The 53,143-nt window shown below is 63.8% G+C and carries 66 protein-coding genes (2 of these 66 only partly in view); 13 read left to right on the top strand and 53 right to left on the bottom strand.

What is annotated here, in order from left to right:
- The 3 genes from BM374_RS17410 to BM374_RS17400 all read right to left on the bottom strand — a co-directional run.
- Positions 1-270, bottom strand: partial view of a Zn-ribbon domain-containing OB-fold protein gene (locus BM374_RS17410; RefSeq protein WP_092294221.1) — the 5' portion only. Its footprint begins 120 nt before the window's first position; only the first 270 of its 390 coding nucleotides appear in the window; its start codon is at positions 268-270; its stop codon lies beyond the left edge, outside the window.
- Positions 270-1,427, bottom strand: coding sequence for a thiolase family protein (locus tag BM374_RS17405; RefSeq protein ID WP_092294219.1), 1,158 nt, complete (start codon positions 1,425-1,427; stop codon positions 270-272). Before BM374_RS17405 ends, BM374_RS17410 begins: the two co-directional genes overlap by 1 nt.
- A gap of 355 nt (positions 1,428-1,782) precedes the next feature.
- Complete coding sequence (locus BM374_RS17400) at positions 1,783-5,274, bottom strand: indolepyruvate ferredoxin oxidoreductase family protein (RefSeq protein WP_092294217.1); 3,492 nt, start codon at positions 5,272-5,274, stop codon at positions 1,783-1,785.
- A 281-nt stretch (positions 5,275-5,555) separates the two neighbouring features.
- Between BM374_RS17400 and BM374_RS17395 the strand changes: the two genes are divergently transcribed.
- The gene (locus BM374_RS17395) at positions 5,556-6,776 is read left to right on the top strand and encodes a cytochrome c (RefSeq protein WP_092294215.1); all 1,221 of its coding nucleotides are present in this window, start codon (positions 5,556-5,558) and stop codon (positions 6,774-6,776) included.
- 54 nt (positions 6,777-6,830) lie between these two features.
- On the opposite strand, the gene BM374_RS17390 is transcribed toward BM374_RS17395, so the two are convergent.
- Positions 6,831-7,475 (bottom strand): trimeric intracellular cation channel family protein, encoded by a 645-nt coding sequence (locus BM374_RS17390; protein ID WP_092294213.1) that lies wholly within the window; start codon positions 7,473-7,475, stop codon positions 6,831-6,833.
- Positions 7,476-7,640: 165 nt separating this feature from the next.
- Between BM374_RS17390 and BM374_RS17385 the strand changes: the two genes are divergently transcribed.
- Entirely contained in the window at positions 7,641-8,033 is a 393-nt protein-coding gene (locus tag BM374_RS17385; protein WP_092294211.1) for a hypothetical protein, read from the top strand.
- A 57-nt stretch (positions 8,034-8,090) separates the two neighbouring features.
- Here BM374_RS17385 and BM374_RS17380 read toward each other — a convergent pair whose 3' ends face one another.
- From BM374_RS17380 to BM374_RS17370, 3 genes are read right to left on the bottom strand one after another with little or no spacing between them, the layout of a single operon-like run.
- Positions 8,091-8,900, bottom strand: a complete 810-nt coding sequence (locus BM374_RS17380) for an isocitrate lyase/PEP mutase family protein (RefSeq protein ID WP_092294209.1) — start codon at positions 8,898-8,900, stop codon at positions 8,091-8,093.
- 51 nt (positions 8,901-8,951) lie between these two features.
- A complete protein-coding gene (locus BM374_RS17375; RefSeq protein WP_092294207.1) occupies positions 8,952-9,302 on the bottom strand; it encodes an antibiotic biosynthesis monooxygenase family protein in 351 nt (116 codons plus the stop codon).
- Between the two features lie 24 nt (positions 9,303-9,326).
- Positions 9,327-9,635, bottom strand: a complete 309-nt coding sequence (locus BM374_RS17370; RefSeq protein WP_092294205.1) for an NIPSNAP family protein — start codon at positions 9,633-9,635, stop codon at positions 9,327-9,329.
- A gap of 201 nt (positions 9,636-9,836) precedes the next feature.
- Between BM374_RS17370 and BM374_RS17365 the strand changes: the two genes are divergently transcribed.
- The 3 genes from BM374_RS17365 (at position 9,837) to BM374_RS17355 (ending at position 12,126) form a co-directional block, all read left to right on the top strand.
- The gene (locus BM374_RS17365; protein ID WP_177248371.1) at positions 9,837-10,535 is read left to right on the top strand and encodes an ArsR/SmtB family transcription factor; all 699 of its coding nucleotides are present in this window, start codon (positions 9,837-9,839) and stop codon (positions 10,533-10,535) included.
- 165 nt (positions 10,536-10,700) lie between these two features.
- Positions 10,701-11,708 carry an alpha/beta fold hydrolase gene (locus BM374_RS17360; protein ID WP_092294201.1) on the top strand — a complete coding sequence of 336 codons (1,008 nt, stop codon included), beginning with the start codon at positions 10,701-10,703 and terminating at the stop codon, positions 11,706-11,708.
- A 172-nt stretch (positions 11,709-11,880) separates the two neighbouring features.
- Positions 11,881-12,126 carry a GCG_CRPN prefix-to-repeats domain-containing protein gene (locus tag BM374_RS17355; RefSeq protein ID WP_092294199.1) on the top strand — a complete coding sequence of 82 codons (246 nt, stop codon included), beginning with the start codon at positions 11,881-11,883 and terminating at the stop codon, positions 12,124-12,126.
- A gap of 114 nt (positions 12,127-12,240) precedes the next feature.
- On the opposite strand, the gene BM374_RS17350 is transcribed toward BM374_RS17355, so the two are convergent.
- Positions 12,241-12,573, bottom strand: coding sequence for a twin-arginine translocation signal domain-containing protein (locus BM374_RS17350; RefSeq protein WP_092294197.1), 333 nt, complete (start codon positions 12,571-12,573; stop codon positions 12,241-12,243).
- Between the two features lie 175 nt (positions 12,574-12,748).
- Here BM374_RS17350 and BM374_RS17345 point away from each other — a divergent pair, with 175 nt between their 5' ends.
- Positions 12,749-13,402 (top strand): glutathione S-transferase family protein, encoded by a 654-nt coding sequence (locus BM374_RS17345; protein WP_092294978.1) that lies wholly within the window; start codon positions 12,749-12,751, stop codon positions 13,400-13,402.
- Positions 13,403-13,494: 92 nt separating this feature from the next.
- A complete protein-coding gene (locus BM374_RS38630; RefSeq protein ID WP_177248370.1) occupies positions 13,495-13,647 on the top strand; it encodes a hypothetical protein in 153 nt (50 codons plus the stop codon).
- 9 nt (positions 13,648-13,656) lie between these two features.
- On the opposite strand, the gene BM374_RS17340 is transcribed toward BM374_RS38630, so the two are convergent.
- Both BM374_RS17340 and BM374_RS17335 read right to left on the bottom strand, forming a co-directional pair.
- Positions 13,657-14,004 (bottom strand): hypothetical protein, encoded by a 348-nt coding sequence (locus BM374_RS17340; RefSeq protein ID WP_092294195.1) that lies wholly within the window; start codon positions 14,002-14,004, stop codon positions 13,657-13,659.
- A gap of 69 nt (positions 14,005-14,073) precedes the next feature.
- Complete coding sequence (locus BM374_RS17335) at positions 14,074-15,606, bottom strand: acyl-CoA carboxylase subunit beta (protein ID WP_092294193.1); 1,533 nt, start codon at positions 15,604-15,606, stop codon at positions 14,074-14,076.
- Between the two features lie 139 nt (positions 15,607-15,745).
- Here BM374_RS17335 and BM374_RS17330 point away from each other — a divergent pair, with 139 nt between their 5' ends.
- Both BM374_RS17330 and BM374_RS17325 read left to right on the top strand, forming a co-directional pair.
- The gene (locus BM374_RS17330) at positions 15,746-16,150 is read left to right on the top strand and encodes a DUF4260 domain-containing protein (RefSeq protein WP_092294191.1); all 405 of its coding nucleotides are present in this window, start codon (positions 15,746-15,748) and stop codon (positions 16,148-16,150) included.
- Positions 16,151-16,314: 164 nt separating this feature from the next.
- Positions 16,315-16,911, top strand: a complete 597-nt coding sequence (locus BM374_RS17325; protein WP_092294189.1) for a hypothetical protein — start codon at positions 16,315-16,317, stop codon at positions 16,909-16,911.
- A gap of 14 nt (positions 16,912-16,925) precedes the next feature.
- Here the strand turns inward: BM374_RS17325 and BM374_RS17320 are convergent, their stop codons facing one another.
- Genes BM374_RS17320 through BM374_RS17310 form a run of 3 tightly spaced genes read right to left on the bottom strand, consistent with a single transcriptional unit; the run spans position 16,926 to position 19,675 of the window.
- The gene (locus BM374_RS17320) at positions 16,926-17,189 is read right to left on the bottom strand and encodes an EscU/YscU/HrcU family type III secretion system export apparatus switch protein (RefSeq protein ID WP_092294186.1); all 264 of its coding nucleotides are present in this window, start codon (positions 17,187-17,189) and stop codon (positions 16,926-16,928) included.
- Positions 17,186-18,823, bottom strand: a complete 1,638-nt coding sequence (gene fliK / locus BM374_RS17315) for a flagellar hook-length control protein FliK (protein ID WP_177248369.1) — start codon at positions 18,821-18,823, stop codon at positions 17,186-17,188. The genes BM374_RS17320 and fliK overlap by 4 nt, the downstream gene beginning before the upstream one ends.
- A 57-nt stretch (positions 18,824-18,880) precedes the next feature.
- Positions 18,881-19,675, bottom strand: coding sequence for an ATP12 family chaperone protein (locus BM374_RS17310; RefSeq protein WP_092294184.1), 795 nt, complete (start codon positions 19,673-19,675; stop codon positions 18,881-18,883).
- A gap of 76 nt (positions 19,676-19,751) precedes the next feature.
- On the opposite strand from BM374_RS17310, the gene BM374_RS17305 reads away from it, so the two are divergent.
- Positions 19,752-20,198 carry a hypothetical protein gene (locus tag BM374_RS17305; protein WP_092294182.1) on the top strand — a complete coding sequence of 149 codons (447 nt, stop codon included), beginning with the start codon at positions 19,752-19,754 and terminating at the stop codon, positions 20,196-20,198.
- Between the two features lie 146 nt (positions 20,199-20,344).
- Here the strand turns inward: BM374_RS17305 and BM374_RS17300 are convergent, their stop codons facing one another.
- The 3 genes from BM374_RS17300 to BM374_RS17290 are packed head-to-tail and all read right to left on the bottom strand — an operon-like array spanning position 20,345 to position 24,366.
- Entirely contained in the window at positions 20,345-21,574 is a 1,230-nt protein-coding gene (locus BM374_RS17300; protein ID WP_092294180.1) for an RluA family pseudouridine synthase, read from the bottom strand.
- A 51-nt stretch (positions 21,575-21,625) separates the two neighbouring features.
- Positions 21,626-22,963, bottom strand: coding sequence for a replication-associated recombination protein A (locus tag BM374_RS17295; protein WP_092294178.1), 1,338 nt, complete (start codon positions 22,961-22,963; stop codon positions 21,626-21,628).
- Complete coding sequence (locus BM374_RS17290) at positions 22,960-24,366, bottom strand: DegQ family serine endoprotease (protein ID WP_177248368.1); 1,407 nt, start codon at positions 24,364-24,366, stop codon at positions 22,960-22,962. The genes BM374_RS17295 and BM374_RS17290 overlap by 4 nt, the downstream gene beginning before the upstream one ends.
- Before the next feature lie 315 nt (positions 24,367-24,681).
- Between BM374_RS17290 and BM374_RS17285 the strand changes: the two genes are divergently transcribed.
- The gene (locus BM374_RS17285; protein ID WP_092294176.1) at positions 24,682-26,298 is read left to right on the top strand and encodes an OprO/OprP family phosphate-selective porin; all 1,617 of its coding nucleotides are present in this window, start codon (positions 24,682-24,684) and stop codon (positions 26,296-26,298) included.
- 39 nt (positions 26,299-26,337) lie between these two features.
- Here the strand turns inward: BM374_RS17285 and BM374_RS17280 are convergent, their stop codons facing one another.
- Positions 26,338-26,715, bottom strand: coding sequence for a winged helix-turn-helix transcriptional regulator (locus BM374_RS17280; protein WP_092294174.1), 378 nt, complete (start codon positions 26,713-26,715; stop codon positions 26,338-26,340).
- Positions 26,716-26,835: 120 nt separating this feature from the next.
- On the opposite strand from BM374_RS17280, the gene BM374_RS17275 reads away from it, so the two are divergent.
- A complete protein-coding gene (locus BM374_RS17275; RefSeq protein WP_092294172.1) occupies positions 26,836-27,849 on the top strand; it encodes a zinc-binding alcohol dehydrogenase family protein in 1,014 nt (337 codons plus the stop codon).
- Positions 27,850-27,891: 42 nt separating this feature from the next.
- Here BM374_RS17275 and BM374_RS17270 read toward each other — a convergent pair whose 3' ends face one another.
- From BM374_RS17270 to rpsL, 35 genes are all read right to left on the bottom strand, one after another.
- The gene (locus tag BM374_RS17270) at positions 27,892-29,205 is read right to left on the bottom strand and encodes a chloride channel protein (protein WP_092294170.1); all 1,314 of its coding nucleotides are present in this window, start codon (positions 29,203-29,205) and stop codon (positions 27,892-27,894) included.
- A gap of 57 nt (positions 29,206-29,262) precedes the next feature.
- A complete protein-coding gene (locus BM374_RS17265) occupies positions 29,263-29,559 on the bottom strand; it encodes a DUF1330 domain-containing protein (protein ID WP_092294167.1) in 297 nt (98 codons plus the stop codon).
- Positions 29,560-29,566: 7 nt separating this feature from the next.
- The gene (locus BM374_RS17260; RefSeq protein ID WP_092294165.1) at positions 29,567-30,355 is read right to left on the bottom strand and encodes an SDR family NAD(P)-dependent oxidoreductase; all 789 of its coding nucleotides are present in this window, start codon (positions 30,353-30,355) and stop codon (positions 29,567-29,569) included.
- A 150-nt stretch (positions 30,356-30,505) separates the two neighbouring features.
- A complete protein-coding gene (rplQ, locus tag BM374_RS17255; RefSeq protein ID WP_057745449.1) occupies positions 30,506-30,922 on the bottom strand; it encodes a 50S ribosomal protein L17 in 417 nt (138 codons plus the stop codon).
- A gap of 145 nt (positions 30,923-31,067) precedes the next feature.
- Positions 31,068-32,099, bottom strand: a complete 1,032-nt coding sequence (locus tag BM374_RS17250; protein WP_014494512.1) for a DNA-directed RNA polymerase subunit alpha — start codon at positions 32,097-32,099, stop codon at positions 31,068-31,070.
- Between the two features lie 112 nt (positions 32,100-32,211).
- On the bottom strand, positions 32,212-32,601 hold the full coding sequence (rpsK, locus tag BM374_RS17245; RefSeq protein WP_007603045.1) for a 30S ribosomal protein S11: 390 nt from the start codon (positions 32,599-32,601) through the stop codon (positions 32,212-32,214).
- A gap of 128 nt (positions 32,602-32,729) precedes the next feature.
- Positions 32,730-33,098, bottom strand: a complete 369-nt coding sequence (gene rpsM / locus BM374_RS17240; RefSeq protein WP_014494511.1) for a 30S ribosomal protein S13 — start codon at positions 33,096-33,098, stop codon at positions 32,730-32,732.
- Positions 33,099-33,286: 188 nt separating this feature from the next.
- A complete protein-coding gene (locus tag BM374_RS17235; RefSeq protein WP_092294163.1) occupies positions 33,287-34,165 on the bottom strand; it encodes an adenylate kinase in 879 nt (292 codons plus the stop codon).
- Positions 34,162-35,367, bottom strand: a complete 1,206-nt coding sequence (locus tag BM374_RS17230) for a preprotein translocase subunit SecY (protein ID WP_092294161.1) — start codon at positions 35,365-35,367, stop codon at positions 34,162-34,164. The genes BM374_RS17235 and BM374_RS17230 overlap by 4 nt, the downstream gene beginning before the upstream one ends.
- Positions 35,368-35,380: 13 nt before the next feature.
- Positions 35,381-36,712, bottom strand: a complete 1,332-nt coding sequence (gene secY / locus BM374_RS17225; RefSeq protein ID WP_092294159.1) for a preprotein translocase subunit SecY — start codon at positions 36,710-36,712, stop codon at positions 35,381-35,383.
- A gap of 148 nt (positions 36,713-36,860) precedes the next feature.
- Positions 36,861-37,346 (bottom strand): 50S ribosomal protein L15, encoded by a 486-nt coding sequence (rplO, locus tag BM374_RS17220; protein ID WP_092294157.1) that lies wholly within the window; start codon positions 37,344-37,346, stop codon positions 36,861-36,863.
- Between the two features lie 75 nt (positions 37,347-37,421).
- A complete protein-coding gene (rpmD, locus tag BM374_RS17215) occupies positions 37,422-37,628 on the bottom strand; it encodes a 50S ribosomal protein L30 (protein WP_092294155.1) in 207 nt (68 codons plus the stop codon).
- A 25-nt stretch (positions 37,629-37,653) separates the two neighbouring features.
- Positions 37,654-38,250 (bottom strand): 30S ribosomal protein S5, encoded by a 597-nt coding sequence (rpsE, locus tag BM374_RS17210; RefSeq protein WP_092228454.1) that lies wholly within the window; start codon positions 38,248-38,250, stop codon positions 37,654-37,656.
- Positions 38,251-38,294: 44 nt separating this feature from the next.
- Positions 38,295-38,657, bottom strand: a complete 363-nt coding sequence (rplR, locus tag BM374_RS17205) for a 50S ribosomal protein L18 (protein ID WP_025036986.1) — start codon at positions 38,655-38,657, stop codon at positions 38,295-38,297.
- A gap of 11 nt (positions 38,658-38,668) precedes the next feature.
- Positions 38,669-39,202, bottom strand: a complete 534-nt coding sequence (gene rplF, locus BM374_RS17200; RefSeq protein WP_092294153.1) for a 50S ribosomal protein L6 — start codon at positions 39,200-39,202, stop codon at positions 38,669-38,671.
- 16 nt (positions 39,203-39,218) lie between these two features.
- On the bottom strand, positions 39,219-39,617 hold the full coding sequence (gene rpsH / locus BM374_RS17195; protein WP_015685407.1) for a 30S ribosomal protein S8: 399 nt from the start codon (positions 39,615-39,617) through the stop codon (positions 39,219-39,221).
- Between the two features lie 14 nt (positions 39,618-39,631).
- On the bottom strand, positions 39,632-39,937 hold the full coding sequence (gene rpsN / locus BM374_RS17190) for a 30S ribosomal protein S14 (RefSeq protein ID WP_057745473.1): 306 nt from the start codon (positions 39,935-39,937) through the stop codon (positions 39,632-39,634).
- Between the two features lie 46 nt (positions 39,938-39,983).
- Positions 39,984-40,541 carry a 50S ribosomal protein L5 gene (rplE, locus tag BM374_RS17185; RefSeq protein ID WP_092294151.1) on the bottom strand — a complete coding sequence of 186 codons (558 nt, stop codon included), beginning with the start codon at positions 40,539-40,541 and terminating at the stop codon, positions 39,984-39,986.
- A complete protein-coding gene (rplX, locus tag BM374_RS17180) occupies positions 40,534-40,848 on the bottom strand; it encodes a 50S ribosomal protein L24 (protein ID WP_024342453.1) in 315 nt (104 codons plus the stop codon). Before rplX ends, rplE begins: the two co-directional genes overlap by 8 nt.
- Complete coding sequence (rplN, locus tag BM374_RS17175) at positions 40,848-41,216, bottom strand: 50S ribosomal protein L14 (RefSeq protein ID WP_007603030.1); 369 nt, start codon at positions 41,214-41,216, stop codon at positions 40,848-40,850. Before rplN ends, rplX begins: the two co-directional genes overlap by 1 nt.
- A gap of 96 nt (positions 41,217-41,312) precedes the next feature.
- The gene (gene rpsQ, locus BM374_RS17170; RefSeq protein WP_057745481.1) at positions 41,313-41,561 is read right to left on the bottom strand and encodes a 30S ribosomal protein S17; all 249 of its coding nucleotides are present in this window, start codon (positions 41,559-41,561) and stop codon (positions 41,313-41,315) included.
- Positions 41,562-41,574: 13 nt separating this feature from the next.
- Positions 41,575-41,781 carry a 50S ribosomal protein L29 gene (rpmC, locus tag BM374_RS17165; protein WP_027520957.1) on the bottom strand — a complete coding sequence of 69 codons (207 nt, stop codon included), beginning with the start codon at positions 41,779-41,781 and terminating at the stop codon, positions 41,575-41,577.
- Positions 41,782-41,785: 4 nt separating this feature from the next.
- On the bottom strand, positions 41,786-42,199 hold the full coding sequence (gene rplP / locus BM374_RS17160) for a 50S ribosomal protein L16 (RefSeq protein WP_008136349.1): 414 nt from the start codon (positions 42,197-42,199) through the stop codon (positions 41,786-41,788).
- Between the two features lie 30 nt (positions 42,200-42,229).
- Positions 42,230-42,955: a 30S ribosomal protein S3 gene (rpsC, locus tag BM374_RS17155; protein ID WP_092294149.1), complete on the bottom strand. Its 726-nt coding sequence runs from the start codon at positions 42,953-42,955 to the stop codon at positions 42,230-42,232.
- An 18-nt stretch (positions 42,956-42,973) separates the two neighbouring features.
- Positions 42,974-43,363, bottom strand: a complete 390-nt coding sequence (gene rplV, locus BM374_RS17150) for a 50S ribosomal protein L22 (RefSeq protein WP_057745488.1) — start codon at positions 43,361-43,363, stop codon at positions 42,974-42,976.
- Between the two features lie 10 nt (positions 43,364-43,373).
- Positions 43,374-43,652 (bottom strand): 30S ribosomal protein S19, encoded by a 279-nt coding sequence (rpsS, locus tag BM374_RS17145; RefSeq protein WP_008136357.1) that lies wholly within the window; start codon positions 43,650-43,652, stop codon positions 43,374-43,376.
- A 12-nt stretch (positions 43,653-43,664) separates the two neighbouring features.
- Positions 43,665-44,498 carry a 50S ribosomal protein L2 gene (gene rplB / locus BM374_RS17140; RefSeq protein WP_092294147.1) on the bottom strand — a complete coding sequence of 278 codons (834 nt, stop codon included), beginning with the start codon at positions 44,496-44,498 and terminating at the stop codon, positions 43,665-43,667.
- Between the two features lie 12 nt (positions 44,499-44,510).
- Positions 44,511-44,813, bottom strand: a complete 303-nt coding sequence (locus BM374_RS17135) for a 50S ribosomal protein L23 (RefSeq protein WP_092294145.1) — start codon at positions 44,811-44,813, stop codon at positions 44,511-44,513.
- The gene (gene rplD, locus BM374_RS17130) at positions 44,810-45,430 is read right to left on the bottom strand and encodes a 50S ribosomal protein L4 (RefSeq protein ID WP_011088150.1); all 621 of its coding nucleotides are present in this window, start codon (positions 45,428-45,430) and stop codon (positions 44,810-44,812) included. The genes BM374_RS17135 and rplD overlap by 4 nt, the downstream gene beginning before the upstream one ends.
- A 1-nt stretch (position 45,431) precedes the next feature.
- A complete protein-coding gene (rplC, locus tag BM374_RS17125; protein ID WP_092294142.1) occupies positions 45,432-46,148 on the bottom strand; it encodes a 50S ribosomal protein L3 in 717 nt (238 codons plus the stop codon).
- Between the two features lie 52 nt (positions 46,149-46,200).
- A complete protein-coding gene (gene rpsJ, locus BM374_RS17120) occupies positions 46,201-46,509 on the bottom strand; it encodes a 30S ribosomal protein S10 (RefSeq protein ID WP_002712302.1) in 309 nt (102 codons plus the stop codon).
- 81 nt (positions 46,510-46,590) lie between these two features.
- Positions 46,591-47,781 carry an elongation factor Tu gene (gene tuf, locus BM374_RS17115; protein WP_080137239.1) on the bottom strand — a complete coding sequence of 397 codons (1,191 nt, stop codon included), beginning with the start codon at positions 47,779-47,781 and terminating at the stop codon, positions 46,591-46,593.
- Between the two features lie 40 nt (positions 47,782-47,821).
- The gene (gene fusA / locus BM374_RS17110; RefSeq protein WP_092294140.1) at positions 47,822-49,894 is read right to left on the bottom strand and encodes an elongation factor G; all 2,073 of its coding nucleotides are present in this window, start codon (positions 49,892-49,894) and stop codon (positions 47,822-47,824) included.
- 33 nt (positions 49,895-49,927) lie between these two features.
- A complete protein-coding gene (rpsG, locus tag BM374_RS17105; protein WP_092294138.1) occupies positions 49,928-50,398 on the bottom strand; it encodes a 30S ribosomal protein S7 in 471 nt (156 codons plus the stop codon).
- A 15-nt stretch (positions 50,399-50,413) separates the two neighbouring features.
- Complete coding sequence (gene rpsL, locus BM374_RS17100; protein ID WP_007603006.1) at positions 50,414-50,785, bottom strand: 30S ribosomal protein S12; 372 nt, start codon at positions 50,783-50,785, stop codon at positions 50,414-50,416.
- Between the two features lie 667 nt (positions 50,786-51,452).
- On the opposite strand from rpsL, the gene BM374_RS17095 reads away from it, so the two are divergent.
- A complete protein-coding gene (locus tag BM374_RS17095) occupies positions 51,453-52,706 on the top strand; it encodes an FAD-dependent oxidoreductase (protein ID WP_092294136.1) in 1,254 nt (417 codons plus the stop codon).
- Here the strand turns inward: BM374_RS17095 and BM374_RS17090 are convergent.
- Positions 52,619-53,143: the end of an ABC transporter ATP-binding protein gene (locus tag BM374_RS17090; protein WP_092294134.1), read on the bottom strand. It continues 1,500 nt past the right edge of the window; only the last 525 of its 2,025 coding nucleotides appear in the window; its start codon lies beyond the right edge, outside the window; its stop codon occupies positions 52,619-52,621. The two genes, BM374_RS17095 and BM374_RS17090, sit on opposite strands and share 88 nt — an antisense overlap.

The following is a 53,143-nucleotide window of genomic DNA, read 5'->3' as shown; positions in this document are numbered from 1 at the left end:
CCCCTCCTTCAGCGTCACGTAGCCGATCGCGTAAGGTCCAGTCGGCGACTTCCGCATCAGGCTATAGGTGTAGATCGTGCCCTCGCCCGACGCCTCCTCCCACACCGTCTTGTCGGAGTAGCAGAACGGGCAGATCGAACGCGGGAAGTAGTGCGCTTCGCCGCACGCGGTGCAGCGCTTGATCATGAACCTGCCCTGCTTGGCTGCGTCCCAGAACGCGGCCGTCTCGGGGTTCGTGACCGGGGCCGGATATTTCTTTGCATCTACCATCACACGCGCTCCAGAATAGCCGTCGAGGCGGCGTGGCGAACTCCGAGAAGACCGCCGGTACCGTGGGCGATGGCGAGATCGCAATTCTTGACCTGCACCTTCGGATGCGCCTCGCCGCGCAGCTGCCTTACGGCCTCGATGATCTTGGTCATGCCGCCGCGGTTGACGGGATGGTTGCTGCACAGGCCGCCGCCGTCGGTGTTGAACGGCAGCTTGCCGACGCCCGAGATCAGATTGCCGTCAGCGACGAACTTGCCGCCCTCGCCCTTCTTGCAGAAGCCGAGGTCCTCGAGCTGCATCAGCACCGTGATGGTGAAACTGTCATAGATCGAAGCATACTTGATGTCCTTCGGCGTGATACCGGCTTCCTCGAACGCGCGCGGCCCGGACCAGACGCCGGCGGAATATGTGAGATCGAGGTCCTTGCCGCCGCGCGGGCCCTTCATCGCCTCGCCATGGCCGATCAGACGCACAAGCGGCCTCTTCAGGCTCTTCGCAATCTCCGGCGTCGTCACGATCAGCGCGCCGCCGCCGTCCGAGACGACGCAGCAATCCATCCGATGCAGGGGATCGGAGATCATCGGCGAGTTCAGGACATCCTCGACCGTGACGACATCCCTGAGCATCGCATGCGGATTGTATTGCGCGTGATGCGAGGCCGCGACCTTGATCCAGGCGAGCTGCTCGCTCGTGGTGCCAAAGTCGTGCATGTGGCGCATGGCACACATGCCATAGGCATTGTGCGTGGTCGCACCGTACGCGGATTCGAAATCAACCTCGGCGCCGGCCGCGCGCGGCGGCATCACGCCGGTGCGCGGCTTGCCGGCGAGCGTGATCAGCGCAATCGAGCACTTGCCCGCCGCGATCGCCTCGGCGGCATGGCCGAGATGGATGATGTAGGAGCAGCCGCCGGTCTCGGTGGAATCGACGTGACGAAGCTTCTTGGTGTTCAGGCCGAGATAATCGACCATCGGCCAGGCGCCGCCCGGCGCATCGCCCGCGCAGAAATAACCGTCGACGTCGTCCTTGCTGAGCCCGGCATCCTCGATGGCGCCCTTGGCGACTTCGGCATGAAGCTGCGCGGTGGATTTATCCGGCGCATGCCGGGTCGGGTGTTCGTAAATCCCGGCAATGTAGGCCTTGCCCTTGATGGTCAAAACAGAGGTCTCCGCTCGCGTTTCTTGTTGGCTCTTTTTTCTGAACCGCGATGGGCTGATTGGCAAGCGCGGAAATATTCCGCCCCACGAGAGGGCAGCGTGTTAGCGCAAGGGCTCCCTCTCAACGAGGAAGCGACGGACAAAATCCTAAAGGTGTTTTGCCCGACGACACAAGCGACTTCGTTTTACCGGAAGAGACCGGTTTTGTCGAAAACAACCCCATGCACAGTAGAGCGGTGGTTGATTTCAAAGAAGAAATTGTAGGGGTGGGTTAGCGACAGCGTAACCTACCACTTCCGCGTCAGCGGAGGCTCTGCGCGCAGTCCGCAAGGCTAACCCACCCTCCGAGACCGCCCTATTCGGCCGCGATCTGCCGCGGCGCGGGTGGCGGGTTGGCGAGATCCGCGGCGAGCTGCGCGTAGCGCACCTTGGCGTCCGCCACCGCCTTCTCCTTTACCGGGCCGTAGCCGCGGATGCGGTCGGGCAGCGACAGGATCTCGACGGCGGTGTCGTGCGTGACCGGCGACAACAGGCCCAGCACGGTGGCGACGTCCTTCTCGTAGCCCGTGATCAAATCACGCTCGAGCTTGCGGTCGGCGCTACGGCCGAAGATGTCGAGCGCGGTGCCACGCAGGAACTTGAATTTTGCGAGGATTCGCAAAACCTTCAGCATGCCGGGGCCGAAGGCACGTTTCTTCGGACGGCCGAGCGCGTCCACGCCCTTGCTGAGGATCGGCGGCGCAAAATTGAAGTTGAACTTGTAATCGCCCTCGAACTGATCGCGCAGCTGCTGCTCGAAGGCCCCGTCGGTAAAGAGACGCGCGACTTCGTACTCGTCCTTGTAGGCCAGCAGCTTCGCATAGTTGGTTGCGACGGCGCGAGGCAGTGCATCGCCATAGCCGCCCTTCACCGCGGCGTCGCGGACCTGGTCGACCAGCTTGCGATAACGCTTGGCAAGACGGGCGTTCTGATACGCGGTCAGATGCTTGGCACGATGTTCGATGATCTCGTCGAGCGTCATCACGTCCAGCGACTTGGGCGCCATCACTTCGTCGGTGCCCTTCAGCATGCCGGCGAGGCGGGCCGGATCAGCCACTGCAAGACGACCGAGTCGGAAGGCCTCCTTGTTCATCTTGATCGAGACGCCATTGACCTCGATCGCCTGCTCGATCGACTCGGCTGAGAGTGGCAGCAGCCCCTTCTGATAGGCATAGCCCATCATCATCATGTTGGTGGCGATGGCATCGCCGAGCAGTTGCTCGGCCGGCTTGGTGAAGTCGAAAAAGACGGAGTCCTGGTGCAGCGCCGTTTCCAGCAATCCGTTCAGCTTGCGGGTCTGGAAGTTGAAATCGCGGTTCAGGATGAAGTCGGCGGTAGGAATGACGTGGCTGTTGATGATGCCCCGCGTGCGGCTGGAATCGCACAGCGAGATGGTGTCCTTGGCGACCGCGACCACCTCGTCGGCGGCGAGGACGAGATCGGCCGTGCCGGTGACGATGCGCGAGCACGTCACCTCGGCCGGATGATCCGACAGGCGGACATGGCTCAGCACCGCACCGCCCTTTTGTGCCAGACCCGACATATCGAGGATCATCGAAGCCTTGCCCTCGATATGCGCGGCCATGCCGAGCAGCGCACCAATGGTGAGCACGCCGGTGCCTCCGACGCCGCCGACCGCGATGTTGTAGGGCTTGTCGAGCAACGGCCGCGAGGCCGGTTCGGGCAATTCGCCGATGTCAGCAAGCTCCGCCGGCGCACGGTGGCGCGGCGCTCCGCCGTCGATGGTGACGAAGGACGGGCAGAAGCCCTTCACGCAGGAATAGTCCTTGTTGCAGGAAGACTGGTTGATGGCGCGCTTGCGGCCGAACTCGGTCTCCAGCGGCTCGACCGAGATGCAGTTCGACTGCACCGAGCAGTCGCCGCAGCCCTCGCAAACGGCCGGATTGATCATGACGCGGCGCGCAGGATCCTCCATCAGGCCGCGCTTGCGGCGGCGGCGCTTCTCGGCGGCGCAGGTCTGGACGAAGACGATAGCGGATGTGCCCTTGTATTCGCGGCACATCTTCATCACGTTCTGCAGTTCGTCGCGGTGATATTTCTTCACCCCGGGTGCGATGCTGTCGGCCGGATAGGCATCGGGATTTTCCGAGACGAGGTAGATCTCGCTGATGCCCTCGGCGTGAAGCTGGGCCATGATCTTCTGCGGCGACAGATCGCCGTCGTGACGCTGGCCGCCGGTCATGGCGACGGCGTCGTTGTAGAGGATCTTGTAGGTGATGTTGGCCTTGGAGGCGATCGACTGGCGGATGGCGAGACTGCCCGAATGGAAATAGGTACCATCGCCGAGGTTCGCGAAAATATGGTTCTCCTTGGTAAAGGGCGCAATGCCGACCCACGGCACGCCCTCACCGCCCATATGCGTGAAGGTCTCGGTCGACCGGTCCATCCACAGCGCCATGAAGTGGCAGCCGATGCCGGCGAGCGCGCGGCTGCCTTCGGGCACCTTCGTCGATGTGTTGTGGGGACAGCCGGAGCAGAAATAGGGCGTGCGGGAGACAGGCGCGACGGCCTGCATCTGCGTGGCCTGGCGACCGTTGAACCAGTCGGCCTTGGCGCGGAGCATGTCCGCGATCTCGGGGTTGAGATTAAGTCGAAGCAGTCGCTCGGTCAGCGATGTGGCAAGCGAGGCAACGCTGAGCTCGGCAGCGAAGGTCAGAAACCGCTTGTCGTGCTCGTCCATCTTGCCGACGATGCGCGGGCGCACGTCGTCGCGCCAGTTGAACAGCTCCTGCTTGACCTGGTTCTCGACGATCTCGCGGCGCTCCTCGACGATGAAGATCTCCTCCAGGCCGACCGCGAACTGACGCACGCCTTCCGGCTCCAGCGGCCAGGGCATGCCAATCTTGTAAAGACGCAGGCCGATCTTAGCGGCAACCTCCTCGGTGATCCCGAGCTCGCGCAGCGCCTGCCGCACGTCCTCGTAGCTCTTGCCCGACGCCATGATGCCGAAGCGGGCGTTCGGCGAATCCATGGTGACGCGGTTGACCCTGTTGGCGCGCGCGAAGGCGATGGCGGCAAAGCCCTTGTAGTCCTGCAGGCGGCGGTCCTGCTCGAAACGGTCATCGGGCCAGCGCAGGTTGAGGCCGCCGGGCGGCAGCTCGAAATCGCTGGGGATGATGAACGGCTTCATCTCGTCGGTGAGGTCGATCTCGGCGGTGGTTTCCACCGTCTCGGTGATCACCTTCATGCCGACCCAGCATCCGGAGTAGCGCGACATCGCGATGCCGAGCAGGCCCATCTCGATCATCTCGTGGATGCTCGAGGGATAGAGATACGGCATCAAGGCCGAGATGAAGGCATGGTCGGACTGATGCGGGACGGTGGAGGATTTGGCGCCGTGGTCGTCGCCGGCAAGGCACAGCACGCCGCCATTCTTGGCTGAGCCCGCGGCATTGCCGTGGCGGAAGACATCGCCGCAGCGGTCGACGCCGGGGCCCTTGCCGTACCAGATGCCGACAACACCGTCATAGCTGGCGCCGGGCGAGAGGTTGAGCTGTTGCGAGCCCCAGACGGCGGTTGCCGCCAGGTCCTCGTTCACGCCGGGCTGGAATTTGATGTTGTACTGCTCGAGATGCTTTCGCGCGGCGAACAGCTGCTGATCGTAGCCACCGAGGGGCGAGCCGCGATAGCCGGAGATGAAGCCTGCGGTATTGAGGCCATTGGCGCGATCACGCCGGATCTGGGCCATGGGAAGGCGGACCAGGGCCTGGATGCCTGTGGTGAAGACGTGTCCGGTTTCCTGCGTGTATTTTTGATCAAGACTGATCGGACCCTGGTTGATGCCCATCGTTGTCCTCTTCCGCCCTGTTGAGCGTTTGGCCACTTAAGCCGTTGCCTGCCCGTTGTTTTTAGCTAGGGCGCGCCGACCACCTGCGCCACTCTATGTCGGATATTTCACCTTCCGCATCACAAATCTGGACCTCACCCGGCGACGGGAAAAAAACGCAATTTCGTGGCCGGAAAGGCATTGGCGATTTTCAATTTGTGTCACCATAGCCCGGCGCCGCGAAATGACGTGACGCCGTATGATGTGAGCGGGCTGATGAGTCGCAGCAAGAAGGGTCGACGATGCGGGGGATTCTGGCTGGCCTGGTCTTGTGCAGTGCGGTTGCGAGCGCAGCCGTTGCCGCCGAGCCGTCGTCCGAGCTGATCGCTGCCGGCAAGACGCTGGTCGAGGCCGGCGATTGCGCCGGCTGCCACACCGCCGATCCCGCAAAGCCGTTCGCGGGTGGAAAACGCATCGACACGCCGTTCGGTGCGATCTATGCGCCCAACCTGACGCCGGACCGCGACACTGGAATCGGCGCCTGGACGGACGCCGATTTCACCCGCGCTGTGCGCTATGGCACCGCGCCGGACGGCTCGCTTTACTACCCGGCCTTCCCCTACCCCTACTTCACCCGGATGACCAAGGACGACACGCTTGCGATCCGCGCCTATCTCGGCTCGCTGGCGCCGGTTGTCAGCCGCAACAAGCCGCCTGAGCTGCGCTGGCCGTTCGGCCATCGCGGCCTGATGCGGGCCTGGAATTGGCTGTTCTTCAAGCCAGGCCTGTTCGAGCCGGACCAGAGCAAGAGCGTGGCCTGGAACAGGGGCGGCTATCTCGTCTCCGGGCCAGGCCATTGCGGCGCCTGCCACACCCCCAAAAACTATTTTGGCGCGGACAAGGGCGCGCAGGCATTGACCGGCAACGAGCTCGGCGGCTGGTACGCGCCACGGCTCGATGGCGCCGCGCGCACCGGATTGCAGTCGTGGAGCGAAGAGGACATTGCCGAATATCTGCAAAGCGGCCGCAACGCCAAGAGCCATGCCGGCGGGCCGATGGCCGAGGTGATCGTCAATTCGACCTCGAAAATGAGCGACACCGACGTGCGCGCGATCGCGGTCTACCTGAAGAGCCTGCCGCCGGCGCGCCGCGAGACGATCGTGACGCCGCCTGACGAGCCCGAGATGAAAGCGGGCCAGGCGGTCTATGCCAAGCTCTGCATCGCCTGCCATGAAGCCGACGGCAGCGGCGCCCCACGCATCTATCCGCCGCTGCCGGCCAATGCGCTGCTGCAATCGATCAATCCGTCCTCGACCTTGCGCATCATTCTCGACGGCGCCCACACCGTGACGACGCCGCGAGCGCCGAACACCGGCGAGATGCCCGGCTATGCCAAGCAACTGTCTGACGAAGAGATCGCAGCGGTGACGAACTACATCCGCAATTCCTGGGGCAATGCCGGCCCCTTGGTGACGCCGGCGCAGGTCGCAAAGGCGCGCGGGTGGGAGGCGAATAGCGAATAGTGAGTGGCGAATGGCCAGATCTATTCGCTATTGGCCATTCGCGCGCGACAGCGCTCACTTCTCCTCATCTCCCGTGAACACGAATTTCGGCATCTCCCATTTGTAGCGCACTGCGAGCAGGCGGATGCTGAGGCCGAGGACGAAGGTCAGGATGGTCCAGAGCTCGGCGTTGAGCTCGAGACCGAACGCGGTGGCGTAGAACAGACCCGTCACCACCGAAACGCTGGCATAGAGCTCGGAGCGAAACAGCAAGGGCACGTCGTTGCAGAGCACGTCGCGCAGGACGCCTCCGGCGCAGCCGGTCACCATGCCCGAAACGATCACGATCGGTAGCGAGACATCCATTTGCCAGGCAACGTTGCATCCGATCATGGTAAAGATGACGAGGCCGATGGCATCCAGAACGATGAAGGCGACGTGCAGCCGATGCACGAGCCGCGCAATCGGAATCGTCAGCAGCGCCGCGCCGCCCGGCAGCGCGAGGTAGATCGGATTTGCAACCCAGACCAGCGGATAGTGACCGAGGAACAGGTCACGCAGCGTCCCGCCGCCAAGCGCGGTGACACAGGCGAGAAGACAAACGCCGACATAATCCATGCTGCGCCGGCCCGCGGCCAGCGCTGCCGTCATGCCCTCTGCCGAGAGAGCGACAAACGCCAGAAGATGCAGCACGCTGTCGGTTGGCGGCAAGGTCCACATCGGATTGTTCCTTCGTCGCGGTCATGGAACCCGGATCCCGCGACTCCCGATGAACAGGTTCCCGATTCCCGGCCCGAGGGCAACATGCGACGAAAGCATTAGGGAACGCGGAACAGAACCTCTCGCCTGAGGGTTGTCAGGCGTAATCAACGAGGAGACCAATCGATGGCTGACGACCGTTTTCCCAACGATCCGTACCGCCCGAACCTCGCCGACGATGAGTATCTTCGCGCGGCGCGCCGGGATGCCGACCTTCAGGCCGATCCCGAGCTGGGCGAAGGGCCTGCCTCCAGCGGCAAGGTCGCACTGTTTGCGGTGGCGATCGCCCTGGTGCTGGGCGCCGTGTTCTATGGCTTGAACAATACCAGCACGGGCAACCAGGCCGGCAACACGCCTGCTACCCAGACCGCACAGCAGACGGCTCCGGCCAATCCGGCCGCGCCTCCAGGCATGCGCGACGTGACGCCGCGTAACAACGCCGCCCCGGGCGTGACCACGGGCGCCGCGCCGAGCAAGCCGGCTCCGGACACGCAGACGCCGTCTGACGGCGCGAAGTAACATGAGAGCACAATCGGAGCGGCGGGATCGAAAGGTCCCGCCGCTCTCGTTTCGGCTCTAGCTGAACATCTTATTGAGATCCCCGCCGGGATAGCCGCCGGCAAGCTCGGTGAACGTGCCCTTCTCCGCCATTTCCTTCGCCGCGCGCATGAAGCCGCCCCAGGCGGCGCGAGCGAGCGAGCCGCCGACGCTGATCCGGCGCACGCCGAGATCTTCGGCCTCCTTCAGCGACAGGCCGGAGCCGCCGATCAGGAGGTTGAACGGCTTGGGTGCGACAGCCTTCACTACCGCGCTGATGTCCTCGCGGGTCTTCAGGCCGGGCGCATAGAGACAGTCGGCGCCGGCGTCGGCGTAAGCGGTGAGCCGGTCGATGACGAGCTTGAGGTCGTTCACGCCCCACAGATAAGCCTCGCAGCGGCCGACCAGCAGCGTGCCGGTGTCGCCGATCGCCTTGCGCGAGGCCGTGATGCGCTCGACCGCGAGCGCCCGATCGTAAAGCGGCTTGTCCTTGTCGCCGGTGGAATCTTCGATCGACAAGGCAGCAACGCCAGTGCGCACGCCGCGCTCGACATTTTCCGCGACCTTGCCCGGCTCGACCGCGAAGCCGCCCTCGAAATCCGCATTCACGGGGATGTCGACGGACGAGCTCAATGCTGCCAGGTGCTGACAGACATCCTCGACCGTGACACGATTATCGGCCTTGCCGATGGTCCAGGCAAAGCCCGCGCTCGACGATGCAATCGCCTTGAAACCGAGATGCTGCAACGCCTTGGCGCTGCCGACATCGACCGGATTGGGCAGAATGAAGCAACCGCTTTCGTGCATCTTCCTGAACGTCGCGCGCTTGTCAGCAGTTGTCACATGCATGTTTCTCTCCCTTGTTGGCCGCGCAGAGATAGGCACGCGCTTTCATGACCGCTAGTGCGCGTCATGCACGGCGCGACTGTCCTTCGGCGCCTGCTCGCGATCGTTCATGCCGTAGTCTCTAACCACGCTGGCGATGCGCAGATGATAATCGGCAAAGATCTGCGCCCTGCCCTTGGCCTGGGTGCGGCGGTGCTCCATCGTGTTGCGCCAGGCCTGAACTGCGGCCTCGTCCCGCCAGAACGAGACCGACAGGATCTTGCCTTTCTCGGTCAGGCTTTCGAACCGCTCGACCGAGATGAAGCCGTCGATGGTTTGCAGGATCGGCTTCAGATCGGCCGCGAGGTCGAAATAGTCCTGGCGGTGTTCCGGCTTGGGCCAGACCTCGAAGATCACGGCCATCATGGGCGTCTCCTTGTCGTTGATGGCCTACACTACCACCTTGCGCAGGAAGGTGCGCTCCTCCGCGAGGATGAATTTGTTGTCCTCGGCAAAATGGAAGTTCGCCATGCCTTCAGCATCCTGCCGTAACCGCGCGCGGTAGCCCTCGTAGGCGGCGAGACTTTCGAAGGTGATCAGGGCGAAGGCGATGTTGTTGGTGCCCTCGTGCGGCATGAAATAACCGATGAGGTCGCCGCCGCATTTCGGGATGATGGTGAGCCAGCGCTTTGAATATTCCTCGAACTGCGCGCGCTTGAAGGGATCGAGCTGGTAGCGGATGAAGACGGTGACGGACATGACGGGATCTCCTGTTTCTTTCGTCATTGCGTGCCATCGGGTCCGCGCACCCGCGCGGCCCGATGACAGGCTCCGCGAAGCCATCCAAGACTCTCTCCGCGGAGACAGTCTGGATTGCTTCGTCGCTGCGCGCCTCGCAATGACGAGATGGTGAGAGACTACGTCCTTGCCCGACCGCAATGCTTCGGCTATCATCGAAGCATGAAAGCAGGACCCGATATCGCCATGGTCGCCTCCCTGGTCGGCGATCCCGCCCGCGCCAACATGCTCACGGCGCTGATGAACGGACGCGCGCTCACGGCGAGCGAGCTCGCGCAGGAGGCCGGCATCACGCCGCAGACCGCGAGCTCGCACCTCGCAAAACTCGAGGCCGGCGGGCTCGTCGAGCCGGAGAAACAGGGCCGTCACCGCTATTATCGCCTCACCGACGACGACGTCGCCGGTGTGCTTGAAGGCCTTGCGGGACTTGCCGCGCGCACCGGCCATATGCGCGTGCGCACCGGGCCGAAGGATCCGGCGCTGCGGCGCGCGCGGATCTGCTATGACCACCTTGCCGGCGATCTCGGCGTGCAGATGCTCGACACAATGCGCGCGCGAAACCTCGTCAGGCAGAAGAAGCAGGATATCGAGCTGACGACGGAGGGCGAGCGCTTCCTCGCCAAGCATTTGCAGATCTCGCCCGAGATGCTCAGCCATCCGCGCCGCCCGGTCTGCAAGGCCTGCCTCGACTGGAGCGAACGGCGCCACCATCTCGCCGGCACGCTGGGCGCGGCCATGATGCAGCGCTTCTCCGAGCTGAAATGGGCCGCACGCGACGAAACGCCCGGCAGCCGCGTCGTCAACTTCACCCGCATCGGCGAGAAGCAGTTCGCGGCATTGTTCGGGAACGACAAGGGCTGACAACACGTTTGCGTGTCAACCGTCACTGTCGTCGTGACCGCGCTTCACGATTCAAGGCCTCCGTCCTTCCGGGGCGGTCCGCAGGACCGAGCCCGGAATCTCGAGGTTCCGGGTTCGATGCTTTGCATCGCCCCGGAACGACGCTGCTAGACATCAGAGACCTTCATGATCCGCATCCTCCCGGCCGCGCTCGCCGCCGCCCTGCTCGCTTCGCCACTCACCGCTGCGCAGGTTGACACGCCGCAACGCGAGCCTTACGGCATCGCGCTCGAAGGCTTTGCCTATCCCTACCCCGTGCACCTGCTGCCCGTCGTCAACGACGGCGAGCAGCTGAGCATGGCCTATATGGACGTCGCGCCGGCGCAGCCGAACGGCCGCAGCGTGGTGCTGCTGCACGGGCGCAATTTCCCGTCGAGCTATTGGGCACCTGTCATCAAGATGCTGAGCGAGGCGGGCTACCGCGTGGTCGTTCCGGACCAGGTCGGCTTCGGCAAATCTTCCAAGCCCATGGGCGAGCTGCATTTCGACACGCTGGCCCGCAACACCATCGCACTGCTCGATCACTTGGAGATCAGCAAAGCCGACGTCGTCGCGCATTCAATGGGCGGCATGCTGGGCGTGCGTATCGCGCGCGCCTATCCGGACCGCGTCGCCCATCTCGTATTGACCGCGCCGATCGGCCTTGAGGACTACCGCCTCTACGTGCCGCCGACGCCGACCGAGAAGATCATCGAGACCGAAGACAAGCTCACCGCCGACGGCTATCGCAAACAGCTCCAGACCAACTATGCGATCAAGTTGCCGCCCGACGCCATCACGCCGTTCATCGACGCACGCTTCAACATCAAGGGCAGTCCGGATTATCCGCGCTGGCTGCGCGCCTTCGTCTCTTCCGGCCAGATGATCTATCGCGAGCCGGTCGCGCACGAGATTGCTCTCATCACGCAACCAGTGCTGTTCGTCATGGGCGCCGATGATCACAACGCACCCGGCCGACCGAATGCGCCGGAAGCATTGCGCGCGAAGATGGGACAAAACGCCGCGCTCGCAAGAGCATTTGCGGCAAAGATGCCGAACGCGCGAGCGGAGGTGATCCCGGACGCCGGCCATCTCGTCTTCCTGGAAGCGCCGGCGACGTACAAGGAGATGGTGCTCGGCTTTCTCGGCCGCTAGCGCCATCATGTCGCGCAAGGCCGTACGCGACAAATGTTCATGCCGCATTCAGGTCATGATTGGCAGGCTTGGATCGCAACGTGCCGAGACGGCTCCCAGATGACGTGTCGAATCGTGTCGTTTGATTCATTGTGCGCCGCGAGTTTGCCCCAAGGACGAGAAGGAAGACGCCATGAAATATCTTTTCGCCGCCGTGATGCTCGCCAGCGCGGTCGTTGGCTTCAGCGAGGCAGCCAGCGCGGCCGGTGGTTGCGGACCCGGCTGGTACCGTGGTCCCTATGGCGGCTGCCGCCCGATGCGCGGACCTGTGGTCGTGGCGCCTGGCCCGGTCGTCGTCGCCCCGCCGGTTGTCGTCGCGCGTCCGCGCGTGTGCCCCTATGGCTTCCGCTGGTACGCCGGGCGCTGCCGTCCGTTCTGATCTCCCGTCCTTGCGAAATGGCCGCGCCGGAGCCTGCGCGGCCATTTTCATTGAAGCAGCTGACCAACAAGCAGGGGATCGCGAAGCCCGATCCCCTTTTCATTCCAGGCGCCGTTACCAATAACGCCAGTGGTGGCGATGCCAGCGATGCCGCCAGCCCCAATGGCGGTGGCGCCAACCCCAGTGACGATGGCGCCAGCCCCAGTGACGATGGTGCCAGCCCCAGTGACGATGGTGCCAGCGCCCGTGCCAATGCACCTGCTCTGGCTTGAGCTGGGCGACTTCCTCGCTACTGGTGACTGCGGGATGAGCATCCGGATTGTCTTGCGGCATGCCGCCATTGCCGAACGGCTGCGGCGCCAATGGCGCGGCCTGTGCGGTGGCACTAAACGCGACGGCTCCAGCCGCGACACCGAAGGCAAGTTTCAAGAAGTTCCGACGCTCCATGGCGTGTCCTCCGCTTGATCGATCAAGTGATGCGGAGGAAGTGTCGCGGCGGTGACATGAACTGTGGCTGAATCGCGCGTTCAGATGTGGCAGCATGCGCGAAAAATTGTTTCTCCTCATGTCGGAACGCGCCTGCTTTGTCCGTCCTCTGTTGGAGACAGCACGGAGACAGAGCATGCCTGACCTCACCCTGACCACCTTCGACTGGGTTCCCCCGCCTCCGCGCGGCTTCGTGCGCGATCTCCGCGTGCGCTGGGCGCTGGAGGAAGCCGCCTTGCCCTATCGCGTCGCGAGCGTGCCATTCGACAATCGCGGCGCCGAACATCTCGCGCACCAGCCGTTCGGCCAGGTGCCGTGGCTGAGCGATGGCGACCTCTCGATCTTCGAGAGCGGCGCGATTCTGCTTCATCTTGGCGGACTCAGCGGGAAGCTGATGCCCTCGGATCCGCGCGGCCGGAACGAAGCGACCGAATGGCTGTTCGCCGCGCTCAACTCGGTGGAGATGGCGAGCCTGCCCTGGACGATGTCGAAGTTCATGGGTCATCCGACCGATACCGCAGCGTGGAAATTCGTGGACGACTTCCTCAAGCTCCGTCTCAAGCATCTCGAGCCGGTGCTGGCGTCGCGCGAATGGCTGGCGGGCTCCTTTTCGGTCGCGGACATTCTCATGTCAGACGTGCTGCGCGTCGTCGATCAATTCGACGGGCTGTCGCAACACCCAGCCTGCCGAAGCTACGTCGCGCGCGCGATTGGCCGCCCTGGGTTCGTCAAAGCCCACGCGGACCAGATGGCGCATTTCGCGGCGGCGGATGCGGGGCGCGCTGTGTGACCCACCGCACATCGTTAGTCCGGGGATGGCCGTAGGCTCACGGCCACTGGAACAGAGCGATCTGCCCCAACCATCATCGCGGAAGGTGACACATGGCCCGCATCGACTATCTCAGAGAGCAATTGGCCCGCGCCGAGCGCCTGGCGAAAGCGATCCTCGACCAGCAGACCTCGGAACGGCTCCAAGCGTTCGCCGCCGAATGCCGCGCGGAGTTGCAGGTGCGGAGCCTCAAGAGCGCCGCATAAGACAGCGCGCTACATCAGCTTCATCGGCGTATCGGTGACCACGCGCAGGTCGATCCTGCCGATCAGCGCAGCGCGGCGCGCCTCGGCAGCACCGATCGCACCGTCCGTCTGCCGCAACGTGCTGATGTTCGAACCGAGGGAGACGATGCCGCCGAGCACCAGCGCGATCGAGCCGAGCGCGGCGGCCTGCCCCAATCCGAACAGCCCGAGGACGGTGACCAGAAGCAGCGCCGCGCCGCTGCCGATCGCGATCTTCGACGCCAGGATGTATTTCCGGCAACGCTCCGCGATCCCGGCGAGCAGCTCGATCCGATCCTCGATGTCGGAGATTTCGTCGGTCGGATCGTCTTCGATCATGGTGTATCAACCAGCAACGGTCGATGGATGACCCGGATTTCGCCTGCGCTCCATCCGGGCTGCGCGATCTCACAACGGCAAATTGTCGTGCTTCTTCGCCGGCGCCTCGACCTTCTTGTCCTTCAGCATCGCCAGCGCCCTTGCGATCCGTTTGCGGGTCGAGTGCGGCATGATGACGTCGTCGATGTAGCCGCGCTCGGCGGCGATGAAGGGCGACAGGAAGCGGTCTTCATATTCCTTGGTGCGGGCGGCGATCTTGTCGGGGTCGCCGATGTCGGAGCGGAAGATGATCTCGACGGCGCCCTTGGCGCCCATCACTGCGATCTGGGCGGTCGGCCAGGCATAGTTCATGTCGGCGCCGATCTCCTTGGAGGCCATGACGTCGAAGGCGCCGCCATAGGCCTTGCGGGTGATGATGGTGACCAGCGGCACGGTGCACTGCGAATAGGCGAACAAGAGCTTCGCGCCGTGCTTGATCAGGCCGCCATATTCCTGTGCGGTGCCCGGCAGGAAGCCCGGCACGTCGACGAACGTGACGATCGGGATGTTGAAGGCGTCGCAGAAACGGACGAAGCGCGCCGCTTTCCGCGATGCGTCAGAGTCGAGCACCCCGGCCAGCACCATCGGCTGGTTGGCGACGAAGCCGACGGTGCGCCCCGCGATGCGGCCGAAGCCGGTGACGATGTTCTTGGCGAAGGCTTCCGCGATCTCGAAGAAGTCGCCCTCGTCCACGACCTTCAGGATCAGCTCCTTCATGTCGTAGGGCTTGTTCGGGTTGTCGGGGATCAGCGTGTCGAGCGACATGTCGACGCGACCGATATCGTCGAAGCTCGGCCATTCCGGTACGCCGTCGGTGTTGTTCGAGGGGAGGAAGTCGATCAGGCGCCGCATCTGCAGCAGCGTCTCGACGTCGTTCTCGAAGGCGCCGTCGGCGATCGAGGAGCGCGTCGCGTGCACCGAGGCGCCGCCGAGTTCTTCCGCCGTGACGACCTCGTTGGTGACGGTCTTCACGACGTCCGGGCCGGTGACGAACATGTAGCTGGTGTTCTTCACCATGAAGATGAAGTCGGTCATCGCGGGCGAATAGACGTCGCCGCCGGCGCAGGGGCCCATGATGACTGAGATCTGCGGGATCACGCCCGAGGCGAGCACGTTGCGGCGGAACACGTAGGAATAGCCCGCGAGCGCGGCGACGCCCTCCTGGATGCGGGCACCGCCCGCGTCATAGAGGCCGATGATGGGCGCCCGCGCCTTCATCGCCATGTCCTGCAGTTTCGTGATCTTCAGCGCGTGGGTCTCGGACAGCGAGCCGCCGAACACGGTGAAATCCTTGGCGAAGACAAAAGTCTTGCGGCCGTTGACGGTGCCCCAGCCGGTAACGACGCCGTCGCCGGGCACCTTGGTCTTCTCCATGCCGAACTCGGTGGAGCGATGCTCGACGAACATGTCGAACTCCTCGAACGATCCCTTGTCGAGCAGAAGCTCGATGCGCTCGCGCGCGGTCAGCTTGCCGCGGGCGTGCTGCGCCTCGATGCGCTTCTCCCCGCCGCCGAGCTTGGCGCCGGCACGACGGTCTTCAAGGGCGTCCAGGATGTGTTTCATTTGCTCCCGCCAGTTCTTAAGTGATGCGGGGTTCTAACACGGCATTTTGCGAGCCGGGAAGCGGCTTTCGGCCTTGCAGGTCAGCCCTGAATCAGCGTGAAAGCGCAAGGAATTTCAAAGTTTTGCCCGGGAGGCGAGCATGAGCGAAGCAACGGCCCAAACCGGCGCGGCAACCGGCGGCGTCAACATCCTGCTGCGGCTGGAGGGCCTGACCTTGTTTGCGGGGATGGTGGTGCTCTACTGGGCCTGGGACGGCGCCTGGTGGGTCTTTGCCCTGCTGTTCTTCGTCCCCGATCTGAGCTTCCTGGCCTACCTCGTCGATGCCAAATTCGGCGCACTGGTCTACAACGCCGCCCACAGCTACATGGCACCGGTGGCGATGCTGACGCTGGGCTTCGGCCTCGCCTCGCCGCTCACCTTGTCAATCGCCTTGATCTGGCTCGCCCATATCGGCATCGACCGGGCGCTGGGCTACGGCCTGAAATATTCCGCCGGCTTCGGCTTCACCCATCTGGGGCGGATCGGCCGGCAGAAGGACGCCTGACCTCGCGCTGGCTCGGGCAGCGGACGCACTGACATTTGCTCCTGCTGATCAGTTGACCTGGCCAGCCGATTCAGGCTTGCTCACAGCTTGCGATCAGGCGCCGAATGTTGCGTGAGCTCAGTCGGTACGGCGGCGGTCATCACGTCCGGCTGCAAGCATTTCCCATGTCCGCCATGGTCGTTCCCCTGCTTCCGAACCGCGCGTCCGAGACCACCGATTTCCTGCGCCGGATGGCCAGCATGGTGTCGGGGCGGAACGGCGAGATGCTGCTGCGCGCGGCCAGCCTGATCGAGTCGCTCGCGCAGCGAGCGATGTCGGCCGAACGGCTGTTTCACGAGCAGCAGGAGGAGAACAAGCGGCTTGCCGAGCGGCATGAAGCCGCCGAGCTCGCCACCGACGCCATGGTCAATCAGATCGCCGCGCTGCGAACCCAGCTTGCGGAGGTCACCGCGGCGGCAGCTGCCGAACGGGCTGGCTTCGATAGCGAGCGCAGCAAGCTGCTCATGCTGATGCAGGATGCGGAAAGCCATATCGGCAAGCTCACCACGGAGCTCGATGGCTTGCGCGCCTCCGTCGATGCTTTCAACGAGACCGTGGTCTCGGTGCCGATCGAGGTGCTGCGGCTGGCGCGCACCCAGTTCGACTATCTCTCCAACGGTTTTGCGCGCAAGGGCGATGTGATCTCGCAGGCAATGAGCGAGATCGGCGGCTTCGCCATCGACCAGGCACTGACGGCGACGAAGCCGGCCGACAAGGCCTGATTTGCCTGCACTTGCTACCGCGCGCGGCCCGACAGACGCAGCACGAACACCAGCACCTCGGCCACGGCCTTGTAGAGATCGGGCGGAATCTCCTCGCCGAGCTCGACCTTGGAGAGCGCGCCGGCCAGCACCTCGTTCTCCTCGATCGGGATGTCATGCGCCTTGGCGATCTCGACGATCTTGGCGCCGATCGTGCCTTTGCCTTTGGCGACGACCACGGGCGCGCCGCTGCCCTTCTCGTAATGCAGCGCAATTGCGAGCTTGGAATCCTCGCTCATGTGGCGCGATCCAGGAAATGGCCGGCGCGGGCCGGCGCAGGTTGCGGCGGAGTGCCGTCGCGGACGATGATGTCGCCGGGCTTGAGCTCGGCCTTGGTCAGCGCCTGATTGAGCTCACCGATCCCGGCGCGGAGCTGCTGTGCCGTCGCCGGCCGCTCCGCCCACATCCGCACAAAGGTCTTGTCGCCATTGAGCGTGATCAACGCGTGCACGGGACCACTCGGCTCGACATTGAGCGTAAAGCGCGCGCGCCAGGCGCGCTTGGCGGGATCTGGCGACTCGTTGTCGCCGTCGCGCGAGATCTCGAACTGCGCCATCGCGGTGCCCTGGGGGGTCGCAAACGGAATCTCGAAATTCCATTGCGGCACCGTCGGATCGATACGATGGCCGCTGGCATCGGTGCGGTCAGGGAGCGAAGCGACCTGCAGCAGGGTCTGCCGCGCGATCGCGGCATCGGTATCGCCAAGCAGGCGATGCACAGTCGCCGCCAGCGGTGCGTTTGGTGCGAGCGATGGCGAAGCGACCGCTTGCGGTGACGGCAACGCACCGCGGAACGGCGGTGGCGTCGTCGGACGCGCCGCCGCTTCGAAGATGTGGCTGTCAGGCACCGGCTTATTGGAGCCCGGAACGTTGCCGGTCATGCGCGGCAAGCTTTGGGTGACCTCTTGCAGCAGGCTCGCGGCAAGACCTGCTGACATGGCGGTACGCGGCAAGGCCGCCTGCGGTGTAGCGCCAGCCATATCGGCCAGCACGGCGAGCGCAGCCTCGCGCGGCAATTGCGGGGCTTGGGTACCTGCAGCGGCAGGCGTTGGCAAAGCCGCTTGCGCGGTCTCGCCTGTCGCTTGCGGCACCGACGCAGCGGTCTGCGGAGCCGCAACAACACTTGGAGTAAGCGTGCTATTTGGCCCCGCCACCTGTGGCGCGGCGGGCTCGATCGCGCCCGACGTTGCCGCCAGCGTCTGGCGGAGCACCAGCAGCGCCGCCTTCAGGTCCGGCACGGTGCCTGACGGCGGCGGCGCACCTGATGCCAGCGAGGCCTCGAGAAACAGGCCCGACTTCTGGAACGCGGATTCGATATCGCCACCATCGAGCGCGGTGTTGAGCGGCGTCTGTTGCGCCAGCACATCCAGCACCGCCTGCTTCAGGCCTTCTGGCAGATCGCTGCCCGATACGACGGATGCCAGATTGGCGAACAGCGGCGCCTGGCTGCCCTGTTTTGTGACCGCCTCGGCCGAGGCGGCGCTGACGGCGACCTGCTCTGAAGGCGTCAGGGGATTGCGGGCCGCGGTCGCCGATGGCGCAAGCGACGGACTGTCGACCAGCGAGGCGGCCGTCGGCGTCAACGTGACCTGATCAGCGCTCGCCTCACTTGCCCCGTTGACGACGGCAAGCCGGATCGTGCCGTCGTTCTGCGATACCGCGAGCTGGAGATTTTGCCCTGGGGTCAGCGACACCTCGGACATCACGTCCATCGAGAGATTGGCGATCGCGATCCGCACCAGATTGTCGGCGAGCACGCTGACGACCCTGGCGTCGACCACGCTGCCGGCCTGGAGCACAAGATCCGGCGTCGCCGCATCGGCCACAGGGCTGGCGGCACTGACGGGAAGGATCGAAGTGACTGGCGTCGGCATTTCAGGGGTCCAGGGAACGCAGCTCCCCACCCTAAGGCCGCCGTCGTAAACCTCTCGTTAAGGACCTTTGGCCACGTCGGGATTGACGGCCGCAAGCACCGCCACGGCAGCCTCGAAATCCCTGAAGCGGGTGGCGCGGCGGGCGGCCGCCTCCTCGTCCACGCCCCACTGCTCGATGTTCCAGTCCTCGTCGACATGGGCGGCGGCCCAGACCTGATCGGCGTCGCGCATGCCATGAGCCAGCGCCAATGCCAGCAACGCCGAGCCGGTCAGGGTCGTCACCATGTGGAGGGCCGCGACCGACCAGGGATCATCAGGCAGCGCTGCGCGGGCGGCCCTGAGCGCTTCGTCCGGCTGCTTCACGTGCATGATGCCCTCGGAGAGGATGAAGTGCGCCCCAAGCCTCTCCGCGGCCCAGAACAGCACCGGGTCCCAATGCGCGGCCTCGCGGGCGACCAGCCCCTCGGGGTGGCCGGCGCGATAGAACAGCAGGTCCGTCTCCAAATATTTTGCGAGGTCATCCGTGACGAGCTCGACGCGGTCGATCACCCCCTCGACCACGCTGTTGGCGATCCGCGTCAGCGGCATGGTGACGGGATCGATCGCCTCGCCCTGAGCGGCCCATTCCGCGGCCACGGCATCGGCGAGCGTGCGTGAAGGGATCACCACCTGGCGGGCGGATGGCGTGCGGATCGGCTTGCCGTCGAGCGTGACGGCAAAGCCGCCTTGGGCTTCTGCGATGCGGGCTTCCTTGTAGAAACGCTTGCGCAGCGGCGTGCGCGCGGACGCCCGCGCCGATTCCCTGGGATCCGGCGGGGGCTGGCCAGCGGCTTCTTCGAACAATTCGCGCATGTGAGGTTTTCGGTCCCGGTCGCTCGATGCTAGGCTTTTAAGATAAGACCTGTGGCCGATAAAGCGAGCGGCGGGCATGAGGGAACTTGCGGGCATTGTGGCCCTGTTTACCGGGTTTTGGCTGGCTGCGGCCGAGGCCGGCTTTCGCACCCCGGAATCGCTGGTCCGCAACGTCTATGCTCATTACGGCGATGGCGCACGGGAGCTCTCCAGGGGTCTGCCGCGGGATGATGCCACCGCCCGCCAATTCTTCGATCCGAGCCTGCGCAAGGCGTGGTCAGCACCACGGAGCGAGCCCTATGATTTCCTCGTGCAAAGTCAGAGCTGGAAGCTCGGCCCGCTGGCGATTGCGATCATCCGCAAGGAATACGACAAGACCTATGTCGCGGCAAAATTCGACAATCACGGCCGACCGGTGGCGCTGAACTTCATCCTGGTCAACGGTCCGGAGGGCTGGCTGATCACAGACGTCGAGAGCCCGCATGATAGTCTGAGGATGTTTCTGGAGCAGTTCAGGAATTGAGGGCTTTCGGTCTCAACCACAACCAACGCTGTCATGCCCCGGCATCCAGTACACCGCGGCTTATCGTTTCAAGCACAGCCGTCTCGGAGTGCTGGATCGCCCGCCTTCGCGGGCGATGACACTGAGGAGGTGGTTAGCAGCGCCCCCTACTCCTCCGGCGCGTTCTCGATCGGGTCGAACCGGCTGGCATCCAGCCCGAGCAGATTCCACGACTGCTGCATGTGCGGCGGCAGCGGTGCGGTGGCATCGATCACGCCGCCGCGGGGATGCGGAATGACGATGCGGCGCGCGAGCAGATGCAGCCGGTTTTGCAGGCCGCCCGGGAGCTGCCAGTTCTCGATGTTGAAATATTTGGGATCGCCGACGATGGGATGGCCGATATGGGCCATGTGGGCGCGAAGCTGGTGCGTGCGGCCCGTGACCGGCTTCAGCGACACCCAGGTCAGCTTGTTGCCGGCGGTCTCGACCACCGCGTAGTAGGTCACCGCGTGGCTGGCGCCCTCGTCGCCATGCTGGGCAATGCGCATGATGGTGTCGTCCTCGCTCTCTTCCTTGGCAAGGAAGGTCGAGATGCGGCCCTGCTTGGGCTTCGGCAGACCCGGCACCAGCGCCCAATAGACCTTGCGCGCCGAGCGCGAGCGAAAGGCGCCAGTCAAGTGTGAAGCGGCAAAGCGCGTCTTTGCGATCAGCAGGCAGCCCGAGGTCTCGCGATCGATACGGTGCACGAGGCGCGGCTTCTGACCCTTGGAATCGCGCATCACCTCCAGCATCTGGTCGATGTGCCGCGTCATGCCCGAGCCGCCCTGCACGGCAAGGCCAGCGGGCTTGTTCAAGACGAGGACGTCGTCGTCCTCGTAGATCGTCATCTCCTTCAGCGCCTTGAGCGTCTTCTGCGCGGCCTCCGAGAGCTCACCGCCGACCTTCGGCGCATCGAGCTTCAGCGGCGGAATACGGACGCTCTGGCCCTCCTCCAGGCGGTCCTTGCTGTCGACGCGCTTGCCATCGACGCGCAACTCGCCTTTGCGGACGACGCGCTGGATGTGGGAGAACGACAGCCCGGGAAACCGCGCTTCGAGAAAACGGTCGACGCGCATGTTGTTCTCGTCGGCCGTCACCGTGACGGTCTGCACCTTGGTCGGCAGCAGCGCCTCGACCGGCTTGGCCGGCGCGGCCCTTTCCAGCTCAGCCCTCTCCAGCCTTGCTTTGGGCGGGCGCCGCTCGGCACGTTCGCCCGCAAAGCGCGGCGGCTTGCCGCCGGGCTTGCCTCCTGGACGTGGCCCGGCCTTCTTCGCGCTCCGCGCCTGATGCGGACGCGATTCCTTACGCTCGTCGCGCGAACGTGGCTGTTGGTTGGTTCTTTTGATGCGGCGGCTCATGCTGCCTGCCTACCCTAAAAGCGGGCGTACGTCACGACGAAACGGCCGCCTCTAGCGTGAACCACCCCGCTCCTTGCGCAGCTTGGCCCAATAGTCCAGCCGCTTCCTGATCTCGCGCTCGAAGCCGCGCTCGGGCGGGTCGTAGAAGGTCTGGCGGCCCAGGGCTTCGGGAAAGTAGTCCTGGCCGGAGAAGGCGTCGGGGGCATCGTGGTCGTATTCGTAGCCGGTGCCGTAGCCTTCGGACTTCATCAGCTTGGTCGGCGAGTTCAGGATGTGCTTGGGCGGCAGCAGCGAGCCGGCCTGCTTTGCGACCTGCATCGCCGTGCCGAAGGCGGTGTAGACCGCATTCGATTTCGGTGCGGTGGCGAGATAGACCACGGCCTGCGCGATCGCGAGCTCACCCTCTGGGTGGCCGAGGAAGTCGAAGGCGTCCTTCGCCGCATTGGCGATGACGAGCGCCTGCGGATCGGCAAGCCCTATATCTTCGACGGCCATGCGCACGACACGGCGAGCCAGGAACAGCGGGTCCTCGCCGGCATCGAGCATACGGGCAAGGTAATAGAGCGCGGCGTCCGGATCGGAGCCGCGCACCGATTTATGCAGCGCCGAGATCAGATTGTAATGGCCGTCGGCCGATTTGTCGTAGATGGGCGCGCGGCGTTGCAGGATCTCCTGCAACTGCGCGGCATTGAAGATCTCGTCCGCCCGTGCCGAACGCCAGACCTCTTCGGCGAGCGTCAGCGACGCGCGGCCATCGCCGTCGGCCATCCGCACCAGCACCGCCCTCGCCTCCGCATCGAGCGGCAGCTTCTTGCCCTCGATCTCCTCGGCATGCGCGAACAGTTTCTCGATTGCGGCGGCATCGAGCGAGCGAAACACCAGAACGCGGGCACGAGAGAGCAACGCCGCGTTGAGCTCGAACGACGGATTTTCCGTGGTGGCGCCGATCATCACGACGGTGCCGTCCTCCATGACGGGCAGGAAGGAATCCTGCTGAGCCCGGTTGAAGCGATGCACCTCGTCGACGAACAAGAGCGTGCCCTTGCCCATCTCGCGGCGGGCACGCGCGGCGTCGAACGCTTTCTTCAGATCGGCAACGCCGGAGAACACCGCCGATATCTGCTCGAAATGCAGATCGGTCGCATCCGCAAGCAGCCGTGCCACGGTGGTCTTGCCGGTGCCCGGCGGGCCCCAGAACACCAGCGAGCCCAGCGTGCGCGTCTCCAGCATGCGCGTCAGTGCGCCGTCGGGGCCGAGGATGTGATCCTGGCCGACGACCTCCGACAGCGTACGCGGCCGCAGTCGGTCCGGCAGCGGATGCGGAGCCTCGTGATCGAGCCCCGCCGCAGCAAAGAGCGTTGGCGTCTCCTGTGGTCGCTTCGGACTCATCCGCCCAGCGTGACGTTGATCTGCTGACCGCCGCGCACCACCGCGATGCGCCAGAGCCGTGGCTGCTCCTTCGCAGCCCTCTCCAGGTCGCTGGTCTTGGCGATCTTCTGATTGTTCACGGACAGGATGATGTCGCCCTTCTGGAATCCGACATTCTGCGCCGCCGTGCCGTCGCCGATGTCGGTGACGACGACGCCCTCGGTGTCGGCGTCCAGATGCAGCTCATCGGCCACCGCTGGCGTGATGGTGGAGATCCTGGCGCCCTGGAACGGCGAACGCGTGGTGATGACGAGTTCATTGCGGCCGGTGTCGGGCGCAGTCTCGAGCGCGATCGTCAGCTTGAGCGGCTTGCTGCCGCGCTGCACGTCGATCTGCGCAGTGCCGCCGAGTGGACGGGTGGCAAAGCGGTAGTCGAACGCGTTGGGATCGTCCACCGCCTGCCCATCGATGCCGGTGATGAGATCGGACGATTTCAGCCCGGCCTTTGCCGCAGGGCCGTTCGGCACGACGCTTGCGACCAGAGCGCCGGTCGGCGTCTTGAGGCCGAGACTCTCGGCGATCTCCGGCGTCACCGCCTGCAGCTTCGCACCGAGCCATGGACGTTTCACGGCCTTGCCGCCGCTCTTGGCGGAAGCCACGACCACGCGCACCATGTTGGCCGGAATCGCAAAACCGATGCCCTGCGAGCCGCCGGAGCGCGAATAGATCGCGGTGTTGATGCCGGCGAGCCGGCCATTCATGTCCACCAGCGCGCCACCGGAATTGCCGGGGTTGATCGGCGCATCAGTCTGGATGAAGAACTGATAATCGGTGATGCCGACCTGCGTGCGTGCCAGCGCCGAGATGATGCCGTGAGTCACGGTCTGGCCGACACCGAAAGGATTGCCAATCGCCAACACGACGTCGCCGACCATCAGCTCGTCCGAGTTGGTGAACTCGAGCGCCGGGAACTTCTCGTGGCTGTCCTTGAGACGCAGCACGGCGAGGTCGCTGCGGGAATCCTTCAGCACGATCTCGGCCTCGAACTCGCGCTTGTCCGACAGCGACACCTTCACCTGGTCGGCGCCTTCGATGACGTGGACGTTGGTGACGACGAGCCCGGAGGAATCGACGATCACGCCCGAACCGAGAGAGCGCTGCACCTGCTCCTGCTGTTGGCCGCCGCCGAAGAAGCGGCGGAAGATCGGATCGTCCAGCAGCGGATTGCGGTTCTGCACCACCTTGGCGGCATAGACGTTGACGACCGCCGGCTGCACCCGCTGCACGATCGGCGCATAGGACAGCCGGAGTTCGGCCGGCGACGCCGGGACACGACGGTCTTGCGCGGCAGCCGGATTGAAGTGGGCCGAAAAGCCTATGCACAATGCCGTGACGACGACGGCGGTCGAGATCGATCGAAACATTCCTACCTCTTGGAAAAGACGCCGGAATATAGGCGCGTTCGCCCCCCATTAGAAGGGCGCCCGGCGGCAATATTCAGCCCCTCGTCCGGCGCCATGAGCATACAAGCTCCGCGTGCGGAATCGCAATTTGCAGGGGTTGGTGGATTGGCATGATGTGCATCATCTTGCAATCTGCCGATAGCAGATTCGGTTGCGGCGAATTGGTCTCAGTGGGAACCGCGCAACCGGGTGCGCACCGTCGCGGGGCAGTCATCGATCACACCTAGGCTCTCCCGTTGCGACTTGGGGAAGTTCGTCAAAGGATGGAGTCACGACATGAGCAGGACAAGAATGGCAGCCACGGCGATTGGTCTCGCCGGCGTGCTGGCGGCCTCGCAGGCCCAGGCCCAATCAGCGGGCAACAGCGACCAGGAGATCGCACTCCTCAAGCAGCAGCTGAAAATGCTCGAGCAGAAGCTCGACAAGCTGCAGAGCCAGACCGCCGCGAACACGGCGGCCGCGGCCAAGACGAGGGCCGAGGCAAAGGCTGAAGCAAAGGCCGAGGCTCGCTCGGAGGCGAAGGCGGTCGTCGCCAATGCCAATGCCGCTTTCCCGGTCAAGGGCGCCCCGCAGGTAGCCGGTGTCATCGTGACGATGCCGAACAACCGGCCGACCATCTGCACGGCCGACCAGGCCAATTGCGTCGCTATCACGGGCCGCGTGCACTGGGATGTCGGCGGCTACCACTATCGCCCCGACACCGCAGCCACGGTGCCGCAAAAGCTCGACAGTGGCGAGAACGTTCGCCGCGCCCGCATCGGCCTTGCCGGCAAGTTCTTCAACGACTGGAATTTCGCCCTGGTCTACGATTTCGGCGGCTCGTCCGACGGCTTTGGCGGCGCGGCAGCGGGATCGCTTGCGGGCGGCGGCGTGTCCGGAGTCGAGAACGCCTACCTCAGCTACACCGGCCTGAAACCGTTCGGAGGCCGGATGGCCGTCGAGGCCGGCATCATGGATCTGCCCTACACCATGGACGAGGCCACGAGCTCCAACGACATCATGTTCATGGAGCGTGCCTCGCCCGGCGTGGTCGCGACCAACATCGCCGCCGGCGACTTCCGCTCTGCAGCCGGTGCGCGTTGGTTCAACGACCAGCTCTGGATCGGTGGTTACGCCACCGGGCCGTCGACCGGCGCAATCCATTCCGCCTCGAGCGCGGCGCCAGCGGGAACCGGCGAGCAATATGGCGCCGTAGCGCGCGTCGCAGGCAATCCGATCAGCGGCAAGGACTACTCGGTGCATGTCGGCGTCGACGCGCAGTGGCTGATCCAGCCCCCGCGCAACCTGATCGCCAACACGCAAACGCTTACGCTCAGCGATCGTCCAGAATTGCGCCTCGACCCGACCACGCTGGTGTCGACTGGCGCGATCGCCAACGTCTCGGGCGCGCAAGTCTACAGCGTCGAGGCGGCGGCGACCTATGGGCCGTTCATCGTCCAAGGTGAGTACTTCTGGTACAATGTCGACCGCACCGCCAACACCAGCGTGCCGCTCGTCGGCGCATCGAGCCTGAAATTCCAGGGCGGCTATGCGCAGGCCGGCTACGTGCTGACGGGCGAAGGCCGGACCTACAATGCGGGCAACGCCGCCTATAACGGCGTCAAGCCGGCGCATCCGTTCTCTCTCGACGGCGGGGGCTGGGGTGCATGGGAAATCGCGGGCCGCTTCTCGACGATCGACCTCAACGATCAGCTTGCGAGCGCCAACGGCGTCGCGGGTGGACGCCAGAACGTCTACACGCTCGCCCTCAATTGGTACGTCAATGGCAACGTCCGCTTCATGCTCGACTACCTCCATGCCACCGTATCAAAGCAGACGCTCCCGCCCACGGCGTTCGCGAATACGGGCTCAAGCTTTGACGCGGTGGCGATGCGCACGCAATTCGCGTTCTGACTTGATCTCGTCCGAGAGCGGCACGCCGCTCCCGGACGTCTACGCCGCGCGCTTCGGCTTCCTCACGACCACCGGCGGCGGCGCGCAGGACAGCCGCTGCTGGTGGCTCTCGCCCCAGGCCTTCAGGATGTCGATCACTGGCTTGAGACTCTCGCCGAGCTCGGAGAGGCAATACTCCACCCGCGGCGGCACTTCCGCATAGACCTTGCGGATGACCAGCTTGTCCTCTTCCAGCGCGCGAAGCTGTTTGGTCAGCATGCGCTGGGTGATGCCGGGCATCCGGCGGCGCAATTCGCCGAAGCGCAGGGTGCCGCTCTGGAGATGATAGAGGATCACGCCCTTCCATTTGCCGTCGATCAGGTCCAACGTCGCCTCGACCGAGCAACCCGGGCGCCGGGCAAAATTGCGCCGTTTCATGCGTGTTTTCCCAATAGTATCCAAACAGGGACTATATCCCCGAATTTACAGTACTTGCCAAACCGGAGCCAGGGCGACAGTTAGAGCGGCAGGCGAACACGCCATTGATGGAGACAAGCCATGAAGGCCGTCGGTTACAAGACGTCGCTTCCGATCGAGGATCAGAACGCGCTGATCGATTTCGAAACCGCCAAGCCCGAGCCGAAGGGATGCGACATCCGCGTCGCCGTGAAGGCGATCTCGGCCAATCCCGTCGATTACAAGGTGCGCAAGCGCGCCGCACCGCCCGAGGGCGAGACCAAGATTCTCGGCTATGACGCGGCCGGCGTGGTCGATGCCGTCGGCCCCGAGGTCACCCTGTTCAAGCCGGGTGACGAGGTGTTTTACGCAGGCTCGATCCTGCGCCAGGGCACCAATGCCGAATTCCACCTCGTCGACGAACGCATCGTCGGCAACAAGCCGAAGTCACTCTCGTTCGCGCAGGCCGCCGCCCTGCCCCTCACCTCAATCACCGCCTGGGAGCTGCTGTTCGACCGGCTCGGCGCTGTCCCCGGCAAGAGCGTCGATCCGCGCACGCTCCTGATCACCGGCGGCGCCGGTGGCGTCGGCTCGATCCTGATTCAGCTCGCGCGCCGCCTCACCGGCCTCACCGTGGTCGCGACTGCGACGCGGCCGGAGTCGCAGAAATGGTGCCTCGATCTCGGTGCCCATGCGGTGATCGACCACGGCAAGCCGATGAAGGAGCAGATCGAGAGCTTGAGGCTGCCGCCGGTCGCGCTGGTGGCGAGCCTCACCTTCACCGATCAGCATTACAAGGGGATCGCCGAGTTCATGGCACCGCAGGGCCGCTTCGGCCTGATCGACGATCCCCCGGAATTCACCATGAGCACGTTCAAGGGCAAGGCGATCTCCGTGCATTGGGAATCGATGTTCACGCGCTCTTCGTTCCAGACGCCAGACATGATCGCGCAGCATCACCTGCTCAACGACGTTGCCGACCTCATCGACAAGGGCGTTTTGCGTACCACGCTCGACCAGACCTTTGGCACGATCAACGCCGCCAACCTCAAGCGCGCGCATGCGCTGCTCGAGAGCGGCAAGTCACGCGGCAAGATCGTGCTGGAGGGATGGTAGCGGCAGACACCTCGGGACGGGCACGCTTACGCTTTGCCCATCCTACGATTCCTTTTCGTTCGGGCCCGTCGCCCGCTCGATGAAGCCTTTGGCGAGCGCGTGATAGATGCCTTCCTCGCAGATCATCCGCGAGGTTGCATGCGCAATCAGCGCGGCCGCCATCAATGGCACGACCATGCCGTGATTGTCGGTCATCTCGGTCACGATCACGAAGGCGGTGATCGGCGCCTGCACCACGCCGGCGAAATAGGAGACCATGCCGAGCAGCATGATCGCGCCGAGCGGCGCATCGTGGAAGAACGAAGCGATGTTGCTGCCGATGCCGGCACCGACGGCGAGCGATGGCGAGAAGATGCCGCCCGGGACACCGCTGATCGCGGCAAAGGTCGTCGCGAGGAGCTTGAGGATTCCGAAGTCTTGGGGCAACGGCGCGCTGTGGTCGAGCGCCGCCTTCACCTGCGCATAGCCTGTGCCGTAGATCGTATCGCCGGACACCAGGCCGCAGATGGCGACGGCGAGGCCGCAGGCAAATGCGAACCAGAGCGGATGGCTCTTGATCGCCGCGCCGAGCGGGTTCCTGAAACCGCGCGCCATGGCGATCACGACACGGCTGAACAGGCCGCCGGCGAGGCCGCCCACCACGCCGCAAGCCGGAACGGCAAGCCAGTCGGCGCCACGCGCCAGCGTCATCGCGCTGCTGCCGAAATAGGCGTAATTTCCCGCCAGCGCGAGCGAGGTCAGGCCGGCCGCAATGACGGCGGCAATGATGAGGCTCGACGTGCGGGTCTCGAACGCGCGGCTCATCTCCTCGATGCCGAAGACGATTCCCGCCAGCGGCGTATTGAAGGCCGCGGCAACGCCGGCAGCCGCGCCAGCCAAGATCAATCCGGGCTGTCGACGGGGCGAGACACGGCCGAGCGCAAACATGATGGAAGCGCCGACCTGAACGGTCGGCCCTTCCCGCCCTACCGAGCCGCCGCACAGCAGTCCGAACAGAGTGAGGATGATCTTGCCGACCGCGATCCGGATCGAGACCAGATTCGCGCGCGCCGTCTGATCGGTCAGATGCCGGGCGGCAATGGCCTGAGGGATTCCACTGCCCTGCGCGTTCGGGAACAGGCGGACGGTCAGATAGGCTGACAGCATGAAGCCGAGCGGCGTCACCGCGAGCACGGCATAGCGCGACTCGGCCAGCAGGAGTCCAAAGGCATGCTGTGCGAGATCGGCGAGCTGTGCCAGCGCCACCGCCGCGGCGCCGACCCCGATGCCCCCGAGCACGAAGATCGTCCGCCGCTGCCATCGCGCGGATGTCAGCCTGAACAGACGTTTGTGGCGGGTCGAGAGCGGCCAGAGCATGGAGCCCTGTTGTAGCCGGTTGCGCTCGGAAAAGAAGGGGGCAAACCGGCAGAGCAGCTAGATGGGAGCCGCCCCCTCGACAAATAGCAGCCGCCGCTCCAACGCCGTCCACCGGAGCTTGAGCGCCTCGGCATATTCCGGCGAGGCATACCATTCCTTCAGCCGCGCCATGGACGGGAATTCGACGACCACGATGGCCTTTGGCGGGAGGTTGCCTTCCGCCAGTTCGGCTTTGCCGCCACGCACGAGATAACGCCCGCCATATTGTGCGATCGTCTTCGCGGCGAGGGTGCGATAGGCGTCAAATCCCTCGGGATCGCGCATCTCGACTTCGGATATCACATAGGCTGTCATTGGCGTCTCAAGCGATGGTGTTGACGATGCCGCCTTCCGCGCGCAACGCCGCGCCGTTGGTTGCGGACGCCTCCTTCGACGCGACGTAGACCACCATGTTGGCGATCTCGTCGACACTGGCAAAACGCTGGATCAGCGAGCTCGGGCGATGCTGCTTGACGAAATTGGCAGCGGCCTCGTCGACCGACTGCCCGTTTTGCTTGGCGAGATCCTTCACGAAGGTCTCGACGCCCTCCGACATGGTCGGCCCAGGAAGCACCGAGTTCACGGTGACGCTCGTGCCCTGGGTGAGCTGCGCGAGGCCACGTGCGATCGCAAGCTGGGCCGTCTTGCTCATGCCGTAGTGGATCATCTCGACCGGAATGTTGAGCCCGGACTCCGAGGAGATGAAGACGATGCGGCCCCAATTGCGCTTGAGCATGCCCTTCATGTAGGCGCGCGAGAGACGCACGCCGCTCATGACGTTGACCTCGAAGAAGCGGCTCCAGTCCTCATCCGGAATCTCGAAGAAATCCTTCGGCTCGAAGATGCCGGCATTGTTGATAAGGATATCGACCTCGGGCAGATCATCCACCAGCGCTTTGCAGCCCGCCGCTGTCGAAACATCAGCGGCGATGCCGCGCACCTTGGCCCCGGTTCCCTCCAGCTTGCGCACGGCCGCATCGACCTTGTCCTGGCCGCGCCCGTTGATCACCACGCTGGCGCCCGAGCCCGCAAGGCCCTTGGCGATGGCGTGGCCGATGCCGGCGGTCGAGCCGGTCACGAGCGCGGTCTTTCCGGAAAGGTCGATGTGCATGAGATGTCTCCATTGAGGGTGATGGAGATATCGGGCGCTGCACTGACGGCCGCAATCGGCCCTCACTCATGCGTGAGGGCCGAACGAGCGAGCGGCAACAAAAAAGCGGCGCCCGGAGGCGCCGCTTTTCCAAACTCTATGCCTTCAGGCTTACGCCGCCTCGGCTTCCTTCGCCTGCACCGGACCGGAGTCCTGGCCCTTGGCGTCGACGTCGCGATCGACGAACTCGATCACGGCCATCGCGGCGTTGTCGCCGTAGCGGAAGCCCGCCTTGATGATGCGGGTGTAGCCGCCCTGGCGATCCTTGTAGCGAGGCGCCAGAACGTCGAACAGCTTCTTGACCTGGTCCTTGTCGCGCATCTCGGAGATGGCTTGGCGACGCATGGAGAGCCCGCCCTTCTTCCCGAGGGTGACGAGCTTCTCGACGATCGGACGAAGCTCCTTGGCCTTGGGCAGCGTGGTGACGATCTGCTCGTGCTTGATCAGCGCGGCCGCCATGTTGGCGAACATCGCGCGGCGATGCTCTGCCGTGCGGTTGAGCTTCCGATGAACCTTGCCGTGACGCATGTGTAGTGTCCTTTTTCGATGTGTCGCAGTGGTTCAGCGACTGGTTTTCAGGTGGGCTTCCTGCGTTCGCCCTAGGTCGCGAATAGCGAATGGCGAGTAGCGAATGGATGCTTCTTGCATTCGCTATTCGCTACTCCCAACTCGCTCAGTAGTGATCCTCGAAGCGCTTGGCGAGCTCGTCGATGTTCTCCGGCGGCCAGCCCGGCACTTCCATGCCGAGGTGGAGACCCATCTGGGCCAGCACTTCCTTGATCTCGTTCAGCGACTTGCGGCCGAAGTTCGGAGTGCGGAGCATTTCCGCTTCGCTCTTCTGCACGAGGTCGCCGATGTAGACGATGTTGTCGTTCTTCAAGCAGTTGGCCGAACGCACCGACAGCTCGAGCTCGTCCACCTTCTTGAGGAAGGCCGGGTTGAAGGCGAGGTCCGGGATGATCTCCTGGGCGACTTCCTTGCGCGGCTCTTCGAAGTTGACGAACACGTTGAGCTGATCCTGCAGGATGCGGGCGGCATAGGCCACCGAGTCATCCGGCGAGATCGCGCCGTTGGTCTCGATCGTCATGGTCAGCTTGTCGTAGTCGAGGATCTGGCCCTCGCGGGTGTTCTCGACCTTGTAGGAGACCTTGCGGACCGGCGAGTACAGGCTGTCGACCGGGATCAGGCCGATCGGCGCGTCCTCGGGACGGTTGCGCTCGGCGGGCACGTAGCCCTTGCCGGTGGCGACGGTGAACTCCATGCGGATCTCGGCGCCCTCGTCGAGGGTGCAGATCTGGAGCTCCGGGTTGAGCACCACGACATCGCCGACGGTCTGGATGTCGCCAGCGGTGACGACGCCTGGGCCCTGCTTCTTCACGACCATGCGCTTGGGGCCTTCGCCCTGCATCTTGATCGAGATGTCCTTGATATTGAGCACGATGTCGGTGACGTCCTCACGGACGCCCGCGATCGAGGAGAACTCGTGCAGCACGCCGTCGATGTGCACCGACTGCACCGCCGCGCCCTGGAGCGAGGAGAGCAGGATGCGACGCAACGCGTTGCCGAGCGTCTGGCCGAAGCCGCGCTCGAGCGGCTCGGCGACGATGGTCGCGAAACGGTTCGAATCGCTACCGGGCGTGACCTGGAGTTTGTTCGGTCGAATCAGTTCTTGCCAATTTTTCTGGATCGTCACTGTTTCACCCATACAGGCCAGTCGATTTGAAAATTCAAATACTGGCGTTGGAGAAAGGCCGCAGCTCAAACCCGCGGCTTCTTAAAAAAAGCATCGCGGGCACCGCGGCGCCCGCAACTTCGTATCAGACGCGCCGACGCTTGCGCGGACGGCAACCGTTGTGCGGGATCGTGGTCACGTCGCGGATCGAGGTGACGGTAAAGCCCGCGGCCTGGAGTGCGCGGAGCGCCGACTCACGGCCCGAACCGGGACCGGCGACTTCGACCTCCAGAGTGCGCATGCCGTGTTCCTGCGCCTTCTTGGAAACGTCTTCGGCGGCAACCTGTGCGGCATAGGGGGTCGATTTGCGCGAGCCCTTGAAGCCCATCGTGCCGGCGGAGGACCAGGCAATCGTGTTGCCCTGCGCGTCGGTGATGGTGATGGTCGTGTTGTTGAACGACGAGTTCACATGCGCGACGCCGGAGGCGATGTTCTTGCGTTCACGACGACGAACGCGGGTGGCTTCCTTGCCCATTGACTACCTTTCCTGGAGATCTCAAACGCCGCCGTAATGCCAGCGGCTACACCTGTGAAAATGCGAGTGGCGAATGGCGAGTAGCGAATGAAACCATTCGCCACTCCCTATTCGCCATTCGCGTCGAATTACTTCTTCTTGCCGGCGATGGCCTTGGCCGGGCCCTTGCGCGTACGCGCATTGGTGTGGGTGCGCTGGCCGCGCACCGGCAGACCGCGACGATGACGCAGGCCGCGATAGCAGCCGAGGTCCATCAGACGCTTGATGTTGATGCCGACTTCGCGACGCAGATCGCCCTCGACGAGATAGTCGCGGTCGATGACTTCGCGGATCTGGAGCACTTCAGCGTCGCTGAGCTGATTGACGCGACGATCCTCGGGGATCTTCACCTTTTCGAGGATCTCACCAGCGATCTTCTGGCCGATGCCATGGATATACTGGAGCGCGATCAGCACGCGCTTGTTGGTCGGAATGTTCACGCCGGCAATACGGGCCACGGCTTTCTCTCCTGTTGCCGATTCCTCGTCAGGAATCGGGCTTTAAGTGCTTATGTTTCTCGGGCAGGTGTTCACAAACGCGAACACGACGCCCACCCCTGGTCTTCCTGGGGCCCGGCATCGTTTGAAACTATCCGACTTGGATGCGGGGCTTATTAGGGGATTCAGGGGGCTTTCGTCAACCGCCGCTAGCGCTTAGCTCGCTTTTTCGTGACCTTTTTTGCGGCCTTTTTGGCACTCTTTTTGACGGCCTTCTTGGCGGTCTTTTTAGCTACCTTCTTCGCGGCCTTCTTGGCAGCCTTCTTTGCCGCCTTTTTGGCGCCCTTCACGGTCTTTTTGGCGGATTTCGCAGGCTTTGCAGCCTTTTGGGCCGCTTTTGCGGGCTTTCTGGCCGCCTTGGCCCTTTTGGCCGCCTTCTTGGCGGGCGCCGCCTTGGCCGCGCTGCGGGCACGGGTCTTGCCGTGCGTCTTGGGCTCGACCGCGCCCAGCGCCAAGAGCTGGCGGTGGATGGCGCGGGTGACCTCGTCGATGGCCATCATGCCGTCGATGGTCGAAAGCTTCCGACGCTCGGAATAGTAGTGGATCAGCGGTTCCGTCTGGCTGCGGTAGCTGGCGAGCCGCTTGGTCAGGACCTCCGGGGTGTCGTCAAGCCGGACTTCCTCCCCGCGCTCCCGCATCTGGGCGACGCGAGTCTCCACGCGACTCAGCAGCGCGCTCTCGTTGACGCGCAGTTCGATCACCGCGTCGAGTTTCATATGCTTGTGCTTCAGCAGTTCGTCGAGCGCCTCGGCCTGCGGCACGGTACGGGGGAAGCCGTCCAGGATGAAGCCGTGCTTCGCGTCCGGCTGTTCGATCCGGTCTGAGATGATTCCCACCACGACGTCGTCGGGGACGAGACCGCCGCTGGCCATGATCTCCTTGGCCTTCAATCCGACCGGCGTTCCGGCCGCGACTGCCGCGCGCAACATCTCGCCGGTCGAGAGCTGGACGATACCATAGCGCTGCACCAGCAGCTGCGCCTGGGTCCCCTTGCCCGACCCCGGCGGTCCCAGAAGTATAATTCTCATCGGCGTACGCCCCCCGGATTGGTGAGCGATAGCTCGCGCACCTGTGTTTGAAGATCGAGAATAGTGCAAACCACAATCAGCGCTGCACCACCACCCATTTTATAACCTAGCGCATTCCCGTAGGCCAAGAACACCTCCGGAGTCAGCGAAATCACCGTCAGATAAGCCGCACCGAACAGCGTCGTCGACGACACCACACGGTCGAGATATTCGGCGGTGGCCTCGCCACCGGGAACGCCGGGGATGACGCCGCCTTGCTGCGTAAGCGAATCGGCGGTGTGATCGGGATCGATGACGAAAGCTGTGTAGACGATTGCGAGCAGGAACACGGCGAGCGATCCGACGATGAGATGCGCCGGCTGGCCATAGTGGAGATAGACATAAGCCGCGTTGAGCCAGGGCGTGTCAGCATCGAAGATCAAGCCAGCAAATGCGAGCGGCAGATAGATCAACCACGGCCCCACGGTGACCGGCACCAGGTAGCCGGCGCTGTTGATCTTGATCGGAAGGATGGCGGCGCGCGACGGAAGCACGCGATCAGCAATGCGGCGCTCGCAGAATTGCACCGGCACATTGCGCCGCGCAGATTCGACGACGACGATCAATACCACCATCGCGATCCAAAGGGCCGCGTGGCCCAGCACGAGATCGCCCGAAACCGCGCCGCGGCGCACTAAATCGAGAATCGCGGCGAGCTCGCTCGGGAGATCTGGGATCATGGCGACGCTGAGAATCAGCGCGAGGCCATTGCCGATGCCATGGCGCGTGATCTGCTCGCTGAGCCAGATCAGGAAGAACACGCCGCCAACCATCGAGGCCGCCGTCGAAAGCACAAACCATGCACCGGAGTCGGGGGCGACCTCCGGAATCCTCTGAATGGCAGTGGCGATGCCGTAGCCCTGGAACGAGGTGAACAGCAAGGTCAGGAGCAGCGTGTAGCGCGAGATCCTGGCGCGGCCTCGCTCGCCGGAGCGTTCGATCGCGCCGAGTCGCGTCCAGACCAGCGACAGCAACCGAACGAGGATCGCAGCACTCAGATAAGGGATGAGACCGAGAGAGAAGACCGACAACCGGGCGACTGCGCTTGGCGGGAGCGCGCCGTTCGACGTCCAAAAGCCGGTAACCGGAATACGTCTGCCGAGGAGAAAAACGAGAAGCGCGCCGATCGTGATAGCGATGCGGCGCGCGAGCTCGGTCGTCATGCTGCGGAGGGCTCTACCTGCGGCGGCCCCGCAGCTTCGACTTGCGGATCAGGCCTTCATACTGATGGGCCAAGAGATAGCCCTGCACCTGCGCCACCGTATCCATGGTCACGCTGACCACGATCAACAGCGAGGTACCGCCGAAGTAGAACGGCACCGAGGCATAGGAGATCAGGATTTCCGGGATCAAGCAGACGATCGCCAGGTAAATCGCGCCGAGTACGGTGATGCGCGACAGCACGTAGTCGATATATTCCGCAGTGCGCTCGCCCGGACGGATGCCCGGGATGAAGCCGCCATGCTTCTTCAGATTGTCCGCCGTCTCGGTCGGGTTGAACACGATCGCGGTATAGAAGAAGGCGAAGAACACGATCAACGCGAGATAGAGGATCAGGAACAGCGGACGGCCATGGCCGAGCTGGGTCGTGATCCACTGGAACCATTCAGGCCCCTTGCCGGCGTTGAAATTCGCGACCGTCGTCGGCAACAGCAAGAGCGAGGACGCGAAGATCGGCGGGATCACGCCTGAGGTGTTGAGCTTGAGCGGCAGATGCGAGGACTGACCCTCGAACATCTTGTTGCCGACCTGGCGCTTCGGATACTGGATCAGCAGCCGGCGCTGGGCCCGCTCCATGAATACGATGAAGGCAATCACGGCGACCGCCATCACGATCACGATCAGGATCAAAGGGGTCGACAGCGCGCCCTGACGGCCGAGCTCCAGCATGTTGGCGAGTGCTGCGGGCAGCTCGGCGACGATACCGGAGAGAATGATCAGCGAGATGCCGTTGCCGATGCCCCGCGAGGTGATCTGCTCGCCCAGCCACATCAGGAACATGGTGCCGCCGGTCAGCGTGATGGCGGTCGACAGGCGGAAGAACATGCCGGGGTCGCTGACGACGTTGCCCGCGCCTTCGAGGCCGACCGCGATGCCGTAGGACTGGAACGCGGCCAGGATCACCGTGAGGTAGCGGGTGTATTGGTTCAGCGTCTTGCGGCCCGCCTCACCCTCCTTCTTCAGCGCCTCGAGCTGCGGCGAGACGGTGGTGAGGAGCTGGATGATAATCGAGGCCGAGATATACGGCATGATGTTCAGCGCGAAGATCGCCATGCGGTGGATGCCGCCGCCAGCGAACATGTTGAACATGCCGAGGATGCCGCCCGCCTGCGACTTGAACACCTGCTCCCAGATGTTGGGATCGATGCCGGGCAGCGGGATATAGGTCCCGAGCCGATAAACGAGCAGCGCACCCAGGGTGAACCAGATGCGCTTCTTCAGTTCGTCGGCCTTGGCAAACGCGCCGAAATTGAGGTTGGCTGCCAGTTGTTCCGCTGCTGAGGCCATATTGGACTTTCTCCCGCCGCCTTTTGCGCCGTCATACCCGCGGCCGGGCTATTGGGCGGACGCCGGACATTATCTGGTGCTCGGCTTCGATAAGTCCATCGTCCCGCGTGCGTAAAGGCCCGCGAGGCGCGGACCAATGACGCAGTTGTTACGCCGCCTCGCCTTCTTCCTTGGCCGGGGCGAGGATCTTCACCGAACCACCGGCCCTCTCGACCGCGTCGATCGCGGACTTGGTGGCGCCGTGCACTTCGATGTTCAGCTTGGCCTTGAGCTCACCGCGACCGAGCAGCCGCAGGCCAGCCTTGGCGCGGCGCAGCACGCCCGCCTTCACAAGAGCCTCGACGTTCACGACACTACCGGTGTCGAGCTTCTTGGCATCGACGGCGTCCTGGAGACGATCGAGATTGATCTCGGCGTACTCGACGCGGAAGATGTTGTTGAAGCCGCGCTTGGGCAGGCGGCGATGCATCGGCATCTGACCGCCCTCGAAACCCTTGATGCGCACGCCCGAACGCGCGGTCTGGCCCTTGCCGCCGCGGCCGGACTGCTTGCCCTTGCCCGAACCGATGCCGCGGCCGACGCGCATGCGCTTCTTGCGCGAGCCGGCGTTGTCGGCGATATCGCTGAGCTTCATCGCCCTTCTCCTTGTGTCTTGCGCATGATCTGCACCGAAAACCGGTGCCCACTTTTCGGGATCATGCGCCGTTTCTTACTTCTCGTCGACGATGCGGACGAGATGGTGAACCTTTTCGATCATACCGCGAACCGCCGGGGTGTCTGGCAGTTCGCTGGTGCGGCCGATCTTGTTGAGCTTGAGCCCGATCAGCGTCGAACGCTGCGAGTGATGGCGGCGGATCGCGCTGCCGGTCTGCTCGAGCTTGATCGTCTTTGCGGACTTAGCGGCGTCCTTGGCCATCGTGGTCTACTCCGAAAAGCGTTGGTTAGTCCGCAGCCGCCTCGGCATCGCCGCCGACGCGACGACCCTGGAGGGTGGACACCTTGATGTTGCGGCGCGCCGCGACCGAACGCGGGCTGTCCTGGTGCTTCAGCGCATCGAAGGTCGCGCGAACCATGTTGTACGGGTTCGAGGAGCCGATCGACTTCGCCACCACGTCCTGGACGCCGAGCGTCTCGAACACGGCGCGCATCGGACCACCTGCGATGATGCCGGTACCGGCGGGAGCTGCACGCAGATAGACACGGCCCGCGCCATGACGGCCGGCGATGTCGTGATGCAGGGTACGGCCCTCGCGCAGCGACACGCGGGTCAGGTTGCGCTTGGCGGACTCGGTGGCCTTGCGGATCGCCTCAGGCACTTCGCGCGCCTTGCCATGACCGAAGCCGGCGCGGCCCTTCTGATCGCCGATCACGACCAGCGCTGCGAAACCGAAGCGCTTGCCGCCCTTGACGACCTTGGCCACGCGGTTGATGTGGACGAGCTTGTCGACGAACTCGCTGTCGCGCTCCTCGCGCTCCCTGCGTTCACGTCCGCCGCCGCCGCGTTGATCGCGTCCACCACGTTGTTCGCGTTCTGCCATTTTTCCAATCCTTCAGAGGCTTGCGCCTCAATCCTCAAATTCTGTTAGAAGCTCAGCCCGCTCTCACGCGCTGCGTCGGCGAGAGCCTTGACGCGCCCGTGGTAGAGGTAGCTGCCGCGATCGAACACGACTTCCTTGACGCCCTTCTCGGCGGCGCGCTCGGCCAGCAGCTTGCCGACCGCCTTCGCCGCATCGATGTCGGCGCCGGTCTTGCCGCCGTCGCGCATCGCCTTCTCGAGCGACGAGGCAGAAGCCAGCGTCTCGCCCTTCAGGTCATCGATGACTTGGGCATAGATGTGCTTGGACGAGCGGAACACCGACAGACGCGGACGACCACCAGCGGAGCGGCGCAGCTTCAGCCGCACACTCCGCTTGCGCCGGGCATTCGTAACCTTGGCTTTGGACATGACCGGCTCCGTTACTTCTTCTTGCCTTCCTTGCGGAAGATGAATTCGCCCACATACTTCACGCCCTTGCCCTTGTAGGGCTCCGGCGGGCGATAAGAGCGGATCTCGGCGGCAACCTGGCCGACGCGCTGGACGTCGCTACCGGTGACCGTGATCTCGGTGGGCTTCGGCACGGTGATCGTGATCCCTTCGGGGATCGGGTAGATCACGTCATGGCTGTAACCGAGCGCGAGCTGCAGGTTCTTGCCCTGCATCGCGGCGCGGTAACCGACGCCGGTGATTTCGAGCTTCTTCTCGAAGCCCTTGGTGACGCCTTCGACCAGATTCGCGACCTGGGCGCGAGCGGTGCCGTAAAGGGCGCGCGCGCGGTTGGTCTCGGCCCGCGGCGCGACCTTGATCTGGCCGCTCTCGAGCTTCACTTCGACGTCGTCGTGGACGACGAACTGAAGCTGGCCCTTCGGCCCCTTCATCTTGACGGTCTGCCCATCGACGGTCGCGGTCACACCGGACGGCACCGCCACAGGCCTTTTGCCAACTCGTGACATGGATGAAAAATCCTTCTCAGAACACCGTGAAGAGGACTTCGCCGCCCACGTTCGCTTCGCGCGCACTGTGGTCGGCCATGATCCCCTTCGGCGTCGACAACACCGAAATACCGAGTCCGTTATTGACCCGCGGCAGGTTCTTCACCGAGGCGTAAACGCGGCGCCCGGGCTTGGAGACACGTTCGATCTCGCGGATGACGGGCTCGCCGTCGAAATACTTCAACTCGATCTCGATCTCGCTGCGGCCCGAGGAATGCTCGAGCGTCGCATACCCGCGGATGTAGCCCTCGCTCTTGAGCACTTCGAGGACGTTCTCGCGCATCTTCGAGCCGGGCGTGGACACCTTGCTCTTGGAACGCATCTGCGCGTTACGGATGCGGGTGATCAGATCGCTGATTGGATCGTGCGTAGACATCTAAACGACCCTCCTTACCAGCTCGACTTCACGAGGCCCGGGACCATGCCCTTGGAGCCAAGGTCGCGCAGCGCGATACGGGACAGCTTGTTTTTGCGATAGTTCGAGCGCGGGCGGCCCGACAGCTCGCAACGCAGGCGGATGCGGGTGGCCGACGAATTACGCGGCATTTCCGCAAGCTTCAGGGTGGCGGCGAACCGCTCCTCCATCGGCAGCGTCTTGTCGGCGATGATCGCCTTCAACCGCTCGCGCTTCGGGGCGGCGTTCTTCACCATCCGCTTGCGCCGGTTGTTCTTCTCGACTGAACTCTTCTTTGCCATGCTTGGCTCCTGGGTATCCGCGTTTGAGAGGCCTTAGGTCAGCGTCTCACTGCCGGAACGGGAAATTGAAAGCGGTCAACAAGGCCCTCGCCTCTTCGTCGGTCTTGGCCGTGGTGCAGACGGTGATGTCCATACCGCGGGCTTCCGTGACCTTGTCGAAGTCGATCTCGGGGAAAATGATGTGTTCCTTGATGCCGAGCGAATAGTTGCCGCGGCCGTCAAAGCTCTTCGGATTCAGGCCGCGGAAGTCGCGGACGCGCGGCAGCGCGACGTTCACCAGGCGATCGATGAACTCGTACATGCGGGCCTTGCGCAGCGTGACCTTGCAGCCGATCGGCTGGTTCTCACGGAGCTTGAACGTCGCGATCGCGATGCGCGAATAGGTCACGATCGCCTTTTGGCCGGCGATCTGGGTCAGTTCGGCAGCGGCGGTCTCGGCCTTCTTGCGGTCGTTGACGGAATCGCCAACGCCCATGTTCAGCACGACCTTGTCCAGGCGCGGAACCTGCATCACGTTCTGATAACCGAACTTCTCGGTCATCGCCGTGCGAATCTTCGCGTCGTATTCCGCGCGCAGGCGCGGGGTGTAAGCGGCCTCAGCCATCGATCTCAGCTCCCGAGCTCTTGGCGATGCGAACCTTCTTGCCGTCCGCCAGAATCTTGAATCCGATGCGGGTCGGCTTTCCGTCCTTGCCGACATACGCGATGTTGGACAGTTGGATCGGCGCCTCTTTCGAGATGATGCCGCCCTCCTGGGCCTGCGTCTGCTTCTGGTGACGCTTGACCATGTTGATGCCCCGCACCAGCGCCGTGCCGGCGTCGGGGCGGACTTCGAACACTTCACCGGTGCGGCCCTTGTCGCGGCCGGTCAGCACGACGACCTTGTCGCCCTTGCGGATCTTCGCAGCCATCACAGCACCTCCGGCGCGAGCGAGATGATCTTCATGTGGTTCTTCGCACGCAGCTCGCGCGGCACGGGCCCGAAGATACGGGTGCCGACCGGCTCGGACTGGTTGTTGATCAGAACGGCGGCGTTGCGGTCGAAGCGGATGACCGAACCGTCGGCACGGCGGATGTCCTTGCGGACACGCACCACGACGGCCTTCATCACGTCGCCCTTCTTCACCTTGCCACGCGGAATGGCTTCCTTGATCGAGACGACGATGATGTCGCCGATCGTGGCGTAGCGGCGCTTGGAGCCCCCGAGCACCTTGATACACATGACACGGCGTGCGCCAGAATTGTCGGCCACGTCGAGGTTGGTCTGCATCTGAATCATTGATGCACCTCGTCCTCTTTCTCTTTGCGCCAGCCTAGCCGGCGCTCAACATTTCCCTGAAGTCGGTCGGCCAAATGAACGGCCAAGCCCAACAGATCAGGCGCTTTTCTTGTGTTCGCCCCGGATCACGATCCAGCACTTCAACTTCGAAATCGGCTTGGTCTCTTCGATCCAGACCATGTCGCCCGGCTTGAACTCGTTGTTCTCGTCGTGCGCGTGGTAGTTCTTCGAACGGCGGATCGTCTTCTTGTAGATCGGATGCGTGAAGCGGCGATCGACGCGCACCACGACGGTCTTGGCAGTCTTGTCGCTGACGACCACGCCTTGCAAAGTACGTTTCGGCATATCCGTTAGCCCCTTACTTCTTCTTCGCGCGCTGCTGCGCAGCGACAGTCTTGATCCGGGCGATGTCGCGGCGAGCTTCGCGCAGGCGCGAGGTGTTCTCGAGCTGCCCGGTGGCACGCTGGAAGCGCAGGTTGAAGCGCTCCTTCTTCAGGTTCAGGACGGCATCGTCCTGCTGGTCGGGGCTCATCGCGCGGATGTCTTCGATCTTCATCTGGGCCATGCCATTACTCCGCAATGCGCTCGACGAAGCGCGTCTTGATCGGCAGCTTGGCGGCCGCCAGCGTCAGCGCTTCACGCGCCGTCTGGGTGTTGACGCCGTCGATCTCGAACAGCACCCGGCCCGGCTTGACGCGGGCAACCCACAGTTCCGGCGAACCCTTGCCGGAGCCCATGCGGACTTCGGCCGGCTTCTTCGACACCGGAACGTCGGGGAACACGCGGATCCAGACGCGGCCGGCGCGCTTCATGTGGCGGGTCAGCGCGCGGCGGGCGGCCTCGATCTGACGCGCGGTGACGCGCTCAGGCTCGGTCGCCTTCAGGCCGAACTGGCCGAACGCCAACGTCGCGCCCGAAGACGCGACGCCGTGGATGCGGCCCTTATGCGCCTTCCGGAACTTCGTTTTCTTAGGTTGCATCATGGCTTTAAGCCCTCAAATTCTCAGTGCAGATCAGGCTGCAGCCGTGTCGCGGCGCTGACGGCCACCACGATCGCTGCTGCCACCCGTCTCGCCTTCGGCCATTCTCTTGTCCTGGGCCATCGGATCGTGCTCGAGGATCTCGCCCTTGAAGATCCAGACCTTGACGCCGCAGGTGCCGAAGGTCGTGAACGCGGTCGCAACGCCGTAGTCGATGTCGGCGCGCAGCGTGTGCAGCGGCACGCGACCTTCGCGGTACCACTCCATGCGCGCGATCTCCGCGCCGCCCAGACGACCCGAGCAGTTGATGCGGATGCCTTCCGCGCCGAGACGCATCGCCGACTGAACGGCGCGCTTCATGGCGCGGCGGAACGCCACGCGGCGCTCGAGCTGCTGCGCGATCGACTCGGCCACCAGCGTCGCATCGAGCTCCGGCTTGCGGATTTCGACGATGTTGATGACGACGTCGGACGAGGTGATGTCCGCGACCTTCTTGCGAAGCTTATCGATGTCGGCGCCCTTCTTGCCGATCACCACGCCCGGACGGGCCGAGTGAATGGTGACGCGGCACTTCTTGTGCGGACGCTCGATCACGATGCGGGCGACGGCCGCCTGCTTGAGCTCCTTGTGCAGGATCTCACGGATCTTGACGTCCTCGTGCAGAAGCTTGCCATATTCCTGCTTGCCTGCGAACCAGCGGGAATCCCAGGTCCGGTTGATGCCGAGACGCAGACCGATCGGATTGATCTTTTGACCCATCGTTTTCTCCTGCGACCCTTAAGCCGCTGCTGCTTCGGCTTCGACCTGACGAACAATGATCGTCAGCTGCGAAAATGGTTTGTAGACACGGCCCGAGCGGCCACGGCCGCGGGCGGCAAAGCGCTTCATCACGAGGCCGTTGCCGACGAAGGCCTGCGCCACGACGAGATCATCGACGTCGAGGTCGTGGTTGTTCTCGGCATTTGCGATAGCCGATTCCAGGCACTTCTTCACGTCGACTGCGATCCGCTTGCGCGAAAACTGCAGGTCGGCGAGCGCAGCGGAAGCTTTCCGGCCGCGAATGAGCTGGGCGACCAGGTTGAGCTTCTGCGGGCTCACCCGCAGCATCCGGGCGACCGCCTTGGCCTCGTTCTCGGCGAGGCTCCGTTCGCGCTTAGGTTTGCTCATCGTTTGATCCTCAAGCCTTCTTGGCTTTCTTGTCGCCGGAGTGGCCATGGAAGGTCCGCGTCGGCGAGAACTCGCCGAACTTGTGACCGACCATTTCCTCGTTGACGGCCACCGGCACGTGCTTCTGACCGTTGTAGACGCCGAAGGTCAGGCCGACGAATTGCGGCAGGATCGTCGAGCGACGGCTCCAGATCTTGATGACGTCGTGACGGCCGGACGCGCGCGCGGCATCTGCCTTCTTGAGCAGAGAACCCTCGACGAACGGGCCTTTCCAGACTGAACGAACCATGTCCGTCGTTCCTTACTTCTTCCGCTTGTGGCGGCTTAGGAGAATGAATTTGTTGGTCGACTTGTTGGTGCGGGTCTTCTTGCCCTTGGTCGGCTTGCCCCACGGAGTGACCGGGTGACGACCGCCCGAGGTACGACCTTCACCACCGCCGTGCGGATGGTCGATCGGGTTCATGGCGACACCGCGGTTGTGCGGGCGACGGCCCATCCAACGCTTGCGACCGGCCTTGCCGATCGAGGTGTTCATGTGGTCCGGGTTCGACACCGCACCGATCGTGCCGCGGCAACGGCCGTGCACCAGGCGCTGCTCACCCGAGTTCAGGCGGATGATCACGTAATCCTGGTCGCGACCGACCAGCTGGGCGTAGGTGCCGGCGGAACGAGCGAGCTGGCCGCCCTTCCCGATCTTGACCTCGATGTTGTGGATGATCGTGCCGACCGGCATGTTGCCGAGCGGCATGACGTTGCCCGGCTTCACGTCGACGTAATTGCCGGCGACGATGGTGTCACCCACGGCCAGGCGCTGCGGCGCCAGGATGTAGGCCTGCTCGCCGTCCTGATACTTGATCAGGGCGATGAAGCCGGTGCGGTTCGGATCGTATTCCAGCCGCTCGACGGTCGCGGGAACGTCGATCTTCTCACGCTTGAAGTCGACGGTGCGCAGCGTCTGCTTGTGACCGCCGCCGCGGAAACGCACCGTGATGCGGCCGGTGTTGTTGCGGCCGCCCGAGGACTTCTTGCCTTCGGTGAGCGCCTTGACCGGCTTGCCCTTGTAGAGCGCCGAACGATCGACCATGACCAGCTGGCGCTGGCCGGGCGTCGTGGGATTGAATGTCTTCAGTGCCATCGTCGTACGACCTTACAGACCGGTGGTGACGTCGATCCGATGGCCCTCTTCGAGGGTCACGATCGCGCGCTTGGTGTTCGACTGCGAGCCGAGATTGCCGCGGAAGACCTTGACCTTGCCCTTGCGGACCAGCGTGTTGACGCTCTTCACCTTGACGTCGAAGAGCTTCTCGATCGCTTCCTTGATCTGCGGCTTGGTCGCCTTGGCGGCCACCTTGAACAGGACCTTGTTGTGCTCGGACGCCAGCGTCGCCTTTTCGGTGACGACCGGAGCGACGATCACGTCGTAATGCCGGGCCTCGATGTTCTTCGTCATTTGAAGCGCGCCTCCAGCGCATCGATGGCGGCCTTGGTCAGAACGAGCTTCTGACGGCGCAGGATGTCATAGACGTTGATGCCCTGGATCGGCAGCACGTCCATGTTCGGGATGTTGCGGGCCGCGGCGGCAAAGCCGTTGTTGAGCTCGGCGCCGTCGATGATCAGCGCGTTGGTCAAGCCGAGGCCCGAGAAATGGCCGAGCAGCGCCTTGGTCTTGGCGGCTTCCAGCGCGGCCTTGTCGATCACGAGCAGATCGCCGTCCTTGGCCTTGGCCGAGAGCGCATGCTTGAGAGCGAGCGCACGGACCTTCTTCGGCAGGTCGGTGGCGTGCGAACGCACGACCGGGCCGAAAGCACGGCCGCCGCCGCGGAACTGCGGCACGCGGGCCGAACCGTGACGCGCACCGCCGGTGCCCTTCTGCTTGTACATCTTCTTGCCGGTGCGCCAAATCTCGGCGCGGCCCTTGGCCTTGTGCGTGCCGGCCTGACGCTTGTTGAGCTGCCACTGCACGCAGCGTGCAATGATGTCCTGGCGCGGCTCGAGACCGAAAATGGCATCGGACAGCTGGACCGAGCCGGCTTCCTTACCCTCGAGGGTGGTGACCTTCAATTCCATCTCACGCACCCTCTTGCTGGGCCGCAGCCTCGGCTTCGCCGCCCGCAACCTTGAACTTGCCGGGCTTCGGAGCTTCCTTCGGCAGCGGCTTCTTGACGGCGTCGCGCACGCGGATCCAGCCGCCCTTGGAGCCGGGAACGGCGCCTTCGACGAGGATCAGGCCGCGCTCGACATCGGTCTGGACGACGCGAAGATTGAGCGTGGTGATGCGATCGACACCCATGTGGCCGGGCATCTTCTTGTTCTTCCAGGTCTTGCCGGGGTCCTGACGACCACCGGTAGAACCGATCGAACGGTGCGACACCGACACACCGTGCGTGGCGCGCAGACCGCCGAAGTTCCAGCGCTTCATACCGCCGGCGAAACCCTTACCGACCGAGGTGCCGGTGACATCGACGAACTGGCCGACGACGAAGTGATCGGCGAGGATCTCGGCGCCCACGGGGATCATGGCATCCGCGGACACGCGGAACTCCTCGACCTGCCGCTTCGGCTCGACTTTGGCGACCGCGAACTGGCCGCGCTCCGCCTTGGGCATGTACACGGTCTTGCGGCTGCCAGAACCAAGCTGGAGCGCGACGTAACCGTTCTTCTCTTCAGTGCGGTGGCCTACGACCTGGCAATTGCCGAGCTTCAGCACGGTCACGGGGATATGTTCGCCGGCCTCTGTAAAGACCCGCGTCATCCCGACCTTTTGTGCGATCACTCCGGAGCGCATCGGCGTGCTTCCTGTTCTTTCTGTCCGCTAACCGCGAACGTGATCCAAAATCTTAGAGCTTGATCTCGACGTCGACACCAGCGGCCAGGTCGAGCTTCATCAAAGCATCGACGGTCTGCGGGGTCGGATCGACGATGTCGAGCAGACGCTTGTGAGTGCGCATCTCGAACTGTTCGCGGCTCTTCTTGTCGACGTGGGGCGAACGGTTGACGGTGAACTTCTCGATGCGGGTGGGCAGCGGAATGGGTCCGCGGACCTGCGCACCGGTGCGCTTCGCCGTGTTCACGATCTCGCGGGTCGACGTATCGAGGATACGATGGTCGAACGCTTTGAGACGGATGCGAATATTTTGGCCGTTCATTGCCGTGTCTCTCTTCGTTGGGTGGCGAATAGCGAATAGCGAATGTCACCATTCGCTACTCGCCGATCCCTATTCTCGTAATTACTCGATGATCGAAGCGACGACGCCGGCGCCGACGGTGCGGCCACCTTCGCGGATCGCGAAGCGGAGCTTCTCTTCCATCGCGATCGGCACGATCAGGTGCACTTCCATCGCAATGTTGTCGCCCGGCATCACCATCTCGGTGCCTTCCGGCAGGTGCACGACACCGGTCACGTCGGTGGTGCGGAAGTAGAACTGCGGACGGTAGTTGGTGAAGAACGGGGTGTGGCGACCGCCCTCTTCCTTGGTGAGGATGTAAGCCTCAGCCTTGAACTTGGTGTGCGGCTTGACCGAACCCGGCTTGGCGAGAACCTGGCCGCGCTCGACGTCCTCACGCTTGGTACCGCGCAGCAGCGCGCCGATGTTGTCGCCGGCCTGGCCCTGATCGAGCAGCTTGCGGAACATTTCGACGCCGGTGACGGTCGTCTTCTGGGTCGCACGGAGACCGACGATCTCGATTTCCTCGCCGACCTTGACGACACCGCGCTCGACACGACCGGTCACGACGGTGCCGCGGCCCGAGATCGAGAACACGTCTTCAACCGGCATCAGGAACGGCTGGTCGATCGGACGCTCCGGCTGCGGGATGTAGCTGTCGACGTTCTTCATCAGTTCGATGATGGCGTCGTGGCCGAGCTTCTTGTCCGAGTCTTCGAGGGCAGCGAGAGCCGAACCCTTGATGATCGGGATCTTGTCGCCCGGGAACTCGTACTTCGAGAGCAGCTCGCGGACTTCGAGCTCGACGAGCTCGAGCAGCTCCGGATCGTCGACCATGTCGCACTTGTTGAGGAACACGACGAGCGCGGGCACGCCGACCTGGCGGGCAAGCAGGATGTGCTCGCGGGTCTGCGGCATCGGGCCGTCAGCGGCAGACACGACCAGGATCGCACCGTCCATCTGGGCGGCGCCGGTGATCATGTTCTTCACGTAGTCGGCGTGGCCGGGGCAGTCGACGTGGGCGTAGTGGCGGTTCGGCGTCTCGTACTCGACGTGCGCGGTCGAGATGGTGATGCCGCGCGCCTTCTCTTCCGGCGCCTTGTCGATCTGGTCGTACGCGGTGAACGTCGCACCGCCGGCTTCGGCGAGAACCTTGGTGATCGCCGCGGTCAGCGACGTCTTGCCGTGGTCGACGTGACCGATGGTGCCGATGTTGCAGTGCGGCTTGGTACGTTCAAACTTTGCTTTGGCCATTTGACTCTCCGTTCAATCGTCAGCTTTAAACCGACGACAATCAGGCAAACTTCTTTTGGACTTCCGCCGACACGTTAGCCGGCGCTTCTGCGTAGTGATCGAACTGCATGGTGAAGGTCGCGCGACCCTGGCTCATCGAGCGCAGGTTGTTCACGTAACCGAACATGTTCATGAGCGGCACCATCGCGTTGATGACGTTGGCGTTGCCGCGCATGTCCTGACCCTGGATCTGACCGCGCCGGGAATTCAGGTCGCCGATGACCGAGCCGGTGTAATCTTCCGGGGTCACCACTTCGACCTTCATGATCGGCTCGAGCAGGACGGACTTGCCCATCTGCAGCGCTTCGCGGAAGCAGGCGCGCGAGGCGATTTCGAAGGCGAGCGCCGACGAGTCGACGTCGTGATACTTGCCGTCGACCAGCTGCACCTTGACGTCGACCACGGGGAAGCCCGCGACAACGCCCGATGACAGCACGCTCTCGAGGCCCTTCTCGACGCCGGGGATGTATTCCTTCGGCACCGCACCGCCGACGATCTTCGATTCGAACTCGAAGCCCTTGCCGGGCTCGTTCGGCTCGACGATGAACGACACCGCCGCGAACTGGCCGGTACCGCCGGTCTGCTTCTTGTGGGTGTAGCTGTGCTCGACGCGCTTGGTGATGCGCTCACGGAACGCCACCTGCGGCGCGCCGATGTTGGCATCGACCTTGTAGGTACGCTTGAGGATGTCGACCTTGATGTCGAGGTGGAGTTCGCCCATGCCCTTGAGGATGGTCTGGCCGGACTCGTGGTCGGTCGACACGCGGAAGGACGGATCCTCCGCGGCGAGCTTGGCCAGCGCCACGCCCAGCTTCTCCTGGTCGGCCTTGGACTTCGGCTCGATCGCGATCTCGATGACCGGCTCGGGGAATTCCATCTTTTCGAGGATCACCTGCTTGTCGGGATCGCACAGCGTGTCACCGGTGCGCGCTTCCTTCAGGCCAGCCAGTGCGACGATGTCGCCGGCATAGGCTTCCTTGATGTCTTCGCGGTTGTTCGCATGCATCAAGAGCATGCGCCCGATGCGCTCCTTCTTCTCGCGGGTCGAGTTCACGACGCCGGTGCCGCTCTGCAGAACGCCGGAGTAGATGCGGCAGAAGGTGATGGTGCCGACGAACGGATCGTCCATGATCTTGAACGCGAGCAGAGCCAGCGGCTCCTTGTCGTCCGCCTTGCGCACGACTTCGTTGCCCTTGTCGTCGGTACCCTTGATCGCGGGCACGTCGAGCGGCGACGGCAGATAGTCGACGACGGCGTCGAGCAGCGGCTGCACGCCCTTGTTCTTGAAGGCCGAGCCGCACAGCACGGGATAGAACGCGCCGGTGAGCACCGCCTTGCGGATCAGGCGTTTCAGGGTCGCCTCATCGGGCTCCTTGCCGTCGAGGTAAGCGGCCATGGCGTCGTCGTCGAGCTCGACGGCGGCTTCCACCATCTTCTCGCGGTATTCCTTGGCCTGGTCGACGAGATCTTCCGGAATATCGACATAGTCGAACTTCGCGCCGAGCGACTCGTCGTTCCAGACCACGCCCTTCATCTTCACGAGGTCGACGAGACCCTTGAAGTTGTTCTCGGCACCGATCGGAAGCTGGATCGCGACGGGCTTGGCACCCAGACGGTCAACGATGTCGGCCAGACACTTGAAGAAGTCGGCGCCGATCTTGTCCATCTTGTTGGCGAAGACGATGCGCGGAACCTTGTACTTGTCGCCCTGGCGCCAGACGGTCTCGGTCTGGGGCTCGACGCCCTGGTTCGAGTCGAGCACGCAGACGGCGCCGTCGAGCACGCGCAGCGAACGCTCGACTTCAATGGTGAAGTCGACGTGGCCGGGAGTGTCGATGATGTTCAGACGCTTGCCGGCCCAGAACGCGGTGGTCGCAGCCGAGGTGATCGTGATGCCGCGCTCCTGCTCCTGCTCCATCCAGTCCATCGTCGCGGCACCTTCGTGCACTTCGCCGATCTTGTGGCTCTTGCCGGTGTAATAGAGGATGCGCTCGGTCGTCGTCGTCTTGCCGGCGTCGATATGCGCCATGATACCGAAGTTACGGTAGTCCTCGATGGCATGTTGGCGGGGCATAGGGTGTTCCTTGCGAGTCCGTTGGTTTCGCCGTTACCAGCGATAATGCGAGAAGGCGCGGTTGGCTTCCGCCATGCGGTGCACGTCTTCACGCTTCTTGACGGCGTTCCCACGGTTGTTCGACGCATCGAGGAGCTCGGCCGAGAGCCGCTCGGTCATCGTCTTTTCATTGCGCTCGCGCGCGGCCGAGATCAGCCAGCGGATGCCCAGGGCCTGACGACGGGTCGAGCGAACCTCGACCGGAACCTGGTAGGTCGCGCCGCCGACGCGGCGGGAGCGCACTTCGATCGTCGGCATGACGTTCTCGAGCGCCTGCTCAAATACGCCGAGCGGGTTCTGCTTGGTCTTGGATTCGATGAGACCGAACGCGCCGTAGACGATACCTTCGGCGACCGACTTCTTGCCGGCGTACATCACCGAGTTCATGAACTTCGTGACGATGATGTTCCCGAACTTCGGATCAGGAAGAACTTCGCGCTTTTCCGCTGAGTGGCGACGAGACATTGAGCTGGTTCCCGCTTACTTCGGACGCTTCGCGCCGTACTTCGAACGACGCTGCTTACGGTTCTTGACGCCCTGGGTATCCAGAACGCCGCGGAGGATGTGGTAGCGCACGCCGGGCAAGTCCTTGACACGGCCGCCGCGGATCATGACCACCGAGTGCTCCTGGAGGTTATGGCCTTCACCCGGGATGTAGCCGATCACCTCGAAACCGTTGGTCAGACGCACCTTGGCGACCTTACGAAGCGCCGAGTTCGGCTTCTTCGGGGTCGTGGTGTAGACGCGGGTGCAAACACCACGCTTTTGCGGCGACTGCTGCAGCGCCGGCACCTTCTTGCGCGACTTCTGCACTTCACGCGGTTGAGCGATCAGCTGGTTGATCGTCGGCATCCTGGCCTTACCCTTTGTTATCGCGACCCCTTCCGGGCCCGCTGTCTTGCCGCGGCCCGTTGCCGGAGCCGCAAATTCTTGTCGCGCTACCCGCCCGACGGGGCCCACCTCGCACGGAACAATCCGCACAAAGCGAAATCGCGCCAACCGCTCAATCACTGAGCGGAAAGCGCTTCGACGCCACAGAGGACCGCAGTATTTAGGCCGGTCAGCTCGAAGCCGCGGCCCGCGCACTGAGGTCATGCATCCGAATTCGACCTCAAGAGAACTGGCTCGAGAGACCTAGAATCGCACTGGCATTGCCTAGCTATTATCGACAGCGTTTGAGCGGCATTCGTCGAGGTTGGTGCCCGTCTAGCGACCCCTGGGGATCAACGGGTGGCCCGTTCCGACGCTGGCGATGCTCACCGCCTGTCGTTAAGTGAGGCGCTTTCTATAAGTGAGAATCGATCAAGTCAAGGCGAAACGACAGCCACAAAGCGCTTCTCGCGCCTTGCGAAATTGCCCACCCGACGCCCGCCCGGCTGGATCCGAATATGGGAGGGAAGACCCCGTCTCTCAAGTCCTAGCAAATTATGCCCGGGTAAAACATACTTTTATAACCACCGCTAAGGCTTTTTTTCCTGTTGATGCGTCAATCTGTCCATCCCCGGCAGAGACAAGCGCCATGCGGTACACGGATATTGCCATCGTCGGCGGGGGACTTGCCGGTTCAACCGCTGCCGCGATGCTCGGGCGAGCCGGCATTTCGGCAATGCTGATCGACCCGCACCAGACCTTTCCGGCCGATTTTCGTGTCGAAAAGCTTAGCGGTCACGGACAAATCGAGCGATTCCAGCGGAGCGGAATCGCCGACTCGGTCCTGCGCCGAGCGACGTTTACCGGCGAGAACTGGATCGCGCGTTTCGGCCACCTCCTCGACAAGGCGCCGACGCGGCAATTCAACATTCGCTATGATTCCCTGGTCAATGCGATCCGCGACGAGATTCCTGAGACGGTCGAGCGGATCTGGACCAAGGCGATGGCCGTCGAGACCAGTCCGGAGCGGCAGAGAATCGCCCTCGCCAGTGGCGAGACGATCTCGGCTCGTCTGGTCGTGCTCGCCAATGGCCTGAACGTCGGCCTTCGCCACCAGCTTGGCATCAGGCGAACTATTGTCAGCACCTGCCATTCGATCTCGATCGGGTTCGACGTAGAGCCGGCCGGCCGGAATTCGTTCGACTTCCCGGCCCTGACCTATTTCTCGGAGCGGCCGAGCGACCGCATCCCCTACATCTCGCTATTTCCGATCGGCACGCGGATGCGGGCCAATCTGTTCGTCTATCGCGGCTTCGACGACCCCTGGCTGCACCAATTTCGCCGTGCGCCGGCCGAGACATTGAACGCCGTCCTGCCGCGGCTCAAGCGCATCACTGGCCCCTTCGACATTGTCGGCGACATCAAGATTCGTCCGGTCGATCTCTATATGAATGACGCCAGTCACCAGCCGGGTGTGGTGCTGGCGGGCGATGCTTTTGCGACCTCATGTCCCGTCGCCGGCACCGGCTGCGACAAGGTGTTCACCGACGTTGAGCGGCTCTGTAACGTCCACATCCCGCAATGGCTGGCATCCGACGGGATGAATGCGACCAAGATCGCCGCCTTTTACGCCGATCCGGTCAAGCTGGCCTGCGATCAATGGTCTGCGGCGAAAGCCTTCGATTTCCGCTCGGTTTCGATTGCGACGAGCCCCTACTGGACCGCGCAGCGCTGGGCGCGCTTCATGGCGTGGTCGGCCCAAGGATTGTTGCGGCGGCTTGGCGGAGCGATTCATCTGGAGCCGAACTTCCTCGGTCACTCCTCCTCGTCATCCTCGTCCTCATCATCCTCGTCGAGGTCGTCCTCGTCGTCTTCGTCATCATCGCTGTCGACGTCGGCCTGAGCGGCCGCGCCGTGGGGCTGGTGGATCTGGTCATTCCACAGCTTGCGATAGGTGCCGTTTCTCGCAAGCAGCTCGGCATGCGAGCCGCGTTCGATCGCCCTGCCCCCTGAAATCACGATGATCTCGTCCATCTCGACCACCGACGTCAGACGGTGGGTCGACCAGATCATGGTGCGTCCCTTGGCGACTTTCAGCAGCGTGCGATTGATCGCCGCTTCCGTGGTCTGGTCGAGCGCCGAAGTGGCTTCGTCCAGCAGCAGCACGGAGGGGTTCCGGATGATCGCGCGCGCGATCGCGATACGCTGGCGCTGGCCGCCCGACAGCGTATCGCCGCGCTCGCCGACCGGCGTATCGTAGCGCTGCGGCAGGCTCGTGATGTAACGGTGGATCTCGGCCTTCTTGGCGGCCTCCTCGACCTCCTCGTCGGTCGCGCCCTC

Origin of the sequence: Bradyrhizobium sp. Ghvi (assembly GCF_900115265.1) — a bacterium.
In the GTDB taxonomy this organism is placed as follows: Bacteria; Pseudomonadota; Alphaproteobacteria; order Rhizobiales; family Xanthobacteraceae; genus Bradyrhizobium.
This window is presented reverse-complemented; position numbering and strand designations above follow the sequence as displayed.

Excerpts from the sequence above, each read along its gene's own strand:
- BM374_RS17400 (WP_092294217.1), bottom strand. The coding sequence starts at position 5,274 with ATGGGCATCAACCAGGGTCCGATCAGTCTTGATCAAAAATACACGCAG.
- BM374_RS17395 (WP_092294215.1), top strand. The coding sequence starts at position 5,556 with ATGCGGGGGATTCTGGCTGGCCTGGTCTTGTGCAGTGCGGTTGCGAGC.
- BM374_RS17390 (WP_092294213.1), bottom strand. The coding sequence starts at position 7,475 with ATGTGGACCTTGCCGCCAACCGACAGCGTGCTGCATCTTCTGGCGTTT.
- BM374_RS17385 (WP_092294211.1), top strand. The coding sequence starts at position 7,641 with ATGGCTGACGACCGTTTTCCCAACGATCCGTACCGCCCGAACCTCGCC.
- BM374_RS17380 (WP_092294209.1), bottom strand. The coding sequence starts at position 8,900 with ATGCATGTGACAACTGCTGACAAGCGCGCGACGTTCAGGAAGATGCAC.
- BM374_RS17375 (WP_092294207.1), bottom strand. The coding sequence starts at position 9,302 with ATGATGGCCGTGATCTTCGAGGTCTGGCCCAAGCCGGAACACCGCCAG.
- BM374_RS17370 (WP_092294205.1), bottom strand. The coding sequence starts at position 9,635 with ATGTCCGTCACCGTCTTCATCCGCTACCAGCTCGATCCCTTCAAGCGC.
- BM374_RS17365 (WP_177248371.1), top strand. The coding sequence starts at position 9,837 with ATGAAAGCAGGACCCGATATCGCCATGGTCGCCTCCCTGGTCGGCGAT.
- BM374_RS17360 (WP_092294201.1), top strand. The coding sequence starts at position 10,701 with ATGATCCGCATCCTCCCGGCCGCGCTCGCCGCCGCCCTGCTCGCTTCG.
- BM374_RS17355 (WP_092294199.1), top strand. The coding sequence starts at position 11,881 with ATGAAATATCTTTTCGCCGCCGTGATGCTCGCCAGCGCGGTCGTTGGC.
- BM374_RS17350 (WP_092294197.1), bottom strand. The coding sequence starts at position 12,573 with ATGGAGCGTCGGAACTTCTTGAAACTTGCCTTCGGTGTCGCGGCTGGA.
- BM374_RS17345 (WP_092294978.1), top strand. The coding sequence starts at position 12,749 with ATGCCTGACCTCACCCTGACCACCTTCGACTGGGTTCCCCCGCCTCCG.
- BM374_RS38630 (WP_177248370.1), top strand. The coding sequence starts at position 13,495 with ATGGCCCGCATCGACTATCTCAGAGAGCAATTGGCCCGCGCCGAGCGC.
- BM374_RS17340 (WP_092294195.1), bottom strand. The coding sequence starts at position 14,004 with ATGATCGAAGACGATCCGACCGACGAAATCTCCGACATCGAGGATCGG.
- BM374_RS17335 (WP_092294193.1), bottom strand. The coding sequence starts at position 15,606 with ATGAAACACATCCTGGACGCCCTTGAAGACCGTCGTGCCGGCGCCAAG.
- BM374_RS17330 (WP_092294191.1), top strand. The coding sequence starts at position 15,746 with ATGAGCGAAGCAACGGCCCAAACCGGCGCGGCAACCGGCGGCGTCAAC.
- BM374_RS17325 (WP_092294189.1), top strand. The coding sequence starts at position 16,315 with ATGTCCGCCATGGTCGTTCCCCTGCTTCCGAACCGCGCGTCCGAGACC.
- BM374_RS17320 (WP_092294186.1), bottom strand. The coding sequence starts at position 17,189 with ATGAGCGAGGATTCCAAGCTCGCAATTGCGCTGCATTACGAGAAGGGC.
- fliK (WP_177248369.1), bottom strand. The coding sequence starts at position 18,823 with ATGCCGACGCCAGTCACTTCGATCCTTCCCGTCAGTGCCGCCAGCCCT.
- BM374_RS17310 (WP_092294184.1), bottom strand. The coding sequence starts at position 19,675 with ATGCGCGAATTGTTCGAAGAAGCCGCTGGCCAGCCCCCGCCGGATCCC.
- BM374_RS17305 (WP_092294182.1), top strand. The coding sequence starts at position 19,752 with ATGAGGGAACTTGCGGGCATTGTGGCCCTGTTTACCGGGTTTTGGCTG.
- BM374_RS17300 (WP_092294180.1), bottom strand. The coding sequence starts at position 21,574 with ATGAGCCGCCGCATCAAAAGAACCAACCAACAGCCACGTTCGCGCGAC.
- BM374_RS17295 (WP_092294178.1), bottom strand. The coding sequence starts at position 22,963 with ATGAGTCCGAAGCGACCACAGGAGACGCCAACGCTCTTTGCTGCGGCG.
- BM374_RS17290 (WP_177248368.1), bottom strand. The coding sequence starts at position 24,366 with ATGTTTCGATCGATCTCGACCGCCGTCGTCGTCACGGCATTGTGCATA.
- BM374_RS17285 (WP_092294176.1), top strand. The coding sequence starts at position 24,682 with ATGAGCAGGACAAGAATGGCAGCCACGGCGATTGGTCTCGCCGGCGTG.
- BM374_RS17280 (WP_092294174.1), bottom strand. The coding sequence starts at position 26,715 with ATGAAACGGCGCAATTTTGCCCGGCGCCCGGGTTGCTCGGTCGAGGCG.
- BM374_RS17275 (WP_092294172.1), top strand. The coding sequence starts at position 26,836 with ATGAAGGCCGTCGGTTACAAGACGTCGCTTCCGATCGAGGATCAGAAC.
- BM374_RS17270 (WP_092294170.1), bottom strand. The coding sequence starts at position 29,205 with ATGCTCTGGCCGCTCTCGACCCGCCACAAACGTCTGTTCAGGCTGACA.
- BM374_RS17265 (WP_092294167.1), bottom strand. The coding sequence starts at position 29,559 with ATGACAGCCTATGTGATATCCGAAGTCGAGATGCGCGATCCCGAGGGA.
- BM374_RS17260 (WP_092294165.1), bottom strand. The coding sequence starts at position 30,355 with ATGCACATCGACCTTTCCGGAAAGACCGCGCTCGTGACCGGCTCGACC.
- rplQ (WP_057745449.1), bottom strand. The coding sequence starts at position 30,922 with ATGCGTCACGGCAAGGTTCATCGGAAGCTCAACCGCACGGCAGAGCAT.
- BM374_RS17250 (WP_014494512.1), bottom strand. The coding sequence starts at position 32,099 with ATGGGTGAAACAGTGACGATCCAGAAAAATTGGCAAGAACTGATTCGA.
- rpsK (WP_007603045.1), bottom strand. The coding sequence starts at position 32,601 with ATGGGCAAGGAAGCCACCCGCGTTCGTCGTCGTGAACGCAAGAACATC.
- BM374_RS17235 (WP_092294163.1), bottom strand. The coding sequence starts at position 34,165 with ATGAGAATTATACTTCTGGGACCGCCGGGGTCGGGCAAGGGGACCCAG.
- BM374_RS17230 (WP_092294161.1), bottom strand. The coding sequence starts at position 35,367 with ATGACGACCGAGCTCGCGCGCCGCATCGCTATCACGATCGGCGCGCTT.
- secY (WP_092294159.1), bottom strand. The coding sequence starts at position 36,712 with ATGGCCTCAGCAGCGGAACAACTGGCAGCCAACCTCAATTTCGGCGCG.
- rplO (WP_092294157.1), bottom strand. The coding sequence starts at position 37,346 with ATGAAGCTCAGCGATATCGCCGACAACGCCGGCTCGCGCAAGAAGCGC.
- rpmD (WP_092294155.1), bottom strand. The coding sequence starts at position 37,628 with ATGGCCAAGGACGCCGCTAAGTCCGCAAAGACGATCAAGCTCGAGCAG.
- rpsE (WP_092228454.1), bottom strand. The coding sequence starts at position 38,250 with ATGGCAGAACGCGAACAACGTGGTGGACGCGATCAACGCGGCGGCGGC.
- rplR (WP_025036986.1), bottom strand. The coding sequence starts at position 38,657 with ATGTCCAAAGCCAAGGTTACGAATGCCCGGCGCAAGCGGAGTGTGCGG.
- rplF (WP_092294153.1), bottom strand. The coding sequence starts at position 39,202 with ATGTCACGAGTTGGCAAAAGGCCTGTGGCGGTGCCGTCCGGTGTGACC.
- rpsH (WP_015685407.1), bottom strand. The coding sequence starts at position 39,617 with ATGTCTACGCACGATCCAATCAGCGATCTGATCACCCGCATCCGTAAC.
- rpsN (WP_057745473.1), bottom strand. The coding sequence starts at position 39,937 with ATGGCAAAGAAGAGTTCAGTCGAGAAGAACAACCGGCGCAAGCGGATG.
- rplE (WP_092294151.1), bottom strand. The coding sequence starts at position 40,541 with ATGGCTGAGGCCGCTTACACCCCGCGCCTGCGCGCGGAATACGACGCG.
- rplX (WP_024342453.1), bottom strand. The coding sequence starts at position 40,848 with ATGGCTGCGAAGATCCGCAAGGGCGACAAGGTCGTCGTGCTGACCGGC.
- rplN (WP_007603030.1), bottom strand. The coding sequence starts at position 41,216 with ATGATTCAGATGCAGACCAACCTCGACGTGGCCGACAATTCTGGCGCA.
- rpsQ (WP_057745481.1), bottom strand. The coding sequence starts at position 41,561 with ATGCCGAAACGTACTTTGCAAGGCGTGGTCGTCAGCGACAAGACTGCC.
- rpmC (WP_027520957.1), bottom strand. The coding sequence starts at position 41,781 with ATGGCCCAGATGAAGATCGAAGACATCCGCGCGATGAGCCCCGACCAG.
- rplP (WP_008136349.1), bottom strand. The coding sequence starts at position 42,199 with ATGATGCAACCTAAGAAAACGAAGTTCCGGAAGGCGCATAAGGGCCGC.
- rpsC (WP_092294149.1), bottom strand. The coding sequence starts at position 42,955 with ATGGGTCAAAAGATCAATCCGATCGGTCTGCGTCTCGGCATCAACCGG.
- rplV (WP_057745488.1), bottom strand. The coding sequence starts at position 43,363 with ATGAGCAAACCTAAGCGCGAACGGAGCCTCGCCGAGAACGAGGCCAAG.
- rpsS (WP_008136357.1), bottom strand. The coding sequence starts at position 43,652 with ATGGTTCGTTCAGTCTGGAAAGGCCCGTTCGTCGAGGGTTCTCTGCTC.
- rplB (WP_092294147.1), bottom strand. The coding sequence starts at position 44,498 with ATGGCACTGAAGACATTCAATCCCACGACGCCCGGCCAGCGCCAGCTG.
- BM374_RS17135 (WP_092294145.1), bottom strand. The coding sequence starts at position 44,813 with ATGACGAAGAACATCGAGGCCCGGCATTACGACGTGATCGTCGCTCCG.
- rplD (WP_011088150.1), bottom strand. The coding sequence starts at position 45,430 with ATGGAATTGAAGGTCACCACCCTCGAGGGTAAGGAAGCCGGCTCGGTC.
- rplC (WP_092294142.1), bottom strand. The coding sequence starts at position 46,148 with ATGCGCTCCGGAGTGATCGCACAAAAGGTCGGGATGACGCGGGTCTTT.
- rpsJ (WP_002712302.1), bottom strand. The coding sequence starts at position 46,509 with ATGAACGGCCAAAATATTCGCATCCGTCTCAAAGCGTTCGACCATCGT.
- tuf (WP_080137239.1), bottom strand. The coding sequence starts at position 47,781 with ATGGCCAAAGCAAAGTTTGAACGTACCAAGCCGCACTGCAACATCGGC.
- fusA (WP_092294140.1), bottom strand. The coding sequence starts at position 49,894 with ATGCCCCGCCAACATGCCATCGAGGACTACCGTAACTTCGGTATCATG.
- rpsG (WP_092294138.1), bottom strand. The coding sequence starts at position 50,398 with ATGTCTCGTCGCCACTCAGCGGAAAAGCGCGAAGTTCTTCCTGATCCG.
- rpsL (WP_007603006.1), bottom strand. The coding sequence starts at position 50,785 with ATGCCGACGATCAACCAGCTGATCGCTCAACCGCGTGAAGTGCAGAAG.
- BM374_RS17095 (WP_092294136.1), top strand. The coding sequence starts at position 51,453 with ATGCGGTACACGGATATTGCCATCGTCGGCGGGGGACTTGCCGGTTCA.